Annotated in this window: 56 protein-coding genes, 2 tRNA genes and 4 pseudogenes (1 of these 62 cut by a window edge); 15 read left to right on the plus strand and 47 right to left on the minus strand. The window is 70.8% G+C overall.

The window, feature by feature from the left end; genetic code table 11:
• The 4 genes and pseudogenes from RKE29_RS00790 to RKE29_RS00805 form a co-directional block, all read right to left on the minus strand.
• A pseudogene (locus RKE29_RS00790) lies at positions 1 to 410 on the minus strand (hypothetical protein); the annotation flags it as partial.
• Positions 407 to 1,063, minus strand: coding sequence for an aminodeoxychorismate/anthranilate synthase component II (locus RKE29_RS00795; protein ID WP_312002971.1), 657 nt, complete (start codon positions 1,061 to 1,063; stop codon positions 407 to 409). The gene RKE29_RS00795 and the pseudogene RKE29_RS00790, both read right to left, overlap by 4 nt.
• Complete coding sequence (locus tag RKE29_RS00800; protein WP_312002972.1) at positions 1,060 to 1,248, minus strand: hypothetical protein; 189 nt, start codon at positions 1,246 to 1,248, stop codon at positions 1,060 to 1,062. The genes RKE29_RS00795 and RKE29_RS00800 overlap by 4 nt, the downstream gene beginning before the upstream one ends.
• Positions 1,249 to 1,411: 163 nt before the next feature.
• Positions 1,412 to 2,128: a DUF881 domain-containing protein gene (locus RKE29_RS00805; RefSeq protein WP_312003059.1), complete on the minus strand. Its 717-nt coding sequence runs from the start codon at positions 2,126 to 2,128 to the stop codon at positions 1,412 to 1,414.
• Between the two features lie 371 nt (positions 2,129 to 2,499).
• Between RKE29_RS00805 and crgA the strand changes: the two genes are divergently transcribed.
• Positions 2,500 to 2,754 (plus strand): cell division protein CrgA, encoded by a 255-nt coding sequence (crgA, locus tag RKE29_RS00810; protein ID WP_312002973.1) that lies wholly within the window; start codon positions 2,500 to 2,502, stop codon positions 2,752 to 2,754.
• Positions 2,755 to 3,200: 446 nt separating this feature from the next.
• Here the strand turns inward: crgA and RKE29_RS00815 are convergent, their stop codons facing one another.
• Together RKE29_RS00815 and RKE29_RS00820 are read right to left on the minus strand one after the other, a co-directional pair.
• A complete protein-coding gene (locus tag RKE29_RS00815) occupies positions 3,201 to 4,112 on the minus strand; it encodes a rhomboid family intramembrane serine protease (protein ID WP_312002974.1) in 912 nt (303 codons plus the stop codon).
• Between the two features lie 398 nt (positions 4,113 to 4,510).
• Entirely contained in the window at positions 4,511 to 5,044 is a 534-nt protein-coding gene (locus tag RKE29_RS00820) for a peptidylprolyl isomerase (RefSeq protein WP_312002975.1), read from the minus strand.
• Between the two features lie 353 nt (positions 5,045 to 5,397).
• On the opposite strand from RKE29_RS00820, the gene RKE29_RS00825 reads away from it, so the two are divergent.
• Positions 5,398 to 6,159, plus strand: a complete 762-nt coding sequence (locus RKE29_RS00825) for a DUF5324 family protein (protein WP_312002976.1) — start codon at positions 5,398 to 5,400, stop codon at positions 6,157 to 6,159.
• Positions 6,160 to 6,382: 223 nt separating this feature from the next.
• On the opposite strand, the gene RKE29_RS00830 is transcribed toward RKE29_RS00825, so the two are convergent.
• The 4 genes from RKE29_RS00830 to RKE29_RS00845 all read right to left on the minus strand — a co-directional run bounded on the left by RKE29_RS00830 (position 6,383) and on the right by RKE29_RS00845 (position 8,331).
• A complete protein-coding gene (locus RKE29_RS00830; RefSeq protein WP_312002977.1) occupies positions 6,383 to 6,799 on the minus strand; it encodes a hypothetical protein in 417 nt (138 codons plus the stop codon).
• Between the two features lie 106 nt (positions 6,800 to 6,905).
• Complete coding sequence (locus RKE29_RS00835) at positions 6,906 to 7,538, minus strand: GAP family protein (protein WP_312002978.1); 633 nt, start codon at positions 7,536 to 7,538, stop codon at positions 6,906 to 6,908.
• A gap of 33 nt (positions 7,539 to 7,571) precedes the next feature.
• Positions 7,572 to 7,973: an SHOCT domain-containing protein gene (locus RKE29_RS00840; protein WP_312002979.1), complete on the minus strand. Its 402-nt coding sequence runs from the start codon at positions 7,971 to 7,973 to the stop codon at positions 7,572 to 7,574.
• A 285-nt stretch (positions 7,974 to 8,258) separates the two neighbouring features.
• Positions 8,259 to 8,331 (minus strand) — tRNA-Ala (locus RKE29_RS00845).
• 117 nt (positions 8,332 to 8,448) lie between these two features.
• On the opposite strand from RKE29_RS00845, the gene RKE29_RS00850 reads away from it, so the two are divergent.
• Positions 8,449 to 8,994 carry a DNA-binding protein gene (locus RKE29_RS00850; RefSeq protein ID WP_312002980.1) on the plus strand — a complete coding sequence of 182 codons (546 nt, stop codon included), beginning with the start codon at positions 8,449 to 8,451 and terminating at the stop codon, positions 8,992 to 8,994.
• 284 nt (positions 8,995 to 9,278) lie between these two features.
• Positions 9,279 to 11,015, plus strand: coding sequence for a serine/threonine-protein kinase (locus RKE29_RS00855; RefSeq protein ID WP_312002981.1), 1,737 nt, complete (start codon positions 9,279 to 9,281; stop codon positions 11,013 to 11,015).
• A gap of 10 nt (positions 11,016 to 11,025) precedes the next feature.
• On the opposite strand, the gene RKE29_RS00860 is transcribed toward RKE29_RS00855, so the two are convergent.
• The 18 genes and pseudogenes from RKE29_RS00860 to RKE29_RS00945 form a co-directional block, all read right to left on the minus strand.
• Positions 11,026 to 12,372: a hypothetical protein gene (locus RKE29_RS00860; RefSeq protein ID WP_312002982.1), complete on the minus strand. Its 1,347-nt coding sequence runs from the start codon at positions 12,370 to 12,372 to the stop codon at positions 11,026 to 11,028.
• A gap of 213 nt (positions 12,373 to 12,585) precedes the next feature.
• Positions 12,586 to 12,720 carry a DLW-39 family protein gene (locus tag RKE29_RS00865; protein ID WP_312002983.1) on the minus strand — a complete coding sequence of 45 codons (135 nt, stop codon included), beginning with the start codon at positions 12,718 to 12,720 and terminating at the stop codon, positions 12,586 to 12,588.
• A 166-nt stretch (positions 12,721 to 12,886) separates the two neighbouring features.
• Positions 12,887 to 13,135 carry a hypothetical protein gene (locus RKE29_RS00870; protein ID WP_312002984.1) on the minus strand — a complete coding sequence of 83 codons (249 nt, stop codon included), beginning with the start codon at positions 13,133 to 13,135 and terminating at the stop codon, positions 12,887 to 12,889.
• An 83-nt stretch (positions 13,136 to 13,218) separates the two neighbouring features.
• Positions 13,219 to 13,584: pseudogene (locus tag RKE29_RS00875) on the minus strand (hypothetical protein).
• A gap of 148 nt (positions 13,585 to 13,732) precedes the next feature.
• On the minus strand, positions 13,733 to 13,948 hold the full coding sequence (locus RKE29_RS00880; protein ID WP_312002985.1) for a hypothetical protein: 216 nt from the start codon (positions 13,946 to 13,948) through the stop codon (positions 13,733 to 13,735).
• A gap of 205 nt (positions 13,949 to 14,153) precedes the next feature.
• Positions 14,154 to 15,704, minus strand: coding sequence for a LacI family DNA-binding transcriptional regulator (locus RKE29_RS00885; RefSeq protein WP_312002986.1), 1,551 nt, complete (start codon positions 15,702 to 15,704; stop codon positions 14,154 to 14,156).
• Between the two features lie 17 nt (positions 15,705 to 15,721).
• Entirely contained in the window at positions 15,722 to 16,066 is a 345-nt protein-coding gene (locus tag RKE29_RS00890; RefSeq protein WP_312002987.1) for a helix-turn-helix domain-containing protein, read from the minus strand.
• On the minus strand, positions 16,063 to 17,082 hold the full coding sequence (locus tag RKE29_RS00895; RefSeq protein WP_312002988.1) for an AAA family ATPase: 1,020 nt from the start codon (positions 17,080 to 17,082) through the stop codon (positions 16,063 to 16,065). Before RKE29_RS00895 ends, RKE29_RS00890 begins: the two co-directional genes overlap by 4 nt.
• The gene (locus tag RKE29_RS00900) at positions 17,079 to 17,375 is read right to left on the minus strand and encodes a hypothetical protein (protein ID WP_312002989.1); all 297 of its coding nucleotides are present in this window, start codon (positions 17,373 to 17,375) and stop codon (positions 17,079 to 17,081) included. The genes RKE29_RS00895 and RKE29_RS00900 overlap by 4 nt, the downstream gene beginning before the upstream one ends.
• Positions 17,376 to 17,389: 14 nt before the next feature.
• Positions 17,390 to 18,280 (minus strand): bifunctional DNA primase/polymerase, encoded by an 891-nt coding sequence (locus RKE29_RS00905; protein WP_312002990.1) that lies wholly within the window; start codon positions 18,278 to 18,280, stop codon positions 17,390 to 17,392.
• An 88-nt stretch (positions 18,281 to 18,368) separates the two neighbouring features.
• Entirely contained in the window at positions 18,369 to 18,752 is a 384-nt protein-coding gene (locus RKE29_RS00910; RefSeq protein ID WP_312002991.1) for a hypothetical protein, read from the minus strand.
• Positions 18,753 to 18,879: 127 nt separating this feature from the next.
• Positions 18,880 to 19,131, minus strand: a complete 252-nt coding sequence (locus tag RKE29_RS00915; RefSeq protein WP_312002992.1) for a hypothetical protein — start codon at positions 19,129 to 19,131, stop codon at positions 18,880 to 18,882.
• A gap of 49 nt (positions 19,132 to 19,180) precedes the next feature.
• On the minus strand, positions 19,181 to 19,369 hold the full coding sequence (locus RKE29_RS00920; RefSeq protein WP_312002993.1) for a hypothetical protein: 189 nt from the start codon (positions 19,367 to 19,369) through the stop codon (positions 19,181 to 19,183).
• A gap of 22 nt (positions 19,370 to 19,391) precedes the next feature.
• Entirely contained in the window at positions 19,392 to 19,646 is a 255-nt protein-coding gene (locus RKE29_RS00925; protein ID WP_312002994.1) for a hypothetical protein, read from the minus strand.
• 142 nt (positions 19,647 to 19,788) lie between these two features.
• A complete protein-coding gene (locus tag RKE29_RS00930; protein ID WP_312003060.1) occupies positions 19,789 to 21,876 on the minus strand; it encodes a cell division protein FtsK in 2,088 nt (695 codons plus the stop codon).
• 640 nt (positions 21,877 to 22,516) lie between these two features.
• A pseudogene (locus tag RKE29_RS00935) lies at positions 22,517 to 23,356 on the minus strand (hypothetical protein); the annotation flags it as partial.
• A complete protein-coding gene (locus RKE29_RS00940) occupies positions 23,356 to 23,649 on the minus strand; it encodes a hypothetical protein (protein ID WP_312002995.1) in 294 nt (97 codons plus the stop codon). The pseudogene RKE29_RS00935 and the gene RKE29_RS00940, both read right to left, overlap by 1 nt.
• A gap of 90 nt (positions 23,650 to 23,739) precedes the next feature.
• Positions 23,740 to 24,117, minus strand: coding sequence for a hypothetical protein (locus RKE29_RS00945; RefSeq protein WP_312002996.1), 378 nt, complete (start codon positions 24,115 to 24,117; stop codon positions 23,740 to 23,742).
• Between the two features lie 401 nt (positions 24,118 to 24,518).
• Between RKE29_RS00945 and RKE29_RS00950 the strand changes: the two genes are divergently transcribed.
• From RKE29_RS00950 to RKE29_RS00960, 3 genes are all read left to right on the plus strand, one after another.
• A complete protein-coding gene (locus RKE29_RS00950; protein ID WP_312002997.1) occupies positions 24,519 to 25,307 on the plus strand; it encodes a GntR family transcriptional regulator in 789 nt (262 codons plus the stop codon).
• 5 nt (positions 25,308 to 25,312) lie between these two features.
• Positions 25,313 to 26,095: a glycosyltransferase family 2 protein gene (locus tag RKE29_RS00955; protein WP_312003061.1), complete on the plus strand. Its 783-nt coding sequence runs from the start codon at positions 25,313 to 25,315 to the stop codon at positions 26,093 to 26,095.
• Between the two features lie 242 nt (positions 26,096 to 26,337).
• Positions 26,338 to 26,805, plus strand: a complete 468-nt coding sequence (locus RKE29_RS00960) for a hypothetical protein (protein ID WP_312002998.1) — start codon at positions 26,338 to 26,340, stop codon at positions 26,803 to 26,805.
• Between the two features lie 148 nt (positions 26,806 to 26,953).
• Here RKE29_RS00960 and RKE29_RS00965 read toward each other — a convergent pair whose 3' ends face one another.
• The 3 genes from RKE29_RS00965 to RKE29_RS00975 form a co-directional block, all read right to left on the minus strand.
• Positions 26,954 to 27,592 carry an MAE_28990/MAE_18760 family HEPN-like nuclease gene (locus tag RKE29_RS00965; protein ID WP_312002999.1) on the minus strand — a complete coding sequence of 213 codons (639 nt, stop codon included), beginning with the start codon at positions 27,590 to 27,592 and terminating at the stop codon, positions 26,954 to 26,956.
• Positions 27,593 to 27,609: 17 nt separating this feature from the next.
• On the minus strand, positions 27,610 to 28,713 hold the full coding sequence (locus RKE29_RS00970; RefSeq protein ID WP_312003000.1) for a DUF262 domain-containing protein: 1,104 nt from the start codon (positions 28,711 to 28,713) through the stop codon (positions 27,610 to 27,612).
• A 114-nt stretch (positions 28,714 to 28,827) separates the two neighbouring features.
• Positions 28,828 to 29,583: a GntR family transcriptional regulator gene (locus RKE29_RS00975; RefSeq protein WP_312003001.1), complete on the minus strand. Its 756-nt coding sequence runs from the start codon at positions 29,581 to 29,583 to the stop codon at positions 28,828 to 28,830.
• 488 nt (positions 29,584 to 30,071) lie between these two features.
• Here RKE29_RS00975 and RKE29_RS00980 point away from each other — a divergent pair, with 488 nt between their 5' ends.
• The gene (locus tag RKE29_RS00980) at positions 30,072 to 30,815 is read left to right on the plus strand and encodes a GntR family transcriptional regulator (protein ID WP_312003002.1); all 744 of its coding nucleotides are present in this window, start codon (positions 30,072 to 30,074) and stop codon (positions 30,813 to 30,815) included.
• Positions 30,812 to 31,009 carry a hypothetical protein gene (locus RKE29_RS00985; RefSeq protein WP_312003003.1) on the plus strand — a complete coding sequence of 66 codons (198 nt, stop codon included), beginning with the start codon at positions 30,812 to 30,814 and terminating at the stop codon, positions 31,007 to 31,009. The genes RKE29_RS00980 and RKE29_RS00985 overlap by 4 nt, the downstream gene beginning before the upstream one ends.
• Positions 31,010 to 31,804: 795 nt before the next feature.
• Here the strand turns inward: RKE29_RS00985 and RKE29_RS00990 are convergent.
• The 5 genes and pseudogenes from RKE29_RS00990 to RKE29_RS01010 all read right to left on the minus strand — a co-directional run bounded on the left by RKE29_RS00990 (position 31,805) and on the right by RKE29_RS01010 (position 36,254).
• Positions 31,805 to 33,208, minus strand: coding sequence for a S53 family peptidase (locus RKE29_RS00990; RefSeq protein WP_312003004.1), 1,404 nt, complete (start codon positions 33,206 to 33,208; stop codon positions 31,805 to 31,807).
• 810 nt (positions 33,209 to 34,018) lie between these two features.
• Positions 34,019 to 34,201 carry a DUF5999 family protein gene (locus RKE29_RS00995; protein ID WP_312003062.1) on the minus strand — a complete coding sequence of 61 codons (183 nt, stop codon included), beginning with the start codon at positions 34,199 to 34,201 and terminating at the stop codon, positions 34,019 to 34,021.
• Positions 34,202 to 34,288: 87 nt separating this feature from the next.
• Positions 34,289 to 35,017: pseudogene (locus RKE29_RS01000) on the minus strand (DUF6624 domain-containing protein); the annotation flags it as partial.
• Between the two features lie 8 nt (positions 35,018 to 35,025).
• On the minus strand, positions 35,026 to 35,583 hold the full coding sequence (locus RKE29_RS01005; RefSeq protein WP_312003005.1) for a hypothetical protein: 558 nt from the start codon (positions 35,581 to 35,583) through the stop codon (positions 35,026 to 35,028).
• A complete protein-coding gene (locus tag RKE29_RS01010; protein WP_312003006.1) occupies positions 35,571 to 36,254 on the minus strand; it encodes a hypothetical protein in 684 nt (227 codons plus the stop codon). The genes RKE29_RS01005 and RKE29_RS01010 overlap by 13 nt, the downstream gene beginning before the upstream one ends.
• A gap of 226 nt (positions 36,255 to 36,480) precedes the next feature.
• Between RKE29_RS01010 and RKE29_RS01015 the strand changes: the two genes are divergently transcribed.
• From RKE29_RS01015 to RKE29_RS01025, 3 genes are read left to right on the plus strand one after another with little or no spacing between them, the layout of a single operon-like run.
• A complete protein-coding gene (locus tag RKE29_RS01015) occupies positions 36,481 to 37,800 on the plus strand; it encodes a hypothetical protein (RefSeq protein ID WP_312003007.1) in 1,320 nt (439 codons plus the stop codon).
• A 24-nt stretch (positions 37,801 to 37,824) separates the two neighbouring features.
• Positions 37,825 to 38,376 (plus strand): GNAT family N-acetyltransferase, encoded by a 552-nt coding sequence (locus tag RKE29_RS01020; protein ID WP_312003008.1) that lies wholly within the window; start codon positions 37,825 to 37,827, stop codon positions 38,374 to 38,376.
• A 13-nt stretch (positions 38,377 to 38,389) separates the two neighbouring features.
• Positions 38,390 to 38,884, plus strand: coding sequence for a gamma-glutamylcyclotransferase family protein (locus RKE29_RS01025; RefSeq protein ID WP_312003009.1), 495 nt, complete (start codon positions 38,390 to 38,392; stop codon positions 38,882 to 38,884).
• 10 nt (positions 38,885 to 38,894) lie between these two features.
• Here RKE29_RS01025 and RKE29_RS01030 read toward each other — a convergent pair whose 3' ends face one another.
• Positions 38,895 to 39,983, minus strand: coding sequence for an IS630 family transposase (locus RKE29_RS01030; protein WP_312003010.1), 1,089 nt, complete (start codon positions 39,981 to 39,983; stop codon positions 38,895 to 38,897).
• 352 nt (positions 39,984 to 40,335) lie between these two features.
• Here RKE29_RS01030 and RKE29_RS01035 point away from each other — a divergent pair, with 352 nt between their 5' ends.
• Positions 40,336 to 40,968: a sigma-70 family RNA polymerase sigma factor gene (locus RKE29_RS01035; RefSeq protein ID WP_312003011.1), complete on the plus strand. Its 633-nt coding sequence runs from the start codon at positions 40,336 to 40,338 to the stop codon at positions 40,966 to 40,968.
• Positions 40,969 to 41,445: 477 nt separating this feature from the next.
• Positions 41,446 to 41,784 (plus strand): hypothetical protein, encoded by a 339-nt coding sequence (locus RKE29_RS01040; protein ID WP_312003012.1) that lies wholly within the window; start codon positions 41,446 to 41,448, stop codon positions 41,782 to 41,784.
• A 141-nt stretch (positions 41,785 to 41,925) separates the two neighbouring features.
• On the opposite strand, the gene RKE29_RS01045 is transcribed toward RKE29_RS01040, so the two are convergent.
• Complete coding sequence (locus RKE29_RS01045) at positions 41,926 to 42,861, minus strand: FkbM family methyltransferase (protein WP_312003013.1); 936 nt, start codon at positions 42,859 to 42,861, stop codon at positions 41,926 to 41,928.
• Between the two features lie 312 nt (positions 42,862 to 43,173).
• Positions 43,174 to 45,069 carry a pentapeptide repeat-containing protein gene (locus RKE29_RS01050; RefSeq protein ID WP_312003014.1) on the minus strand — a complete coding sequence of 632 codons (1,896 nt, stop codon included), beginning with the start codon at positions 45,067 to 45,069 and terminating at the stop codon, positions 43,174 to 43,176.
• A gap of 481 nt (positions 45,070 to 45,550) precedes the next feature.
• On the opposite strand from RKE29_RS01050, the gene RKE29_RS01055 reads away from it, so the two are divergent.
• Positions 45,551 to 46,120 (plus strand): hypothetical protein, encoded by a 570-nt coding sequence (locus RKE29_RS01055; protein ID WP_312003015.1) that lies wholly within the window; start codon positions 45,551 to 45,553, stop codon positions 46,118 to 46,120.
• 228 nt (positions 46,121 to 46,348) lie between these two features.
• Here the strand turns inward: RKE29_RS01055 and RKE29_RS01060 are convergent.
• The 8 genes from RKE29_RS01060 to dnaN form a co-directional block, all read right to left on the minus strand.
• Positions 46,349 to 46,422, minus strand: a tRNA-Ile gene (locus RKE29_RS01060).
• Between the two features lie 52 nt (positions 46,423 to 46,474).
• Positions 46,475 to 47,059, minus strand: a complete 585-nt coding sequence (locus RKE29_RS01065) for a DUF3566 domain-containing protein (protein WP_312003016.1) — start codon at positions 47,057 to 47,059, stop codon at positions 46,475 to 46,477.
• Positions 47,060 to 47,187: 128 nt separating this feature from the next.
• Complete coding sequence (gene gyrA, locus RKE29_RS01070; protein ID WP_312003017.1) at positions 47,188 to 49,878, minus strand: DNA gyrase subunit A; 2,691 nt, start codon at positions 49,876 to 49,878, stop codon at positions 47,188 to 47,190.
• A gap of 71 nt (positions 49,879 to 49,949) precedes the next feature.
• The gene (gene gyrB, locus RKE29_RS01075) at positions 49,950 to 52,022 is read right to left on the minus strand and encodes a DNA topoisomerase (ATP-hydrolyzing) subunit B (protein WP_312003064.1); all 2,073 of its coding nucleotides are present in this window, start codon (positions 52,020 to 52,022) and stop codon (positions 49,950 to 49,952) included.
• A 493-nt stretch (positions 52,023 to 52,515) separates the two neighbouring features.
• Positions 52,516 to 53,145: a DciA family protein gene (locus RKE29_RS01080; RefSeq protein ID WP_312003018.1), complete on the minus strand. Its 630-nt coding sequence runs from the start codon at positions 53,143 to 53,145 to the stop codon at positions 52,516 to 52,518.
• Positions 53,142 to 54,329, minus strand: coding sequence for a DNA replication/repair protein RecF (recF, locus tag RKE29_RS01085; RefSeq protein WP_312003022.1), 1,188 nt, complete (start codon positions 54,327 to 54,329; stop codon positions 53,142 to 53,144). Before recF ends, RKE29_RS01080 begins: the two co-directional genes overlap by 4 nt.
• Positions 54,330 to 54,351: 22 nt before the next feature.
• Positions 54,352 to 55,284 (minus strand): phosphogluconate dehydrogenase (NAD(+)-dependent, decarboxylating), encoded by a 933-nt coding sequence (gene gnd, locus RKE29_RS01090; protein ID WP_312003023.1) that lies wholly within the window; start codon positions 55,282 to 55,284, stop codon positions 54,352 to 54,354.
• A gap of 240 nt (positions 55,285 to 55,524) precedes the next feature.
• On the minus strand, positions 55,525 to 55,645 hold the 3' end of the coding sequence (dnaN, locus tag RKE29_RS01095) for a DNA polymerase III subunit beta (RefSeq protein ID WP_312003025.1). 1,010 nt of this gene lie beyond the right edge of the window; only the last 121 of its 1,131 coding nucleotides appear in the window; the start codon falls outside the window, past its right edge; the stop codon is at positions 55,525 to 55,527.

The raw sequence follows: 55,645 nt of genomic DNA on the forward strand, positions 1-55,645 counted from the left end.
GGGCGCCGGGCGGCGGTCGGGGGCAGCGGGTCGGTCAGGGGGTCGGCGAGCCCTTCCACGGCCGCGGCGAAGGCGGCCGCCTCCGCGCTCCGACGCGCGCGCGCCGCCCCGGCGGCACCGGACGGCGCCCCGGGCTGCCCGTAACGGGTCCCGTGGCCGGTCCCGTGGCCGCCGTACGCCCCGGAGGGCGGCTCCTCGCCGCCGACGGCCTGCCCGCCGCCTCCGGAGAGCCCGTGTGCGGCGCTCTGGGGGCCGTACGGCCGCCCGGGCGGGTCGTGGGGCCGCCCGGGGCCGTACGGGCCGTCCGGGCCCTGCTCCGAGGCGTACGGGCCGGACGGCTCGTAGGGATCGTACGCAGACCCCTGAGCGTCGTAGGCCGTGCCGTCCCGCTCGGGGCGGACCGCTGTCACGTGCCGCCGCCGGCTGTGGCCCCGCCGACGACGGGCGCCAGGCCCTCCGAGCGGGCCACCGCGCCCGGGTCGCCGCACTGGGCGAGCCAGTTGGCAAGCATCCGGTGGCCCCACTCGGTGAGCACCGACTCGGGGTGGAACTGCACGCCCTCCACCGGCAGGTCGCGGTGGCGCAGCCCCATCACGACGCGGCTTTCGGTCCAGGCCGTGACCTCCAGCTCGGCCGGGACGGTGGCCGGGTCCACGGCCAGCGAGTGGTAGCGGGTGGCGGTGAAGGGCGACGGCAGGCCCTGGAACACCCCGGCGCCCTCGTGCGTGACCCGCGAGGTCTTGCCGTGCAGCAGCTCCGGGGCGCGGCCGACCACGCCGCCGTACGCGACGGCCATGGACTGGAGGCCCAGGCACACTCCGAAGACCGGCACGCCGGTGCGGGCGCAGTGGCGCACCATGTCGACGCACACGCCCGCCTCCTCCGGAGTGCCGGGGCCGGGGGAGAGCAGGACGCCGTCGAAACCGTCCTGGGCGTGCTCGGGCACCACCTCGTCGTTGCGCCGCACCTCGCACTCGGCGCCGAGCTGGTAGAGGTACTGGACGAGGTTGAAGACGAAGCTGTCGTAGTTGTCGACGACGAGCACGCGGGCGGGGCGGGTCACCGGGCGCTCGTTCCGCCGGCGCCCATGCCGCTGTCGACGGTGACGTCGTTGAACGGCAGCAGCGGCTCCGCCCACGGGAAGACGTACTGGAAGAGCACGAACACGATCGCCAGCACCAGCACGAGTGAGATCAGTGCCTTCACCCACGCGTTGCCCGGCAGACGCCGCCAGATCCAGCCGTACATGCCGTCCCTACCCCACGATGACCGATGCTCACGAAACGTCCGCGAGACATTTGCAGCCCCCAGCCTAAGGGGCCGGGCGTGTGACCGGAGGGTCCACGGGCAAAGCTTGGGGCTCGCCTTACCAGCCCGTACCGGTGGCACGGCCCCGGCGGCTTCGGCGCGGCTACTCCCCCGCGTCCTCGGGGCGCGCGTGGTGCAGGTCGACGGTGCCGGTGTAGCCGGGCAGCGTCACCTCGTGGCGCCGCCGGACCGACCAGCCCAGGCCGTACGCGGCGACGTAGCTCTGATAGGTGTCGATGGCCGGGGACGCGGACAGCGCGCGGCGCAGCGCGCCCGGGTCGCCGACGGCGGTGATCGTGTACGGCGGGGAGTAGACGCGGCCCTGGAGGATCAGGGTGTTGCCCACGCAGCGCACCGCGCTGGTGGCGATCAGCCGCTGGTCCATGACCTGGATGCCGCGGGCGCCGCCCTGCCACAGCGCGTTCACCACGGCCTGGAGGTCCTGCTGGTGGATGACCAGGTCGTTGGGCTGCGGCTCGGGCACGCCGGGGATGCGCGCGGTGGCGTCCGGCGGGGCGTCGGTGAGGGTGACGGTCAGGCCGGGGCCGGTGAGCCGCCGGGTGCCCGCGGCGCGCTCCAGGCGGGCGAGCCGATCGCGCTCGGCGGGGGAGAGGCCGTTGTCCCGGCGGGCGAGGGAGTCGACGTCGCCGCGCAGCCGGGCGGTGTCGTCGTCGAGCTCGGCGTTGTGCTTGCTGCGCTGCTCGATGAGGTCGGACAGGCGCAGCATCGACTCGTCGCTGCGCAGGTTGGTGCCGCGGGCGGTGTGGAAGCTGGTCCAGAAGATGAGGCCCGCCAGGACGAAGACCGAGACGGTCAGCAGGCGGCCGGGGCGCGCGAGCGTACGGGCGCGGAGGCGGCGCGCGGGGGCGGCAGCGGCGGCCGGTCCGGGGTCCGGCTCCGGGTCCGCGGCCGGGTCCGGGCCGGGTGCCGGCTCCGGGTCCGGGCTCCGGCGGGCGTCCCGGGCGGGGCGCGGCGCCGGGTCGGGTTCGGAGCCGGGGCCAGGAGGACCGGCGGAAATGCTCAACGTACCCTTACTCCTTACGACGCCGCGGAAGGACTACGCTAACGGACGCCCGGAGGAGTGAGGCGGTCCGGCCGGGCGCCGCCGCCCGCCCCCTCCGACACCCCGCAGTCCGCACAGTCCCCGCACATCTCGCGCGGCCCCGCAGCGCATCGACAGGAGAGTTCCTCGTGCCGAAGTCACGCATCCGCAAGAAGGGCGACTTCACTCCGCCGCCGGCCAAGGCCACGACGATCAACCTCAGCTCCGGGCGGGGCTGGGTGGCGCCGCTGATGCTGGCGCTGTTCGTCGTCGGCCTGGCCTGGATCGTGGTCTTCTACGTGACCACCGGGGACATGCCGGTCGAGTCGCTGGGCAACTGGAACATCGTGGTCGGCTTCGGCTTCATCGCGGGCGGCTTCGTCGTCTCCACGCAGTGGAAGTGACCCCGCCGACGGCGCGTCGGCGGGTGTGACCGCGGCGCGCCGGCGGGGCGGGTCCGGGCGCGTCGGCGGACCGCAAATCTGTGCGCCGCAAATTTGTCCACAACGTTATCCACAGCCTGGGAAAACTCAGAAGATCTGTGGATAACCTCCGCCCCGTTGACGCCGGTACGACCGCCCGCCCACCCTGCCGCAACCGGCGGTAACAGGCCGTTTGCCAGCGGAAACGTAGATCTGTTCGAGTGTGGACAGACGTTCTCCACACTATGCACAACTTCTCCGGGCCGCTGTGGACAAGGCGGCCCGCCGACCCTTCTGACCAGCCCGGAAGCCGCCGCACAGGCCCGGCCGCCCACAGCCCTGGGGAAACCCGCGCGGCCGACCGGCCCGCGGGCCCGGCCGTGATCAGCCCGCCGGCCCGGCCCCCGTCGCCGTCGGTCCGGTCGCCGTCAGCCCGTCAGCTGGGCCGTCCGCGCGAGGACCGCCACGACGATCACCAGCAGGGCCAGCGCGCACGTCCCGCCCTGCACCAGCACCCGCCGCCCGCGCGGGGCGTGCACCATCCCGTACGCCACGGCCGTGCCCATCACCAGGCCGCCGACGTGCGCCTGCCAGGAGATGCCGGACCAGGTGAAGGTGAAGAGCAGGTTCAGCGCGAGCAGCGCGACGACCGGCCGCATGTCGTAGTTCAGCCGCCGCATGAGCACGGCGGTCGCGCCGAGCAGGCCGAAAATCGCCCCCGAGGCGCCGAGCGACGCCGTGTTCTCCCCAGCGACGAGGTACGACAGGGCGCTGCCGCCGAGCCCGGACAGCAGGTACAGCGCGAGGTAGCGGGCGCGGCCGAAGGCGGCCTCCAGCGGGCCGCCGAGCCACCACAGCGACAGCATGTTGAAGGCGATGTGCCACGGCTGCTCGTGCAGGAACGTCGCGGTCAGCAGCCGGTACCACTGCCCCTCGGCGACACCCTCGGTCGGCGTGAAGGGCGTCGGCGGCCACTGCGCGATCAGCGCGAGGTCGTCCACCAGGCGGTCGTTCATGAGCACCGCGACCCACACCGCCACGTTGATCCCGAGCAGGATCTTCGTGACCAGGCGCGGGTCCGCGTGCCGCAGGCCGCCCGCCACCGTGCGCGGCTGGGCCGTGCGCCGGTACGGGCCCGAGGGGCCGCCGGACGCGCGGCTCGCCGCCGCTCCGGCCGGGCCCCGCGCGGCCGCCGCGCCGCCGCCGACGCACTCCGGGCACTGGAAGCCGACCGAGGCGCTGATCATGCAGGCAGGGCAGATGGCCCGCTCGCAGCGGGTGCAGCTGATGCCGGTCTCCCGGTCGGGATGCCGGTAACAGCGGACCGCCTGGTCCTCCACCGTGGTCTCCTTGCCGCTGTCCCTGGCGCCTGCCGGGCGCCGCCGGACGAGAGGCGAGGCGAGTGCCTCGCTGCTTGTTCACACGGACGAGCGGGACACGAAGTTCCCGCGCGCCGGGCACGGCTCCGCGCCGTCCGGGCCCGCACCGCGCCCGTACGGCGCCGTACACGCCCGTACGCGCCGGACGCGGCCCCTGCGAGCGCGACGGAGTCCCAGAGGGCACGCACGCCACACCGCGCGCCGCCAGGCGCATCCATACGCCCCCGGGGCGCCGCCAAGGCGGGCCGGGGCGGGCCGGGGCCCGGACGGCGCGGCACCGGACGGTCGGGCCGGACCGCCGGGCCACCGGACAGCCGCCGCGCCGCCCGCCGAAGGGCCGAGGGGCCCCGACCTGGCGGTCAGCCCTCGCGCTTCTCCACGACGACCGACTCGATGACCACGTCGTTCACCGGCCGGTCGGTGCGCGGGTTGGTGGCGGTGCCCGCGATGGCGTCGACGACCCGCTGGCTCTTCTCGTCCACCACCTCGCCGAAGATGGTGTGCTTGCCGGTCAGCCAGGTGGTGGGCGCCACGGTGACGAAGAACTGCGAGCCGTTGGTGCCGGGGCCCGCGTTGGCCATGGCCAGCAGGTACGGCTTGGTGAACGCCAGGTCCGGGTGGAACTCGTCGGCGAACTCGTACCCCGGGCCGCCGGTGCCGTTGCCCAGCGGGTCGCCGCCCTGGATCATGAAGCCGCTGATGACCCGGTGGAAGACGGTCCCGTCGTACAGCCGCTGCTTGCCCCGCTGGCCGGTGGCCGGGTGCGTCCACTCGCGGGTGCCCTCCGCGAGCTCCACGAAGTTCTTGACCGTCTTGGGCGCATGGTTCGGCAGCAGCCGGACCTCGATGTCGCCGTTGTTGGTCTTCAAGGTGGCGTAGAGCTGCTCAGCCACGATCTACCTTCCATCGTCTGCACTGTCCCCCCGATCCTCGCACGGACCCCGGGACGCGGAGTACCCGGCAGGAAGGCCACCGGACATCCACCCGAATTGCCCCATATGCCCGATGATGCGTGCCACGCACCGCGCAACCGGGCATGATCTGCGAAGAAAGGCATGATCTTCAACCGGGCGGTAAGACGATACTGCATACCTTGGGGACAGCTCGGACAGCCCGGACAGCACGGAGGCTTCCGGACCGCGCCCGGCCGACCCCCGAGGCGCCGACAGACAGCACCGGACAGACAGCACCGGACAGCACCTGACGAGACCCTGACGAGGAGCCCGCCACCGATGAGGAGGATCCCGTGACCCGCATGGACAGCGTGCGAGCCGCGACCGGCAACGCCAGGACCGGCGTCCAGCACGCCGCGGAAGCGGTGGCGCCCTATGCCGGAACGGCCAAGGACACCGCTGTGCGCTACGCGCACGAGGCCCGCGAACGGCTCGCACCGAAGGTCACGCACGCGGCGCACCAGGCCAAGGCCGCCGCGGGCGACCAGTACCGCGTCCATCTCTCGCCGCGCATCGAACAGGCCCGTGGCGCCCTGCCGCCGAAGGTCGACGCGGCCGCGACCCGCGCCGCGACCCGCACCCGGCAGGCCGCCCGGCAGGCCGCCGACTACACCGCCGCCACCGCGCCGCGCGTGGGCCAGGCCGTGGCCGGCGCGCGCGCCGCCGCCGAGCCGGTCGCCGAGCAGGCCGTCGCCCGCGGCGGCGCGGCCCTCGCGGCGCTGCGCGGGCAGGTCACCGCCGCCGAGATCGAGAAGCTGGCCAGGAAGCGCCGCCGCCGCGCGCGCACCGGCCGCGTGGTGAAGCGGACCGCTTTCCTCGGCGTGGTGGGCGCGGGCGTCTACGCCGCGTGGAAGTGGTGGGACCGGCAGGCCAGCCCCGACTGGCTGGTCGAGCCGCCCGCCGCCACCGAGGCCGACGCCTCGGAGCAGTCCGCGCAGTCCGCGCGGTCGGCCGGGCCGGAGCAGGCGGACGAGGCCGCGACCCAGGACGACACGGCACACCTCGACCCGGAGGTGCGCAAGAAGGAGGCGGAGGCGGACGGCGGCGACACCTGACCGCCCGTCGCACGCCCGGCGCCCGCGCGGGGCCGGGCCGGCCCTGGTGGCCGGCCCGGCCCCGCGCGCGTACGGGCCTCACGCGCGTACGGGCCTCACGCGCGTACGGGCAGGGCCTCGCGCACGTACGGACGGACCCCGCGCGGGCACAGGCCCCGCGCGCGTACGGCCCACCCCGTACGCCCGCCCCCGTACGACCCCGCCCCCGGCCGGACCCGGAAGGTCAGTCGGCCTCTTCCGGTCTGACGACGCACAGGGCCCAGATGACGAACGCGTACAGGGCGATCAGCACGATCGACCACACCGGGTAGTACGGCAACGACAGGAAGTTCGCGACCATCAGCAGCGCCGCGGCGGCCACGCCGGCGACCCGCGCCCACAGCGACAGCCGGAACAGGCCCAGGCCCACCAGGACGGCGAGGATGCCCAGGGCGACGTGCACCCAGCCCCAGCCCGCCAGGTCGAACTCCACCGCGTAGTGCGGGGTGGTGACGTAGATGTCGTCCTTCAGGACGGCCATGACGCCCCGGAGGATGTCGAGAGCGCCCGCGACGATCAGCATGACCGCGGCGAAGGTGGCCAGGCCGAAGGCCAGGGCCTGGGAACCGCCGTAGTGCGGGTGTGTGGTCTGGGACATCATGTGTTCCTTTCCGAAGACGGTCCCCGGGGCCCTCGAAAGCTCGCCAGACCCTGAAGACGCTGGGCGATCAGAAGAATCATGAGAAGAATCAAAGGAGTCGGACGGCTCACAGCAGGATGAGCAGTACGAAGAAGGCGCAGGCGACGATGTTCACCAGCCAGCTGTGCGCGTTCAGCCAGTCCCGGGCGTGCGGCGCGGCGGTGGCGGCCCGGGCCCCCAGCAGCAGCCTGACGGCCAGCGGCAGCGCCGCCACCAGCACCGTCAGCCCGACGAACGGCAGCGCCTCGACGTAGCCCGCGCCGTACTGGGCGAGGTGGGTGCCGACCGTCAGCATGACCAGGATGTCCGAGGGCATCGCCAGGATGACCAGGACGCCCACCGTGAACGCCCGGCGCGCATCCGCCGACATGAGCGTCCGCAGCCACCCCGGCGGCTCCGCGGTCCGCCGGCCGAGCCAGCTGCGCACCGCGGCGAGGACCAGCAGGGCCACCAGCGCGTACTGCACGATCAGGCCCACCGAGCCCTGGTCCGACCCGTCGCCCAGATCGACCGCCCCGCCCAGCAGCGTGGCCAGCCCCAGCGCGGCGGCCACCCCGAGCGCGGTGGCGGCGGCCACGCCCGCCAGGAACGCGAGGGACAGCCGCACCGCCCGCTCGGCGGTGACCAGGATGACCGCGGACACGATCTGCGGTCCCACCATCATGGTGATGGCGAGGGGCAGGATCTTCAGGCCGTCCACAGGCGCTCACCCGGCGCGCAGCCGCCTCCCACGTCAGTGCAGGACCTTTTCCTTGGCCCGCTGGTACTCCTCCTCGGACAGGTCGCCGTGCGCCCTCAGCTCGGAGAGCTTGGTCAGCCGGTCCACGTCCAGCCCGTGGCCGCCCGCCGTCTCGCGGACGTAGTCGTCGAACGCCGCGCGCTGGCGCCGCGTTTCCTCCTCCTCGCGCCGCCCCATGTCGCGGCCCCGGGCGATCAGGTAGACCAGGGCCCCGACCAGCGGCAGGACCAGCACGAAGAGGATCCACGCCGCCTTCTGGCCACCGCCGGTCTCCCGGTCCCGGAGGATGTCGACGATGACGCGGAAGAGCACCATCAGCCACAGGACCCACAAGAAGACCCACATGACCGTCCAGAAGGCCCCGAGCACCGGATAGTCGTACGCAAGATGTTCCATCGCTCTGCCCCATTCCTCGGGCGCCGAACGGCCCGACCGGACGCGCGGCGCGTCGCGGGAGGACCGTCGGCGGTCACCCCACGGGTTACCGCCGCGCGGGCGATGACGCAGCCGGATCGGCGGCGGCGGGGCCGAGCCGGGCAGCAGGGCGGGAAGGCGGCGGAACCTGCTCCTCCGCCAGGCGCGGGGACGGCCGGGCGGAGGCGCGGGCCCTGTGGACCCGGCGGGGACAAAAATAGGGGGAAGGCTCCGCGCGGGAGCCCCTCCCCCCTGTCTCACCTGCGGTGGAGCGTAGGAGAGTCGAACTCCTGACATCCGCCATGCAAAGACGGCGCTCTACCAACTGAGCTAACGCCCCTCGGGCGATCAGAATACCCGGTACCGTGTGCCATCCCCGACCGGGTATCGCCCGTACGTACCACTCTCCGTAGGATGCCACGCAAGATTCGCGGCAGCGAAGCGAGGGGAGAGCGGGATGGACGCAGCACAGCAGGACGCCACTGCCCGGGCACGGGAACTGCAACGTAGCTGGTACGGAGAGCCGCTGGGGGCGCTCTTCCGCCGTCTCATCGACGATCTCGGCCTGAATCAGGCCCGTCTCGCCGCCGTGCTCGGTCTGTCCGCGCCCATGCTGTCACAGCTGATGAGCGGCCAGCGCGCCAAGATCGGCAACCCCGCGGTCGTACAGCGGGTCCAGGCGCTCCAGGAGCTGTCCAGCCAGGCGGCGGACGGCCGGGTCAGCGCCGCGGAGGCCGCCGAGCGCATGGAGGAGATCAAGAAGAGCGCGGGCGGGTCGGTGCTCAACACCACGCAGACGACGGCGAGCACCGGGGCTCCGACCGTGCGCCGGGTCGTGCGCGAGATCCAGTCCCTGCTGCGGTCGGTGGCCGCGGCCGGGGACATCATCGACGCGGCCGAGGTGCTGTCCGCCAGCCATCCCGAACTGGCCGAATTCCTGCGGGTGTACGGCGCGGGGCGCACCGCCGACGCGGTCGCGCACTACGAGGCGCACCAGGGTTAGCGGCGAGGGTTGGCCGGGGGCGGAAGCGCGCAGGAATCCGACCGAAGCAGGACCGCGGCCTTCACCGGGCCGAACGGGCCGCGGCGGCCGGAGCGGGCCAGAGCTTAAGGAACGCAGGGACTTGATGGGCTGGCACGTCGACCACGTCGATCACTTCGACCATACCCACGGCACCCCGCGCGCGGCGGGTACGGCACGTACGGGACGTACGGCGCACCCGCCGCACCGGGCCGGCGCGGCGGGCACGGCGCTCACCGGGGTGCCGAGCGGGCGGGCGCGGCGCGATGGGTGAGATCTTCTCCGGCCGGTACGAGCTGGTCGACCCGATCGGGCAGGGCGGCGTCGGCCAGGTGTGGCGGGTGTGGGACCACCGCCGGCGGCGGTACGTCGCGGCGAAGGTGCTCCAGCAGCGGGACGCGCACACGCTGCTGCGGTTCGTGCGCGAGCAGGCGCTGCGGATCGACCACCCGCACGTCCTGGCCCCGGCGACCTGGGCCGCGGACGACGACAAGGTGCTGTTCACCATGGAGCTGGTGGCGGGCGGCTCGCTCGCGCACCTCATCGCCGACTACGGCCCGCTGCCGCCGCGCTACGTGTGCACGCTCATCGACCAGCTCCTCAACGGGCTCGCGGCGGTGCACGGCGAGGGCGTGGTGCACCGCGACATCAAGCCCGCGAACATCCTGCTGGAGGCGACCGGTACGGCCCGGCCGCACCTGCGCCTGTCGGACTTCGGGGTCGCGCTGCGCAAGGGCGAGCCGCGGCTGACCGAGGCCAACTACGTGATGGGGACGCCCGGTTACTTCGCGCCCGAGCAGATGCTCGGCGAGGAGCCGGACTTCCCGGCCGACCTGTTCGCGGTCGGCCTGGTGGCGCTGTACCTGCTGGTCGGGCGCAAGCCGAACGCCGAGGCGATCATCCGGCGGTTCATCGACCAGGGCGTGCCGAACGCGCCGGAGGGCGTGCCCGAACCGCTGTGGCAGGTGATAGCCGGGCTGCTCCAGCCGGATCCGCGGGTGCGGTTCCGTACGGCGACCGGCGCGCGGAAGGCGTTCGCCGAGGCCGCCGAGCTGCTGCCGGAGCCGGCCCTGGACGACGAGGCCATCGAGGTCTTCGACCAGCTCGGGCCGCTGCCGGACGGGTTCGGGCCGCAGGGGCCGGTGCTGCCGGACGGCTCGCGGCCGGCCACGGGCGCGGCGGCGAACAGCGGCGGGACGAACAGCGGCGGGACGAACGGCAGCCGCACGGACGGCGGCGCGGCGCACGGCGGCCGGACGAACGGCACGGGCCCGGGCCAGGCCGGGGAGCCGTCAGCCGAGGGCTCCCCGACCCCGCCGTCACCGCCCGGCACTCCGCACCCCGGCGGCCCCGCGGTCCCGGGCCCGCCGCCAGGGCCCGCCGGGCCCGTACCCGGCCCGCCCGGCGCCGGACCCGTACCCGGCGCGCCGGAAGCGGGCGCGCCCCTGCCCGGGCCCGGCCCGCAGCCGTACCCTTCCCAGCCGCAGCCGACGGACCAGCACGAGCACCAGTCCCCGCACCAGTACCGGCACCCCTCGCCGCACCCCGGGACGCCGCTGCCTCCTCCGCCGCCCGCGCCGCCCCTCCCGTCGATGACCGAGACGGGCAGCTTCCAGCTCGCGCCGCCCCAGCCGCAGCCGCAGCCGTCCCGGGACGCGCCGTGGCCGCCCGGGCCGCCGAACCCCGGACAGCCCGTCCCCGGACAGCCCGACCCCGGACAGCCGGGGCACACGCCGACCCCGTCCACCAGCGCCGCACCGGGCGGCCCGGCGCTGCCGGACCACGGGCAGCCGCTGCCGCCCGCGCCGGCCACCCCGCCGACGCCGACGCCCGCCTCGCCCACCGGCTACCCGCGCACCCGCCGCTACACCGCGCCCCAGCCGCAGGGCGCGCACGCCGCTCCGCGCCGGCCGGGACCGCCCGCCAGGGTGGTGGTCCCGGTGCTGGTCCTGGCGGTGCTGTGCTACGCGGTCGGGGTGTGGGCGCTGCTGGCGGGCGGCTGACGCCGCCGGGCTACCAGGCCGACGGCGGCGGCGATCCGGTCCGCCGCCGCCGGCCGCCCGCCAGGGCCGGCGCGCGCCGGCGTGCGGCCAGGGTCCAGAGGCCGAGCCCGAGCAGCAGGAACGTCCCCGTGCCGAACCCGGCGTACGCGACGGCCCGCAGTCCGTCGTCGCCACCGCCGTCGCCCTCGCCCGCCGCGGCCGGAGGGCTCGCGTGCCCGCCGGTACGGCCGGGGCTTTTCGCCCCGCCCGTCGGGGACTGCTTCTCCCCCTCGGCGACGGTCACCCGGAGGGTGAGGGGAACGTCGGCGCCCCGCAGGGACCGGGCGGCGGCGTACGGCAGCGTGACCGCCAGGTAGTACGAGCCGTCGGAGATCATGTTGCCGACGCCCGCGCCGTCCTGCTCCGGCACGGTGTGGGTCTCGTACGCGGCGGCGGTCCGCTCGTACGCGGCGAACTTGGCGCCGACCAGGCCGCGCGCGGGGTTGTAGACCGACAACCCCAGCGGGTGGTCGAGGCCGTCGACCGACTGGCCGGAGGAGAGGGCGAGTTCGGCGGTGGCGGACAGGCGCCGGCCGCGGGCGAGCGGCACCGCGTAGAAGCGGGTCTCGCCGGGCCGGATCCGGTCCTCGCAGGTCCCCGAACCGGCCAGCGCCTGACGCGCCTCGGCGAAGTTCAGGGCGCCCCGGCAGGACGCTCCGGCGCCCTTCGACGGCGAGCCGCCCGGCGTGGGAGACACGGCCGCCGCGCCATCGGCCCAGCGCAGTTCCACGGGCCAGCGGTCCGGGGCGGACTCGTCCTCGCGAAGGCGCTCCACGGCGACGACGTAGGTCCCCGCCGCGCCGCAGGTCGGCATCCCGGCGCGGCGCGGGACGGCGGCGGCGAGCGGATAGGCGGCGTCCGCCTTGTACCTGGTGGTCACAGAGCCGCACCGCCCGCCGGCCGGGCCCTCCATGGTCAGCTCGATCCCGTCCCCGGCGGCGACCACCTCGGCGTCCGGCGGAGGCAGCAGGACCGCCGAGAAGTACGCGGTGGACGCGTCGCCGTCGAGCGTGAAGCGGTAGTAGCGGGTCTCTCCCGGTCCGATCCGGTCGAGGTGGTCGGTGCCGGAGTCGAGCACGGGGCCGCCCGACGCGCTGCCGCCGCCGCTCACGCGCGTGTCACCCGCCGTACGGTACGCCGCGGCACCGGTCGTGGTGGAGTCCGCGGACGGGTCGGCCGAGGAGGCCGAGGGCGAGGACGACGCCACCGGCGCCCCGGGCTCGGCGGGGGCCGCGAGGGCCACCGGTCCGGTCGCGGCCAGAGCGCACAGCGCGGCCCCGGCGGCGAGGGCGGCCCTGACCCTGCTGCGGTCGTTCATCACGCGTCCCCTCATCGTACCGGCGCCCGGTCCGCCGGTCCTCGCCCCTGCGGGCCGACGTGCACGCTGCACGCTGCAAGCTAGGGACAACCACCGGCGAACTCAAGGGCGCCCCGGCCACGGCCGTCCCACCGGCCGCGCGGTCGGGGACACGATACGCAGTCGGGCCCCGACCGCCTGAGCGGTCGGGGCCCGACGCGAGGACCTATCGGCTCACACGCCCGAACCAGCGGGCACGGAGTCGGTCGCCTCCGTCCACAGATCCTGCTCGGCGCGGTCCGCCTGGATCTGGCGGTACACCAGGAGCCCGCCGATGGCGGCCAGTGCGACCAGGAGAAACTTCTTCACCGCGCTACCTCGTCTCTGAAATTCCTGACGTAGGGACCTCTGGCGCTCGATCATACACACCGGTTGATAACTATCGGTGACCTCAAGGCCACAGCCCCCGGCAGGAACCGGACACCGATTCCCCGCCCGGGCACGGGAGTCCGGTCGCCGCGGCAGGCGGTGCGGGTCAGGAGGCGCCGACGAGCAGCGCGCCCTCGTCCTGCTCGTACTGGGACAGCGCCAGCCCCACGCCCAGGAAGGTCGGCGCCCACTCGCCGACGAAGATGCCCCACCGGTCGGCCCTGGCCAGGCCGGTGCCCGGTTCGGCCTTGAGGGAGCCGCCCCAGGTGGCGACGGACAGGCCGATGGACATGAGGGCGGCGAGATAGGCGTGTTCACTGCGCACGCCGGCGTCGTGCATCCTCTTGATGATCATGGGCATCTCCAATCACAGACGTCCGCGACCGAATGCCCCTGTTCGTCCTGTATTACGCAGGGACCTCGCCCCTTCTGCCGCCTTCACGGCCGGGCGGCGTCCCGGGCGACCTTCCTGGCCCACAGCACCAGGGGCACCTGGAGCGGCAGCCGCCCGTAGGCGACGGCCCGCAGCGCGGCCGGGCGGCGCCGCCAGTCGTAGGCCATCTGCACGTTGGCGGGGAAGACGGCGACGAACAGCCCCGCGGCGGCCCGCGCCCCGGCTCCGCGCAGCCGGGGCACCGCGACTCCGGCCGCGATCAGCAACTCGGCGACACCGCTCGCGTACGTTCAGGCGCGGGCCCGACCCGGCAGCGCGCGCGGCACGACGGCGTCGTACGGCCCGGGCACGAGGAAGTGGAGGGCGCCCGCGCCGGCGAGCAGGCGGGCGGAGCGGTCGGTGGCGGGCACGGGGCCTCCGAAGCGAGGGGGCGGACAGTCCGCGCCGATTATTACCCGCCAGTAGCTCCCTGGAACAGGCCCACGCCGCGCCCGCACCGCTCTTCGGGTCCCCGGGCCCGGCCGCGGGACCCCGTGGGTCAGGCCGGGGCCCCATGGGTCAGGCCGGGGGCTCCCACACGTCCTGGTCCCCGCCGCGCCACTCGATCAACTCCGGGTCGTCCAGCGCCACGTCCTCCGGCACCCCGGCCCGGCGCAGGAACTCGGCCACGTCCCCGGGCCCGTACGCCAGGCCCACGGCCTGCCCGTGGATCGTGACCCGGCGGCCGCCCGTCGCGGACGGCGGGTGAACGATCACGGGCGGATGCACGGCCATGACTCCAGCGTGCGGCGCGGCGGACCGGGGCGCATCCCGGGCCCGCATGCCGAAGACCCCCGACCAGGACTGGTCAGGGGCCTTTTCGCGCTGGTGGGGCTAACAGGACTTGAACCTGTGGCCTCTTCCTTATCAGGAATGTGCCGTCATTCTCTCTCTTTTCTATTTCCGCAGGTCAGATGTCGTTTTCTCCCCGCTCCACAGATCATCCGGGAGAAGTCTGGGAGAAACCGCCGGCCGCTCGCTCCTGGAGCAGGGCGTCCAGCACTGCGACGGATGACCGCGGGCTGATCGCCAGCCGCGCGTCGAGCGAAGCCTCCCAGCAACGGGTAAGCCCCTTCATCAGCCGGTGGCGCATGTCGTCGGTCACGTGCGCGTACCGCGCGGAGACCGACCCGTCGACATGGCCCATGCGCTCGTCCATGAGCACCTTCGGCGTCCCCAGTTCCTCCATGATCGTCCGATGCGAGTGCCGGAGCCCGTGGGGCGTGAGTCCCGGTGCGATCGGCACCCAGCAGGCGGTGGCCCGTGCGGCCGCCCCTCGTCCCTGAACCAGCGTTCCCGGCCACAGCCCGGGCCCGATGGGCACCGGCGCGGCCGGCCGGGTGCCCACCTGCTCGTACTTGCCCGTCGCTGCCGGATGAAAGAGACGGGACCCGAAACTCTTCCGACGCCAGTGCGCCGCCGTCTCCGCGGGAGTCCGGCCCCTCGTGTAGTCGAGCTCCGCCATCGCCTCCATGACACGCAGGCGGGTGTCCTCTCCTACTGCCTCGGGCCGGTTCAGGACGTTGGACACCGTGCCCGCGCTGACCCCCGCGAGCTTGGCGACGTCCTTCACCGTCGGACCTCCGCCCCTGCCCCAGCGGCGCACCGTGCCGAAGCTGCTGAAGGCGTAGGTCAGGCCGTGGCAGGGGCACTTTCGGGGGTTCGTGCGGCTGACGTGTCCGGCGAGCAGGTCGGACAACCAGACCGGTACGTCGATGGTCCGGTAGCTGTCCTCTTTGGGCGGGCAGCGTTCCAGTACGCCGGAATCCAGCTCGACGAGCTGCCACTCCACGCGAACGGTCCGTGACCGCGACCGCACGAACTCGGTCTCAAGGCCGACGATCTCCCCCCACCGCATCCCCGTATAGCCCTTGAGGACGCCGGCCACGAACTCGTCGTCCCGACCCGACAGCACGGCCAGGCGCTCGGCCACGAGCAGGATGCCCAGCGGGGAGGTGATCACCTTCTCCGGACCCCGGTGATGGCTTCCCCGCCCCGCCCTCTTCCCCCTGCCGCGACGACGAGCCGCGGGGTTGGCGTCGATCAGCCCCTCGTCCACCGCGTCGGCGAGAACGAGGTGCAGCCGGGCCCGCCAGGTCCTGATGCTGGACGCCTCGTAGCCGGACTCCTTCTCCTTCTTCTCCCACGCGGTGATGTCCCGGCGACTGATGGACTTGAGGGGCCGCTCACCGAACTCGGGAAGGAGGTGTTCCTCGATGGCGCGGCGGTAGTTCTGCATCGTGGTGGACGCGAGGTCCTGGTCCGCGAACCAGCGGCTCGCGTACTCGCCGAAGGTCTCAAGGCCGAGCGCCGGGTCCTTCCAGCCCTTCTCCCGGATCTTGGCCTCTTCCGCGTCCGCCGCCTGCTCCGCCTCGCGCTTCTTCTCGAACTTGATCGTCCGGCCCTGTGCGTCGCACACGGTGCCGTACTTGCCGGGCGCGATCTTGTACCGGCCGCGGTAGTAGTTGCCGCGCTTCTCCGCGTATCCCATGTGCTGCTCCCCCCTTCCTACGCGGCCAACGGATGTGCCTGACGCGACCGGCGGGGCGGCCGAGCCACCAGCCGGGCGGGGGGTGGGTCCCCCTCGCGCCGGCTCCGGGTCCGCCGGGCGGGTGCGACGCCACGGCCCTCCGGCCGCCGGCTCGGGCGCTCCTCGAAGAGCCGGACGATCTCCTCGAAGTGCTCGGCCGTGAAGCGGTACGCCCCGCCCGGCCGTGTGAAGGGGATCCGCCGCCGCTTGGCCTGCTCCTTCACCCACCACTCCGAGCAGCCGAGGGCCTGGGCGATCTCGACCGGGGTGAAGAGGTGCGGCAGCGTGACCGCGGTGACGCTGTGACTGCTGTGACTCGTCATCCCTGTCCCCCGTGCTCCCCGGGGACGACGTAGCCCCCGTTCTTCCTGATGAGCTGCACGTCGTTGGCCATGCGAGAGCAGGTCTGCCGTACCAGGTCCGGCGGCAGGCCGGTCCCCTCGGCGATTTGCTTCGGCTTGGCTTCCGGGTTCGTGCGGACGTACCGCAGGACCGTGGCCCGGGTGTCGCCGATCGTGTGGTCCGCGGCCGGGCCGTCGAGGAGTTGCCAGGCGCCGGCCTCCGCCTCGAAGCGCAGCGCGTATTCGGCCTCGTCGACGTCACGGCCGGTGACGTGCAGGACGCCGTCCGCCTGGCCGCGGGCCCGCTTCAGGACGAGCGTGGCGTCGGCCGCTCCGGCCAGGCCGTTGGTGCCGGAGACCTCCGCGAGGAAGTCGTCCGATCCGGCCTTGCGGACGTGGTGGACGAGGACGATCGCGATGCCGTAGTGGTCGGCGATGCGCTTCACGTGGCCCACGGCCGCGTAGTCCGCGTCGTAGGCCGATCCGCTGAACGCCGAGGTCCCGCGGATCTTCGCGAAGACGTCGATCACGACCATCCGCGCGTCCGGATGCCGCTCGATCCACTGGGCGATGGCCTCGTTCCCGCCCTGCGGCAGCGGCGGGCACGAGGTGGCCAGCGTCAGCGAGGCGGGGGCCTGGCTCCGGCCGAGGATCTTGCGCATGCGCGTCTGGAGCCGGCGCGGGGTGTCCTCAAGGGCGAGGTAGAGCACCGGTCCGCCGTCCACCGGCACACTGGCCATGGCCTGGCCGCCGGCCGCGACCGCGAGGGCCAGGCCGAGCGACAGCCAGGACTTGCCGACCTTCGGCGGACCGGCGAGCAGGTTCACGCCCTCGGCGATGATCCCGGGCACGGCCCAGCGCGGCTCCGGGAACTCCGTCGCCATCAGCTCGTCGGCCGTCCACGCGGTACGGATGCGCTGCTGCGCAGGCTGGAGCGGATGCGGCTCCGGCGGCGGCGCGGTGTGCGGGCCGGGCCGGTTGTACGGAGTGTCGCTCACGCGGCCCTCCGCACGTCGTCGGCCGCGAGGCGGAAGGTAGCCGTGAACTCGACCGTGGCGCCGTCGACGTCGACCGAGAAGCAGAGCGCCGCCTTGGAGCCGATGGACGTGTCCCACCGGACCTCTTCCGGGGCCACTCCCACGACTGCGCGCCACTCTTCCAGTGCGCGGAGATCAGTGACATAGGCGCGCGCCGGCCTGTACGAGCTGCACACGACATAGGGGGCCGGCAAGGCCGGGTGCAGTTCGAACAGAGCGAGGACTGCCCGAAGAACGGGGACCAGCTCGGCCACCGTGGGACGCTCGTTCATGCGGCGGCCCTCTGCCCGGCGACGGTGCGGGGCCGCCTGGCTCCGGCGCGCAGCCCGGAGGCGATGGTCTTGCGGGCCTCCGGCTCGGCGAGGCCGACGCCGAGAGCGGCGGCCGTGAGCCAGTCGGTCACGTCGACCGCGCCGAGCTCTCCCCCAGCGATGAGCTGGCCGAGGGCCACCGCCGCCAGGTAGAGCGCGTTGTTGCGGTTTCCGCGCTGAGCACGGCGGACCCGCTCCGCCTCAGCGGTGAGGGCCGCGCTCAGGTACGCACCGCGCCTGGTTCCGGCGGACAGGGGCACGGTCACCGGGCCGCGCGCGGGCAGCGGCGTGGGCTTCAGGAGCTCGGCCAGCCAGCCCGGAAGCGGAGCAGGGACGGAGTCGACGACGACGGAGTACGGCTTGCCGCCGATCACGCTGCCCTCGCCGACCACGTAGCCGCCGCCCGCTCGGGTGTCGATCTTCCAGCCGAGGGCGCCCGCCGTGTTGCGCAGCTCGACGCCGCCCGGCGCCGAGAAGTAGAGGTGCGTGCCGCCGCTGGGCGTGCGGACCGTGTACGTACCGGAGGGGAAGCCCTGGCCGTGCTGCTCGGCGAGCAGGGCCAGGGCACCGGCGCCGTCCGTGACGGCCGCGGGCGCCCCGGCGGGCGGGGTGTCCTGGTCGTGCTTGGGCACGTCCAGATCGATGACCACGAGCTGCGAGGGGCCGGCCGCAACGCCGTAGTTGAAGTCGCCGAACGCCCAGCAGCGCGCGAGGCGGTCGATATCCGTCGTGGCGCGCGGCTCCCACGAGCAGACGGCCGGTCGCTTGCCGCCGGGGACGAGCGGGAAAACGCGCCAACCTCGTTCGACCGCACGAACGGCCGAACGGAGGAGGTCGGTTTGGTGCATGCTAAGGGCACCTCCTGATTCCTTGGATGGGATGGGGAGGAACCGGGGCAGCGGGCTTCCTGATCCGTCGACCGCTGCCCCGGGCAGTTCAGGGGCGCTGCTGGAGACGCCACTCGCGGTAGGCGTCGCGGACGTGGGCGCGGTAGTCCTCGTCGGTGACCAGGTCCGCGCCCCGGAGGCTCAAGCCGTGGTGCTCGGCGTCGTACCGAACGAACTGCCAGGCCGCTTGAGCAGCCGCCTGAACGGCCTCCGCGGCCACCTCGGGGGCGTACGTCGCTCCCTCTTCGAGTGCGATGCGGTCCAGCAGCGCGGCCTTGCGAAGCCAGAACTCCCGGTCCGGCTCCTGGCCGAAGGGGCGCGCGACGGCAGCGCGAGCCACCCACGAGATCTCCGCGGCGATCTTGGGGGCATCGGCGTATGCCTCGGCCGGGGCGTGCGTCGGGGATCCGGCGTCGGCATTCGGGTTGATCATGGGTAGCAAGTCCTTCCGAAGCGGCGGTTGGGTCGAAGATGAGCAGGAGCGGCATCTGGGCCGGGGCTCTCCGGCCCTCCGCACGGCCTCGGCTCCAAGGAAGGAGTCGGGGCCGCACAGGGGTCCGTCAGCCGACGGCCGACAACACGACCTGGTCGCTCCCGGCGGCCGCCCTGAGCAGGAGGTCGCGGAGGTCGCTGCCGACGATGGCGACGAGGCGGTGTTCGATCGCCTGCCAGGAGACGGGGTCGATCGCCAGCAGAGCGGCGATGGCGGTCGCGGGCTTGCCCTCCTCGATGGCGGCCAGGGCCTCGCGGATCTCACCGGCCGCCATCAACGAGATGCGGGGCGGAGGGCTGTTCAAGACGGGGATGGGCATGGGCGGGGCTTCCTCTCGGTGTCGTGTCGGGCCGACGTGCGGGCGGGGCTCAGTCCTTGGGAATGGCGTTGGCGAGATCGGCCATGATCTGGTCGATCGATTCCGCGGCCCCGGTGCGCGCGAGGTAGAAGCCGAAGAGCGTGGTGATGACGGCCGTACCGACGCCGACGGCCTTGGACCGGACGAGCATCGCCAGGAGGATGCCGAAGAGCAGAAGCGCGGAGATCGTGAAGGTCATGACGGCTCCCCTTGGGTGAGGATCAGTGGTTGCCTTCGCGGTGGAGCCGGGAGACGGCGTTGTAGAGGGCGCGGCCGACACGCAGGCGCCGCCCGGTGCCCTCGCAGCGGCGGCACAGCCGACCGCGCCTGAGCTGCCCGGTGAATCGGGTGGTGTAGATCTTGGAGCCCCAGCCGTGGCACTTGCGGCAGCTGCCGTACGGGCTGAAGGCGCACAGAGCGGCGTAGCAGAGCGTGACGAATATCAGGCCGGGGATAGCGGAGAGCATGGAGGGCATGCCAGACCCCTTTCAGGGCGGGAACGGTGGTGGGGCGGGACGCGCCCGCTAGGGACTAGTTCGCAGCTCAGAGGCAGTGTCGGCTGCTAGCGGAGGTGCTAGACCTAGCGGCTGTGCCCGCTAGGTCCAGCGGCGGGACCGACTATGCGGCGTCGGCCTTGCCGTCACGTTCCGCAATCACGTTGAGGATGTCGGCGCGCTTGATGCCGCGCCGGTTGGCCCCCTTGCCGTCGTCGGTGATCCCCCAGACCTGGCCGGTCCGGATGCCGAAGGGCTTCAGGGCCACGGTGAGCTGTTCCGGCGTCCAGTCGCCGTAGACCTCCGGCCGGAGTTCGGCGAGGCAGCCGACGGCCACCTCGTTCCAGAGCTTCGGCTTGTCGGTCGGCAGGACGGCGGCGAGGTCGGCCAGCAGGTCGTACCCGGGGCCGCTCACCGCCTCCGGCTCCTGGCCGAGCGCGTGTCCGGCGAGGGTCCCGGCGCGTTCGCGGAGGGCGCGGGCGCGGAGAGCGATGCGGTCGGCTTCCAGCGCGTCGACGAAGGCCGCGCGGACGATCCGGGCGTCCGCTCCCTCGCCGAGGAAGTAGCAGATGCCCTTGTCGGCCCAGGCGAACATGGTCGCCCGTACGCCTCGCTTGTGGGCGCCGGTGCCGAGGACCATGTCGTTCTCGATCTGGCCCATGACCTTCAGGCACCAGCGGGCGGAGGCGTTGGCACTGATCGGGGTCGGGATGCTGTCCTTGTCCGGGCGCTGCGTCGACAGGAGCAGCACGATGCCGAGGGCCGGGCCCCGCTTGACCAGGTCGGTGCAGATCTCCTTGAACTCCGCCCCGTACTTGGCGTGTTCGAACCACACCTGGCACTCGTCCACGCCGATCACGATCGGGTGCAGCCCGAGCGACTGCTTGGACGCCAGCTCGGTGGTCACCTTCGACTCCGGACAGACGTCCCGGGGCAGGGACCGGAGGACCTTCGCGCGCCGCCGCAGCTCTCCGCGCAGTTCCCGGAGATCGGCGATGGCGTACTCGATGTCCTCGTCTTCTTCTCCGACGCGGTGCCGGTAGGCGACGCGTTCCCCGACGGGGTCGAGGTCGCCCGTGCCCTTCAGGTCGTACGTGTGGAGTTCCGCCCGTACGTCGAGGGCGGCGATGAGGAGCAGCAGCCGCAAGAGGAAGGTTTTGCCCATCCGCGGGATGGCGCCGATAACGCCGGCGATGAACATCAGCGTCACGCCGACCCACCGTCCGCGCTGGTCGGTGCCCCAGGCGACGGGCTTGAAGAGGTCGGCGACGCCGCTCTTCGCCAGCGGCCACGGCTCCTGCCGGGCCTGTGACATGTCCTGGTCGCCGACCCACAGCCGGAGGTGTCCCGTGTGCTCGTCGGGCACCGCTTCGGGCCAGACGCAGCCCAACGGGCGGCGCAGGCCGGAGGCGAGCCGTTCGCGGCGCTCGATGATGTCCGTGACCGTCACGCCGAACGGGAGGTCCCCCTCGGCGAGCCAGCCGGGGCCGTCCCGGGTGATGGGGGCGGTGAAGCCGAAGCCGTCCCCGCCCTTGGCCTGTGCCTGGTTGATCGCCGGAATGCCGAGGGAGCCCAGGGCGCGCAGCACGATGTCGCTGGTGAGCTTGGTCGCCTTGGGGATTTCCACAGACCTGTGGACGATCGGATCGTCGGCCGCCTGGCCCAGCCAGCCGAGTGCCATCGTCACCGCGAAACCGCTCACCGCGAGCAGCCAGGCCGGGGCCAGGACGTACAGGGCCAGCGCCGTGGTCATCCCGGCGATGGCGGCGGCGACGGTGACCACCGTCCGCCAGCGCACCCGGCGGTCGCGCTGCCGGGAAAGCTTCAGGTACCGGTCGATGTCGTTGCGGCTGGCCGCGTCCTGGCGCAGCGGCTCGCCCCCGGCGTCCGAGGTCCACCGCAGCGCGCCGCCGATGAACCGCGCCGCGCCGAGCGGCGCCTGCACGGAGAGCCGGAGGACGTACCAGGGGGTGCGGATCGCGTGGTACGCGGCGATGTGCCCGGCGTACGCGGCGACGCCCCGGCCGGCGGCCTTGAGCTCACCCCACGACCTGGCCCACGCCGGGACGACCGGACGCCGCTTCGCACCACGTACCCGGTCCATCAGGCCGGGGTCGGTGGGGCCGCCGGGCCGGTCGACCAGGACGGGCTGGTCCGGGTCGCCGTCCTCGGACGGCGGGGTTTCCGAGGCAGGCTTTCTGTCCCCGGCCATCTCCTTCTCAAGGCGCTCGAAGAGCTCTCGCTCCCCCTCGCGCTCGTGATCATCGTCGTTGCCGTGCTTCACTGACCTTCCTTCCGGAACGGGAGGGATGGCCGGGGCCCGGCCCTACCGGCCAAAGCAGCGGCCGGGCCCCGGTTCGAGACGTAGAGGAAGCTGGTGGAGGCGGCGGGCCTCAGGGCTCCACCGCGTCGGGGGATGCGGGCTCCGGGCCGCCTCGCCCGTTCGCCGCGGCGAGCCGGCCGCGCGGCGGCCGCGGACCCCGCTCCTCTTCGAGCTGCACGAACACGCCGTGCACGTAGCTCGGCGCTCGCGTCGCGCGCTTCGCGGTCTCCCGGATGCTGAGCCCCTTGACCCAGCCGTCCTCGATGGCCGCCTGCGCCGCGGCGGTGCTCAGCCGCTGTGCGTGCCGGCCGCCGTCGGCGGGGGCGCCGTCCGGCCGGTCACCCGACGTACCGGGCTGTTCAGGCGAACGGCCTTCACCGTCCACCGCGTTCACCCCGCGGTCTGAGAGAACGTCCGGGAAGAGCAATCGGCCGTACTCCCGCCGGCGGATCGCCTCGGTGGCGTTGCGCATCTGATCGCGCGCCTGAGCGGCGAGAGCCGCCGCGGCGGGATCGACAGCCGGCTCGTCCCACGGAGACGGCAGGTCGATGGTGGCCAGCGCCCCGGCGTGCCGACGCGCGGCGAGCTGGGCGAGGAGACTGCGGCGCTGCTGGTGGTCCGTGCCGACGGACGCCTGAGCGACGGCCACCGACAACTGCCGGGCCGTCCGCCGCCCCCGCCGCCGTCCGCGCTGCTCAGGGGACATCTCAGCGAGGCGGGCGGCCAGCGCGACCGCGCGGACCGTGGCACGGTCGCGGGTGATCTGCGCCGCGTCGCGGTCGCGCTCGGCGAGCCCCAGACGGGAGAGAAGCCGCTCACGCGCCTCCCGCCCCAGCACCGCGGCGAGACCGAGGGATTCGGCGTCCGGCTTGTGGTGCCGGAGTTCGATCCCCATCGCCAAGTGCCAGAGCATCGCGGCCATGACCGGGCCGACGAAGGCCCGGACGGTGCCGCCGACCGGGCCCGACTCGGCGTACGCCGGGATGATCTGCACCCCGGTGATGACCCACACCAGGACCCCGGGCACTCCCGGCGCCCCGTGCGGACCGTTCAGGTTCTGCCTGGCCATGAGGGCGGTGGCGAACAGCGCGAGCTCCGCGGCGGCGAACATCGCCGCGCGCTCGACCGCGCTGCCCATGTCCAGGTAGTCGGCGGCGAACCGCCACGACGTGTCCGCGCTGTACGCGGTGCAGCCGACGGCGGCCACGGCCGCGACCCAGACCGCGGGCGTCCCGCGCCGCTCTCCGATGCGGCGCTTGCGCAGCCCGCGCACGACCCACCAGGCGACCGGCAGGGCGGCGGACGCGACGGCCACCCATTCGAGGCCCCGCAGAGGATGCGCCGGAGAGAAAGGGAGGGCGCGCAGCATCAGGCGGCCCACCGGGGCCGGTCCGCCCGCAGCCCGCGGACCTGGCCGAGAAGCGGCGTCAGGCTCGCGAGCTGCGCCGCGTACACGGCGTTCAGAAAGGCGATCTCGTCGGCCTGGCCCTCGGCCAGGAGCTCGGCCAGCACGTCCTTCGCCACCTCGGTGCGGACGGCGCGCTGCTCGGCGGTCTCGCCGGGACGGCCCAGGAACAGCTCGTGGAAGTCGTCGACTCCGTAGGCGGTTCCGTCAGGCTCGGAGGCGTCCAGGGACTCCTGGTCGCCAACGTGCGTACGCAATGATCTCTCCTAGGTCCTGGATGGGAGGGGAGAGTCAGGGGCAGCGGGCTTCCCTGATCCGTCGGCCACCACCCCCGACCGAGGACGTGCTCAGACGCGGAAGCGCCGAAGGGAAGCCACCGCGAGGCCGCCCGCGTGGTGGGCGAGCAGCACCGCCATGAACCCGCCGAAGCCCGCCAGCAAGGTCAGCGACCAGGCCGCACCCGACTGACGGACGTCCTGACCGGCGCTGTAGGCCGCCAGAACCGCGAGCACGAACACGACGCGGGCCAGGAACCGACGGGGCCGCGTCATGGGCCCCGCGTGCCGAGCGATGATCTCCAGGCCGCTCGGCTCGACCAGCCGCATCGCACCGCCGGCGATCTGCAAAACGATCAGGTTGCCACCTGGCTGACCGGCGAATCCGACCACGGTGCCGAGTGCCATGTCGCTGCGCTCTCGGACCACGTCACCGACCGCGAGCTTCATAGGTTCCCCCTTCGGGAGCACGCGAGTAGAGGCAGAAGGCCGACAGCGGACGTGCGCTCCGCGACGGCTTGAAGCCGACCCCTCATCCGAGGACGAGTGGTCGTCACCTCCGGCACCGCCGACCGCGCGTGGCGGACGGCGGTGCCGAAGATCAAAAGCACTCGTTCATTCAGCTCACTCTGTGCAGTTCTCAAGGCGCCGGTGCTCCGCCGTACTCACCTCGCCGGCTTTCCCTCGGGCACGCGAACTCTTCAGGAGATCCTGACCTCAGGTCCTCCTTAAGAGTTGCTACGACTATGGCGTCTGCCACCCCGCTCGTCAAGAGCTCTTTAGGAGTCGTAAGCTGAACCCGGTCAGCCAGCCAGGTCGGCCGGGAACGAACAGCGAGACGGTGAGATCCAGTGGCCAAGGTGTACGAGCGGATCGCGGACGACATCCGCCGCGCCATCCGCGCAGGTGAGCTGAAGCCCGGGGACCGCCTGCCCTCCGAGGAGCGGCTAGCGGAGAAGTACGGCCGGAGCATGCCGACCCTCCGCGAGGCGTTGCGCACGCTGCGAGACGAGGGGCTGATCGAGAAGCAGCACGGCCGCGGCAACTTCGTCCGCCGCCCCCGTACGCGCGTGCTGCGCGACAACGGCCGACACCAGTGGGAGAAGGACCGGGCCCGCGCCCCGGAGCAGGAGCGGGCCCAGACCGGGAACACCGAGCGCGACACCGGCCTTGAGGTGCAGGACCTCGTCTTCTACGCCGCGTACCGCGAGGTCGAGGCGAACGAGGACATCGCGGCGGCCTTCGACGTTCCGGCAGGCACGGCTCTGGTCGAGCGCACGTACCGGACGCGCTACGCCGCCGAGACCGCGCCGTTCAACCTGATCACGTCCTACCTCGTCCGCGACATGGTCGCGGGCAACCCGGACCTCCTGGACGAGACCAAGGAGCCCTGGCCGGGCGGAACGCCGAACCAGCTCTACACGGTGGGCATCGAGCTGGACCGCGTGGAGGAACGCTTCACCGCCCGCCCCCCGACCCCGGAAGAGGCCGAGGAGCTGGAGCTGCCACCCGGGACGTCGGTGATCCTGCTGCGGAAGACGGCGTACGACACCCGCGACCGCGTCGTGGAGCTCTCCGACGTGACGCTGCCCGGCGACCGCACGGAACTCCGCTTCACCACTCGTCTGGACAGGTGGTGAGCGCCATGCGCCAGCAGATCACCGTCATCACCGCGGTCCACGCGCCCTCAGCTCACCTGCTTCCGGACGCGTACCAGTCTCTCTGCGTCCAGGAGCTGCCGGACGGCTGGGAGTGGCGCTGGGTGATCCAGGAAGACGGCGAAACTGACGGCGTCGCTCCGTACGTTCCCGACGACAAGCGGGTGATCTTCCGTCAGGGCCGGCCCGGCGGCGCGTGTGTGGCCCGGACCATGGCGCTCGCGCAGACGGACGGGAAGTACGTCAAGGTTCTGGACGCGGACGACCAACTGGCTCCGGGCGTGCTCGCCCGCGACCTGGCGATAGCAGAAGCTGACCCCAGCATCGGCTGGACGACGTCACGCGTGCTCGACCTCATGCCCGACGGTTCCACGGTCGGCTTCGACGGAGACCCCGACGACGGTCCGATCGAGCGCGGAGCCGTACTCGACTACTGGACGGCCCACGGCTTCCGCGCTCAAGTCCACCCGGCGACGTTGTTCGTCCGGCGGGACCTGGTGCTCTCCCTCGGCGGGTGGATGGCGCTCCCGGCCTCGGAGGACACGGGTCTGCTGCTCGCGCTGAACGCCACCAGTCGCGGATGGTTCTCGCATGAGGTGGGGCTGCTCTACCGCAAGTGGGAAGGCCAGGTGACGGGCCAGGCCGCGCACGTCGAGCCGGCCGAGCGGGAGGCCCGCATGACGGTGGTGGAAGCCAGGGCACAGGCGCTGACCGCCTTCGGGTGGCGGTACCCGGCGGAGGTGGCGACCCCCAATCGGGCGTCGCAGTAGAGCATGTTGCAGAAGGTCGTGACCGGCAGGTTGAATTCCATGGTTCGGTCATGCGGCAGGGCGGTCATGTATGCGCAGCGTATTGCCTGGCCGCCGCTGCACTACCGGAAATCACGGGGATCGCATGAAAAGCAGGTTCCCGTCAGGAGGCCACGAGCGGGAGAGCCGGGAGGCCGTAGAACATTGCATGAATCCGGACTAGTTGCGTGGCCATCCGGAGCGCGATGAGGCAAAATGGTGTCATGAGCGAACTACCGGTGGAAGATCAGCCAAGCGGTCAGGGCCTTGTGCCCGCCGAAGACGACATCGCAGCCGCTGACGCTGACGATCTGAACGACCCGCGCAACCCGATGGCGGTCGCCTTCGCATTTTACAATGCTGTGATGAACGAGGCCGGTCCTGACGTTAAGGCGCTACGCCTTATATGCACCCCCGAATCTTGGAGCCAGTGGGGGGATTTCTCACAGGTGAGGGAAATGATCGGTGAGCGAGGTCTGGCAACCCGTGCCGATCCTCCATCCACAGGAGAAACGACTGTTCGTTACGCGAAAGTCGTCACGCTCCCCAACTCGAACCAGTCGGTAATCTCAGATGGATACGTGCTCGTCAGCGCGCACGTCATCACCATGCAGTGGCGGCCGTCTGACGGCTACTGGCGAGTGCATGGCTTCGGCGACTACATTCGCCCGGAAGATCTTCCGCCAGTTTAGTAAACAGTGTGTCGCCAAGCTCCCGGCACAGGTCCCACACCGTGGGGCATAGCCCGGCGCCCTCGAACGCGTGACGGAGCCTGCCCAAGGCTCGGACCACGTCAAGGCTGTGGTTCACCGACTGGTTTCTGGAATTGACGATTCCCCACTATTTCATGAAGTATCTTTTTACTGCCGCATCCTTGAGTTGATCGGCGTAGGCGTCAATTAGTTTAAGGGTGCCCTTAATTCGATCTTCAACATCGAGGGCATCGAAGCTCAAGAGTTGCCCATGAGCTACCCCGTTGCGGGCAAGAACTAGCCGCTGATCAATAAACGCTCTACGCATCTCATACAAAGGAAGTACATCAAGGCCAATCCCTTTTACTATCTCAAAAAATACCCTAGACGAGAGATTGCTCTCCGTATCTACGCATTTCTCCGGAGATATCGAGAAGACTTCCCCGCGCCTTCGGTCAATTTCTTCCAAAAGGCTGCCAAGGTACTGGGCCTTCTCACTTTCTTTGGCGCGTTTAAAGGCAGATGAGACATGGGCCGCTTGGAAAGGGAGTTTTAGTTCAGAGACTTTTATTTTTGCGTCGTTGACATGCTTAACATACTCGCTGCTTCCCTGCTTCACGAAACCCTCCCAGTGGGCATAAGTGAGCACCACAGCAGACCGCGCTAAACAATTCAGCCTGCTTGGGTCAGGATTCTCATCTTTTACCATAAGAAGCAAGGTCGAGAGTTCCACCTTTCTTCGGGCCAACTGTCGATCAATCGCTTCGATGAACCTTGACGGGTCCAAATTACGACCGCCCCCACCTAGACAGAAAAGAGCCGACGCCCGTAAGGGATTGTCTCCTTCATCCGTTGATCAGCGCTCCGACCTGTGGCAAAACCAGGGGAGAATTGAGGATCGCTCCACAGTCTTTCACGCGCCTCCCGTACCTGATTAACTGTGAAAGTTTTTCGCGGCATATAATGCCCCAGCCCCAGAGCTAGGACCTCAAATGCTGTTGAAGAGAAAGCCCCTTCGGTGCGGCTACGGGAGGGGTTCCACTTGCGCATGGCATCACTACCAAGCGCATCATTCAACAGGGCAAAACACGACTCGAAGACATCCTGCTCGCTTCGCAACTCCGAAGAATCTTTCTCGCTGAAAGGCAAGATTTCTGCGGAAAGGAAGTCGCCGATATTGCCGACCGCAGAGATCCTTTGTTCTGGAAGCGCCCGAAGAGTGACGAACCTAAGTGCTAGTTCAAGATGATACTGTTCGTTGATTAGCCTGCCAGGCAGGTTAAGAACGTTTTGGAAATTTTCCGAGTTTGCGATGTCTCGAAGCCAATCAAAGTGGGCGCGACTAAGACTCACGAGCAAGCAACTGCGCAACTCTTGCGGCGTAGCGGCGCTGCCCAAGGAATTCAACCGCTGGAATAGGTCATACTTCGCCCGCTTATCACTCTCTCGCTTGATAATTTTGATGTCAATCCGTGATCGCTTGAAGTCGAGTTGCTGTGGACGCGTCAATGCTCCTTTAGCCCCTTCAGCTGAGTCATAGGTCATTCCCTCCAAACTTGACAAGAATGGGGCGGCATCGCACACCAATGGCGGGACCAAGTTCCCTTGCTCGTCTCGGAGGATCCCCATGAACTGAAAGATTGTAGAGAGCCGTTGAACGCCATCTACCACATCCCAAATACCAGCCTCGCTTTGAGCCACAAAGATACTAGGCAATGGGATACCGAGCAGGATGCTCTCGATGAGTTGCGTTCGCTGCTTATTGGACCAACGGAAAATTCGCTGAAACTCTGGATGGATATCCATTTCGCCATCTCTGTAGAGATTGGCAATTTCGCTGATCGACATTGGATAGGAGTCGGTCGTAATCTTCTGCCGGTGAAGAGTGAGCTCGGATTCCAGTGTCATTTTTCGATGCTAGCACCACCTCGGGCCTCCGGAACCGCATCAGTCAAATTGGATTAATGTCGTGACACATACAGACAGCCAACGAGCAAAGGTGACCGCCCGCGTAGGGGGCGGTCAAGGGGTGATCCGCACCTCATAGACGAGCTCGCAGAGGGCGGCGGGCACGACGATGTCCGCCGTCTCGACCGCCCGCCCCTTGTCGCTGTAGTACGTCCGCTCAATGCGCGTGACGAGCGCACCCCGCTGTACCCCGAGGAAGGTGGCCTCCTGGGCCGTGGCCTCCCCGGGCTCCGGGCGCTCGATGGCGTGCGTGACCGTGACGCCGATCTCCGCCATGCGCCCGACCACGCCCTTCCCGGCGTACGGTCCGCCCTCGGGCAGCATGACGAGCGTGCCGGCCGTGAGGTCGTACGGCTCCCAGCTCGTCGACAACTGGACGGGCTTGTCGTCGACCAGGAACTCGTACCAGGTACGCACACACGGATCGCCCTCCGCGATGCCCAGCCGGGCGGCGATCCCCGCGGGAGCCGGGACCGTGGCGTCGGAGCGGCTTTCCCAGGTGCCCCGCTTGCCGAGGGCCGACATGTCCGCGCGGAACGGCGAGCCGCCGCTCAGCTCGCGCTCCCGCGAGCGGACCATGCGCACGCGCTCGCGCGGCTCGGCCACGTACGTCCCTGATCCCTTGCGTCCCTCAAGGACGCCGTGCGAGATCAGGAGCTCCTGCGCTCGCCGGACGACGTTCTCGCCGACCCCCCACTCCTGCGCGAGCTGCGCGCGAGGGGGCAACCGGTCTCCGGCAGACCAGACCCGCTCTTCGATGCGCTGTCGGAGCAGGTCAGCGACGCGGAGGTAAGGCGGCTGCTCACGCATGTGGACAACGTAGTCCACCATCTCTAGTCTAGTTAACTATCTCAACTCCTACTGAGGAGCTGAAAACAGGAACTCCTTAGGAGTTGGTGGTCTCGTGGTGTCGGAGAACCCCTCGTGCCCTCGCCCCAGTCACACGGCGCGTGCCGACGATCTGGCCGAACGCCTCACGGCCGCCGGGTTCACCCCCAACGTGACGGATCACAGCGACCACGTGCGCGTCCAGACGGCGATACCGGAATCGGTCTCCCCGACTTCCTGGAAGGAACTGCTGACCGTGCTTCAAGAGGGCGACTGGCTCGGTTTCGCCGACAGCAGGAGATGCGGCCGAACCGCCTGGACCTGTGTCAGCAAGAAGCCCCCTGCGGAAGGCGACTTCGTCCGGGGGCCAGGCGCCCACCCGTAGAGGACGATCAGCCAGGCCCGCCTCATCCGCCACTACGCCACCAACCCGCCACCGCCGAAGGGCCCGACCGTAAGGAGGACGTTTGATGGCAGGCAACCGCTACGAGGAGATCGCGGACGACATCCGGCAGGAAATCAGGTCCGGCATGCTGAAGGCCGACGACCGGCTGCCTTCAGAGCCGCGGCTCGCCAAGCGGTACGCGGTGAGCGTGCCCACCGTCCGCGAAGCCCTGGAACTCCTCCAGAACGAGGGCCTGATCGAGAAGCGCCACGGCCACGGAAACATCGTCCGGCGCCCGCTGGAGCGCATCGTCTACACCAACGGCCGGTCCGCGGCGGCGTACAGCGGGAGCGCGTTCGACACGGCGTTGAGCGTCACCGTCACCAGCAGCGAGATAACGGCCGAGGACAGGCTGTCGGCCCTGCTCAGAGTGACCAGGGGCAGCCGACTGACCGAATACGTCTACCTCAGCCGCCAGGGCGAGTCTCCGCACAGCCTGGCGCGCGTCTACGTGCCGTGCAGCGTGGCCGTACTCGACCCGCCGCCCGTCAGCGTGTCACCGCTCGGCGACGACATCCGCGACCTGCTCGCGGCATCCGGCGTCGAGACGACGGCCACCACCGAACGGCTCACCGCTCGCCTCGCGGTGCCGGCGGAGGCCAAGCGGCTGCGTATCGGGACCAGCACTCCCGTGCTCGCCGTCGAGCGCGTGTCCATGGACGCCACCGGCCGAGTGGTCGAGGCCGCGCTCCTGGTCCTTCCCGGCCACCGGGCGGAGGCCGTCTTCACCACACGCTCCCCTGCCAAGGAACTGGAAACGACCGGATGACCCCTGACAAGGCGTCGGAGCCGGAACGGCCGACCCGCCGCATGTGCGTCCACTGCAAGCAGACCACCGACACGCCGGTCCTCGTGCACGAGGGCGAGACCGTCTCGGGAACCACCTGGAACGTCTACAGCTGCCCGGACTGCGCCGCCACCCGGCCGCTGCCGGTCTCGGAGGACGGAAACGCACGGCCGTAGCCGGAAGTCTGCGGTTGGCCTGCCGCATCGGTCGACCTCTGCGCTCTCGGCGCAGCCGACATCGACAACGGGGAACTGTTCCGGCCGCCCGGCACCGTCACCTCTCCAAGCCTGCGGCCGGTCGGCTGTGGGGTGGCCCGGGCCGCCGGCCATGGCGGACTGCTGTCGCCACGTCGGCGACCCGGGCCGGGGAACGAACGCGCCGGCGCGCTGTGACCGGGTCGGCGGGTCCGCTCCCGGCCTTCACGGGCGCGGCGCGACCGGGCCGTGCTTGCACCGCCGCCCGGAACGGATCTCGGCCAGCTTGAATCGCCGCGTAGCGCCGCACTCCTGACATACGGACGACCACCCGGCCGAAGTCCGGCCTGGGTACGGCTCAATCGGACTAAGCCCGGCGGCGCGCATCTCCCGGCGCGCCTCGCGGCCGCTGACCGGTGGTCGGCGTACCTTGTCGGCCGGCCGTTCGGCCTCGCCCGCTGCGGCGGGGGCAGGCGCCTCGACACCCGGCTGGTTCTCGGACGGGAGGTCGTCTGTCGGGGCCTCGGGGCCGCCCAGCAGCGCGCCCAGACTGACCGCCTGCTTGCGATGGCAGCGGCACATGCACCGGTCTCGGGCGGCACACAGTGCGTGCCCCTCGACGATCCTGCGGGTCACCGCTGTCTCACACTGTTTCGAGACCCATCCCCCGCCAGGGAGACCTGCTGAGGGCGGGACCGTACTGATCACCTGCATCACTCCTGGGAATCGAAGCGGGCCCGGCGGCCTCGGGGGCCAGGGGCCGGGCCCGCGGGGCGATCAGCGGCTCAGACGGGCGAGCGCCGCGGTGAACGCGTCAGCGTCCCGGACGGTGCCGATCCCGCTGGCGGCATCCGGTCCCGGGTGGGCGCAGAAACCGACCACGCCGTTCGCGGTGTTGCAGCCGTCGACGAGGTCCTGGGTCCCGTCCTCGCCGGGGTGGATGCGGGCGAGCGTCCGGGTGAGCGGGCCGAGGTGGGCGCCATTCCGCTGCGCGGCCAGCGCCACCGTCCCGGCGAACCACGGCGCGCCCAGGCTCGTGCCCGCCGCGCGCTGCCATCCGGGAGTCTGGCCGGGCAGGGTGCTGACGCTGGAGTAGAACCACATGCGGTTGGCGGGGCTGGCGGCCATGGCGACGTCGGCGCTGCGGGAGCCGGGGAAGATCCGCGAGTAGCCGGCGCCGCCCGCGTACGGCGAGCCCTGCGCCGTCCACAGCTCGTCGTCGTGTACGCGGTTGCCCGCGTCGTCCAGGTGCAGCGTCGTGCCGGTCACGCCGGTGACCAGCGGGTCTGCCGCGGGCCACGGCACGGTGCGGGCCGGGTGCAGCCTGCCGGTGAGGTCGGGCCCGGTCGGGCCGGTGTCTCCCGCGGCGGCAACCACGGTGGTGCCCGCGAGCGCCGCCCTTTCCAGGGACCGCCGCCATCCGCGCAGGAGGCCCGGGTCGTTGGGCTGGCCGGGGCGGTGGAGATTGCGCTCGTAGATGCCGTAGGAAAAGCTGATCACGGTGGGGGTGCGATGCCCGGTCAGCCAGTCGACCGCTTCGGCGGCCTCCTGCCACCCCGCCGGGCCCTGAAGGATGTTGACGGGGGTACTCACCACGGTGATGCGCGCGCCGGGCGCGGCCGCGTGCGCGGACTCGACGTCCAACGCCAGCTCCGAGAGGTTGACGGCCTGGTCCACGTCGGTGGGGTCGGCGTCCGGCACGTCGCCGAGCCGATGCACCTCGACCGTCGTCCGGGGCAACCCGTTGGCGTCGCTGAAGGCGTCCAGGTCGCGCTGGAGATCGCGGTTGCCCAGCGGCATGACGAACGCGATCTCCTCGCCCTCGCCGGTGATGCCGCGCTGGTGGAGGCGGTCCAGCCCGTACGCGCGTTGGACGTGCCGGGCGGTGTAGCAGCGGTGGCCGGTGTGCTCGGCGCACTCCGTCGGGGTCCACGGGACCGCCGAACCGCGGTCGCTCTTTCCCCGCTCGGCGAGGCCGACGAGCTGCTGGCCGAGGCCGAGTCCGTCGCGCGGCGGCAGGCAGAAGCGGCCGGGGTGCGGCTGGCAGACCGCGGAAGAGACCCGCGGGGTGGATGGCGAGGCTGAGGCGCCGCCCGGGACCGCCGCGGCGGCGGCCAGAGCGGCCGTGGCCAGGACAGCGGCAGCGCCGGCAGCGACGCAGGAGCCGGAGTGGATCAACACGGTCCTTCCGTTGTGGAGGAGAGTGGAAAGGAGCGGGCCGAAACCCGTTCCCAGGCCCGTGCCGGGCGGCACGGGAGCATGAGCGGTGGCGTGGTCGGGGAGGAGGCCCGCACGGGTCGCCACGCAACAGCGCTCTTGCGGAGCGGTGCGGTACGCCCTGGTGCGGGTGCGGTGACCACCCGGCGCCGGTGCCTGCCGGGCACGCAGAGGTCGAGCAGTGCCCCGTCCCGGCCGTGGCGGCCAGTCCCCGAGACCCCAGGCCGGGACGGGAGTGGAAGCGCGATTCGTCCTAGTTGGCGAGCCGCAGGCGTGGGTCAGGGCTGCGGGCCGGGCGCGAACGCGAGAAGCAGTCCGTGCAGGCCCACAGCGGGGCCCGTCGTGCCCGCGGCCCGCCGTGCGCACGGAGTTCGGTCAGCCGGTGGCCGGCCCCGGGGACCAGCGCGGTTGTGCACACGGCGCAGGCCCAGCCGATGACCTGGTCGAAGGAGGCTTCCGCGAGGTACCGCGGCGTGCCCGCGGGCCGTCCGCCAGTGACCGGGGCATGACGCCGTCCAGGGCGGCACGCGGAGGCCGTGGGTGTGCGGGTCAACGCTGGAGCCGTGGGTGTGGACCGCCGCGAGACCGTCGGAGCCGCGAACCAGGGCGGCAGGAGTGTCGGTGACATGGGACCGTCTGTCGTGGTAGCAGGGGTGGTGAGCGGCTTGCGGGCCGGGAGCCGGTCGGAAGCGTCTGACGCTGCCTTCACCGGTCGGGGGACTGGGGGAACGGGTGCCGCCGCGGCCGTGCCCCGGCCGGGGTGCGTGATCGGACTCAGCAGGTCAGCCGGGGCGGGACGACCACCCGGCCGTCCGGCAGCAGCAACCCGCCGTCGGCGAAGCGCACCGCTCCGCCGCACAGCAGCGACCAGCCCTGCTCGGAGCACGAGGTCAGGACGCGGGCGGCCTCCCGGCCCGGTGTCTCGGGAGGCGGACACGGTGGCTGGTGGGGGCACACGGCGGACGGTCCTCTCCGGTGCGATGGAGCGGGGGATACGAACGGGCGACCGCGCGGCAGACCGGCGGTAACCGACGAGGGAGGCAGGCCGACGCGCGCCCGAAGCTCGGACAACCGCGACGGATCCCGCACGGGGTAGAGCACCGCCACCCCGCCCTGAACGTAGAACTGGGTTCCGTAGACCTGAGGTTCGCCGATGGCCAGCTCGTACCGGTCGGCAAGGTGGGCGTACTGCGTCGGTAACGCGTCGCCGTGCTCCGCTGCCTGGCGGACCAGGTTTCGGACGAGCTGGATGAACGCGACGTCGGTGGCGCGCAGGGCCAGCTCGGCCGCGGCCGCGGTGCCGGCCGTGCCGACCAGGCCCCGGCCGGGCCACCCGTACCTGCTGACGACCTCGCGCAGGAACGCGGTGTGCCGGGCGTCGAGATCGATCAGCAGACCGACGTCGTGCGGCCAGTCCAGCGGCGGTGCTTGCCCCGGGCGCGGGTACCGTACGGCCTCGCTCCACCGCGCCCGGGCCACCAGGTGTGCGGCCAGGTCGCGCCGCGTCCTGATCGGCGTCTGCGGAGTCATGGGGCCGTTGTCGTGGACCGGCAGCCAGTCGGACGGCGCCGGCACGTCTTGCCCGCTGTCGCCCACGGGATCGGCGAGCGGCCGGCGGCCGGCCGGACGCTCCGGCTGTACGGCAGCGCCGCCCCGTCCGTACTGGAGCGCCCCCACCGTCGCCGTCGGGAACGCCTCGTAGCCTTTCGGCTCTCGGCCGGAGAGTGCCGCAGGGAACCCGTGGCCGTGGGCAACCGGGCTCGCGGGTGGCATGGCGCCGGTCACCGGGCCACCGCCGAAACAGCGGCCAGGTCCCGTACGCCGCTCAGCAGGGCGGAATGCAACTCCTGCTGAGCGGTCAGGACACGACCTCGGACCGGCCGGACCCGCCAGCCCAAGAGCCTGTCCGCCCCCCAACGCCAGGGCGGCACCGCGACCCAGAAGCCGCGACCGCGAATCGCGACGCCAGGCAGGTCGTTGGTGTTCCACGCCTTGGCCGTCCCCGGGCTGATCAGCCAGTACAGCGACCGGCTCGCCCCGTCCAGCAGGACCGCGCCGCTGGCCTTCCCAAGAAGGGAGAGCGCGCGCTCGCCGACGTCGAGGGGCACGCGTACCGCGTCCCACTGCTCGCCCGCGGCCCGAGCCTCCACGTCGTAGGCGGTCCGAGTCGGCAGGCACGACGCCAGCAGAGTGTGCTCGCGCCCTCCGTCCTCGTCCTCCGCCGGACGGAGCTCCGCGGCGTCCTCGGCCGGAAAGTCCTCCTTGACCTCCTCGCCGTCGTGGCCCTCGGTGTGAAGCTCAAGCCTCCACCACGGCATGCCGCCGGTCACCGCGCGCACCGCCCAACCACGTGGGAGCCGGGCGCGGCCCCGAGGCGCCCCTGCGAGTCGTGCACCGTCGGCTTCGCCGAGCCACCCCGCTTCACGGCGGAGCGGCCGACGAGCGTGGGAAGGGCGGCTCCGCGCACGGTCCTTCCCGAGGTGGTCCGCTCCGTGGTGAGCGGAAGGAGGGAGCGGGCCTCGGCGAGGCAACGTGCCAGCGGGGCCGGGCTGGTCAGCAAGGGGCCGCTTCCCATCGGCAGGTCGTCGTCCGGCGCCTCCAGCCACCGGACGACGGTGTCGGCTCGGCCCAGGGACAGCGGAGGCACCTGGACAGCCTGGCCGCGTCCGAGGCATGTGGGGCGCGACAGCCGCTCGGCCCAGCGGACGGTCGCCATCAGGTCGTTCCAGCGGGGCTCGGTGCCGTACGGAACCAGCACGGCGGCGAAGCCGCGGTGTGCGCCGAGGACGGCGGGGCCGAGGGGCTGCCCGTAGCGGCGCAGGATGTCGTAGGCCAGCTCCACGAGCCGCCGGTCGGCCAGTACGGCGTCGAAGGCGATGCCGCTGAGGAGGCAGCGCGGGCGGTTCGGGTTCCGGCGCCACAGGTCGACGGCGGCGGCGGGCTCGGTGGTCGCTGTGGCGAGCCAGGCGGACAGACGCTCGCTCTCGCCGATCTCGGTACGGGTCTCCATGAACCCTCCAGGTGTCCACGCCATCGGCACACACGGTGTGTGCCGCGTCACCTAGTGCAGCGAAGGAGAACAGCGGTGACCAGGCCCTTTGCCCCGAACTCTCACCGCCCGCCACCTGCCCTTTGCCTGCCCTTTCGCTCTCACCTGCTGGTTTCCGCCGGAGACGCCGCACGCGACGGCGAAGGGACCGTTACGGTGAGCTGAGAACAGATGGCGAGGGGTATCCATGGCCGAGATGAAGCGGTTACGTGAAAGCCTTCACCGCACGCAGGAGCAGGTGGTCCAGGAGCTCACAGAGCTTGCCGCGCGCCTCTTCGCAGAGCGCCGGATCGGCAAGCGCCCCACCTTCAGCGTCCGCCAGTACGCGAAATGGGAGGGGGAAAGGCCGCCCTGGCCCCACCCCGACGCCCGGCGGGTGCTTTCCGCGTACTGGCAGCGCCCCATCGAGGAGTTGGGCTTCAGCCCGCGTACCGTCGGCGCATCCGGCCCGCCGCCTGCCCTCATGCCGGTGCCCCTGGTCACCCAGAGCCCTGACGCGGCGCCCTTCCTCGGCAGGGACGTGTCCTCCCCGGTAGACGACCAGGCGCCGCCCCCGTGGCTGGCGCAGACCACCACGGTGGCGGCCGGCTCCGCCGACTGGCGCATCGGCCAGGCGGAGGTCGACCTGCTGCGCGAGGCCGCCGACGATGTGGACGCGATGGACCAGCAGTTCGGCGGGAACCGCCTGTGGCGGCCGACGCGGGCGCACCTGTACTGGGTGCATCACATGATCGACCGCGGCGTCTACGACGACGCCCTGAGCCGCCAGCTCCACGCCGTCGCGGGGAAGTTCACCACCTCCTTGGGCTGGTTCTGCTACGACGCCGGCTTGCAAGAACAGGCCCGCCAGTACTTCTCGGAGGCACTGAACGCCGCCGTGCTCACCGGCGACGACGTTCTCGCGAGCCGGACCCTCAGCAACATGGCCAGGCAGGCGGTCGACCTGAACAAGGGCCGGGAAGCCGTACGCTTCGCCCGCCTGGCCCAGGTGCACGCCGACGAGTGGCAGTCCCCCGCCCGCGTCACCGCGCTTTTGGCGATCCGCGAGGCGCAGGGCTACGCACGGATCGGCGACGCCTTCAACTGCGAGACGGCCATTCGGCGCGCCTGGTCGCAGTGGGAGCTCGGCGGCAACGAGCGGGACCCGGACTGGACGGGCTTCCTCAACCTGGCAGAGCTGCTGTGCCTCGAAGGGATGTGCCGACTCGACCTGGGCCAGACCGCCCACGCGCAGAAGCTCCTCGCGAAATCCGAAGCCCTCCAGGATGTCGCCCATTCACGCAACCGCGGGATGTGCCTGGGACGGCTGTCCATCGCAGCCCTGAGCAACGGGGACGTCGACCAGAGCATCGCCGCCACCACCGACGCCCTGCGCCTCATCGAGGGCGGCATGTCTTCCACCAGGACCATCGGCCAGTTGAAAACCGTTCACGACAACCTGATCCCACATCAGCGCAGCAGCGGGGTAGGAGACCTACTCGAACAGATCCGCGCGCACGTCGCGTGACCAGCTCAGGAGAGAGGGCGCACAGTGGACACGGAGTTCCAGCGACACGACGGGCGATCGGCCGCGAACATCGCGGACGAACTGATCGAGGTCTACGCCCGGGTGTACGCCATGCCTCCGTACGCCGGTGACCCGTTCTTCTCCGTCGCCTCGTTCCGCGGCCGTCTGGAGGCCGCCTTCGACACCTACGGGTTCGAGACGGTGACCGCCAGGCGGAAGGGCAGGATCGTCGGCTACGTGCACGGCGCGACGCTGCCGGCCGACAAGCCGTGGTGGACCTCCCTCGGCGACCGGAGGCCCGAGAAGCTGCGGGAGATGGCCGAGGCCGACCAGGTCTTCTGGCTGCGCGAGCTGATGGTGCTCCCCGAGCACGCGAACCAGGGGCTCGGGCGCCGGCTCCACGACACGGTCATCGCCGGCCGGACGGAAAGCGTCACGACTCTGACGTGCATTGTCGACAATCAGCCCGCCCACGACGCCTACTTGCGGTGGGGGTACGCCATCATGGGGCAGATCAAGCACGCGCCGGAGTCGCCCGTCTACGACGCCATGGTCCTGCCCTCGACCCGCCGATGATACGGACCCCCACATGCCTGAGTTGACCCCCCGGGAAGCCTCTTCCCCCCTAGCCTCCGGCCGCCGCAACCGTCTCGCCGCCGGTCCCGACGTGCTCTTCGTCTACGGCACGCTCCAGTTCGACGCCGTGCTGGAGGCGCTGCTCGGGCGAATACCGTCACGAACGCCCGCCTCCGCGCCCGGATGGCGGGCCGCAGCGCTCGAAGGCCGCCTCTACCCCGGGCTCGTCCCCGCGCCCACCGCCTCCGCGCCCGGCTTGCTCCTCACCGACCTCAGCAAGGCCGAGTGGGCCATCCTCGACGCCTTCGAGGACGCCCGGTACAACCTCGGGCAGGTGACGCTGTCCTCCGGCGACCGCGGGTGGGCGTACCTCTGGCCGGACGGCGAAGTCCGACCAGAGGACTGGGACGCCGAGCACTTCGCGGCTCTGCACCTTGAGGCGTACGCCGCCCGGTGCGCTCGGATCGCCGAACGGCTCGTCGCGGAAGGGCTCGACGCCGTCGGATAGCAGAACGGCGTTAGTGTCCTGAGTCGTTAATTCGTGTGCAGTATGCGGCGAGGGTGTCGAGGATGTCGTCGGCGGGTTTGGTCCAGACGAACGGCTTGGGGTTCTTGTTCCACTCGTTGATCCAGCCGCGGATGTCCCGTTCGAGTTCGACGACGCTGCGATGGGCCGAGCGGCGGAGTTTTCGGCAGGTCAGCTCCGCGAACCAGCGTTCGACGAGGTTGAGCCAGGACGCTGAGGTGGGGGTGAAGTGCAGGTGGAAGCGAGGGTGACGCAGCAGCCACTTCTTGACCGGCTCGGTCTTGTGGGTGGCGTAGTTGTCCAGGACCAGGTGGAGTTCGAGGTTCTTGGGGACGGCGGCGTCGACGACCTTCAGGAAGCGGAGGAACTCCTGGTGACGGTGGCGGCGGTAGTGCTGGGCGATGACCGAGCCGGAGGCGATGTCCAGGGCGGCGAACAGACTGGTGGTGCCGTGCCGGACGTAGTCATGGGTCATCTTCGCCGGCGTCGCCGGTGCCATCGGCAGGACGGGCTGGGTTCGGTCCAGGGCCTGTATCTGCGACTTCTCATCCACCGCCAGGACCAGGGCGTTCTCGGGCGGAGCGAGGTAGATGCCCACCACGTCACGCACCTTGGTCACGAACTGCGGGTCGGTCGACAGCTTCCAGGTCTGAACGATGTGCGGTTTGAGGCCGAACGCCCGCCAGATCCGCGACACAGCCGACTGCGACATCCCCGCCGCCTGGGCCATCGAACGCGTCGACCAGTGCGTATCACCCGTCGGTGGCGCCTGGTCCAGCGTCCTGGCCACCAGGGCCTCGATCTGCTCGTCCGTGATCTTCCGCGGCGCCCCCGAACGCGGCCGGTCCACCAGACCCTCCAGCCGGTCCGCGGAGAACCGGGCCCGCCACTTGCGCACGGTTTCCCGCGAGACACCCAGGTCCTGCGCGACCTGCGCGTTCGGTCGGCCCTCCGCGCACGCCAGTACGATCCTCGACCGCAGCACCAGCGCCTGAGACGCCGTCTGCTTGCGCAACCAGCCCCGCAGCACCCTGCGCTCGTGATCGGACAACTTCAACAGCAACGGCTCCGGACCCGGCATTACCCCACTCTACAACCGCCAGCGCACTTTCGACTCAGGACATTAGGTCCCGCGAGTTCATGGCCGACTCGACCCGTGAGGTACCGGCCGACCTGTCGCCACACAGTTGCGATCCGCAATTGAGAGTGATTCACGGCTGCCTCACGGATACAGATGAACAGTCTCACCGATTTCACCGAAGACTATCCTTCACCCCGACGCCCGACAGCTCCGCCCGTAGACGCACGTGACGCACGTCACACTGACGAAATGGAAGGTGGAAACCTGTACGGGGTGTCGGGCACCGGGATGCGAGGAGGCAAACCGCGGCGGGCTGTCCGACGCGACCCTCGATCGTGAAGGAACAACCGTAGTGAAGAAAACCGTTCGGGGAAGCCGGTTTCCTCGACAGCGCCAGCGCGTACTCGGAGTCCTCGGCTCGGAAGACACCCTGCCCCCCAGTTCACACGAGCAGTGGGCTTACCTCATGGTCAACGAAAAAAGCTTCCGCAGGTACACCAGGGCGAAAGCAGGAGTCGAGCACGAGGACGAGGTGTTCAGCCGGGGCATGCATAGTCTGCATACCCGGCTGAAGTCTGGCCCGGTCGACAATATCGAGTCGTACGCGAGGACGGTCCTTAGGAACGAGGCGAAGTCGTTTTTGAAGGCCCTGGCGGTTCAGCGAGAGAAGGAGATCCTTGTCGGCGAGGACACCTTCTTGCTGGGGGACGCCGCGCCGTTTGTCGAGCCGGTCGTCCACACAGACGCCACGCAGCGAGCGGAGATGCAGCGCTTATTCGAGCTCCTGTCCCCGGAACTGACCGAACAGGAGCTGACGGCTTTCGCTCTCGTGGGGCTCGACGGCCTCAAGCCGTGGCAGGTCGCCGAAGCCTTGGACGGCAACATCACCGCAGGGACTGTGCGTCAGGCAGTGTTCCGAGCGCGCAGGAAGCTGGCGCACCCTTCCGTGCTCGCCCGTCTGGGAATCTCCCCGCTGCCTGAGTAGCCGTTCCCCCGGGTGCACGGACCGCCTTCCGCCCAGCGAACCCCGTGCACACCGAGGGTGGGCTGCGAGGCCACCGTTTCAATAGGTTCAAAGGAGCGCAACTGTGGCACCTAGCGCCAAACTTTGGATCGCGTCGATGGTCGCGATCTTCATGTCCAGCTTACGAGGGCTATTGGACGAGATTTTGATCCGTCTCGTCCCTGTCCGACGAACGCTGACCCGTCACCAGGACCATCCAGTGGGAGCGGCAGGAATGCCGCTTGCCGCCCTGACCCTGATTCCCACAACAATTACCAGCAAGAATGGAGCGAATGGGTTAGTCGACCGATAGGCCGCCCGTGGGCCGGGGTCCTGATGCTAACGCGCGGGGGCCCGGCCCACTGATATCTGTACCGGCGCACAGGTGCCGACACTGCTCGCTCGACCAGCCACCGCAACCACGAGCGGCGGAAACTGCAATAACCCGGGAACAGCCCTATGACAAGCATCCCCCTCCCCGACGACCAAAACGGCAATTCCCACTGGATCAACGCCACCTTCGACGGCCTGATCACCGATGCCGAGCAGGAGTTGGCCCGTCAGCGCCGCCGGGTACGACAGATGCGCCGTCAGCGCCGCCGCGAGACCTGCCAGCAGATGCCGCTCCTAGTACGAGCCCACAGCCGCGCCGTCCTCTTTGGGAGCGGTACGACGGCCTTCTTTACCGGGCTAGCGTTCCTCTGCTTCGGCAACCACGGCGTCGCCATCGAGCTCTTCAAGGTCGCCGTCGCTGCCTGGACCGCGGGCGTGGCGCTACCTGCTCGTCCCCAACGCTGAGTCTGCCGCTCGCCCCGCTGGCCAGAGTCGCCAAGGTTCGATGCCAAGGGTGGTCTCGTCGGAGGTGCCGGTGAGCGCTGCTCAGAACAACGTCTTCTGTTTGCGGCTCTTGACAATTTCGTCAACGGCCTCGGCATTGCTTCAGTCCGACGTGCCCGACAGGCGCTCGGCATCGAGCCGTGAGAAGACGAAATCTCCCTGGGACACGATCGGCTGCCGCCACCGAATGGGCTCAGTCAGAGGCTGACGCAGAGCTGGCGGATAGGACTCCGGCCCGTAGTCGTTGGGGATCTGGTAAGCGTGGAATCCGTGCTCGTGCAGGGTCGCCGACAACTCCTCGGCGGAGTCGCCTGCTTGTGCCATCCGCTCAGGAGCTATCTCGATCGCGATCTCGACGTCCGGTCGGAGCTGGTCAAACATGGGCGCCATCCCCCGGATGACCCTGCCCTCGGCGCCCTCTACATCGATCTTGATCACCCGGGCGTTAGCGATCTCCCCAGGATCGAGCAGGTTCGGCAGCGGGTACGCCTTGATCTCAAAGGTGGACTCCGCCGGCCCGTCGTAGGGCAGGAAGCTGGTCGCCCCCGTGTTGTGCGAGTCCGCGAGGACGAACCGCAACGTCTCCTGATCGTCCGAGACGGCAGCGTTGACGGCCCGGACGTTGCGGCAGTCGTTGAGGCTGACCTGCTGCAACAGCTGTCGGTGAAACACGGGTGAGGCTTCGACCGCCACGACGCGGCCGGTGTCTCCGACGATGTGCGATGCGAGCACGCTGAAGTACCCGACGTTGGCCCCGACGTCGACGAAGGTGTCGCCAGGCGCGAGCCGGCTGCGTAGGAAGGCGGTGAGGTTCGGCTCCCACACCCCGAAGAGGTACACGTAACGCTGGATGAGGTCCTGAGTGTCGACGGCGAACCGGGCACCGAATCGGGTTTCCGTGACACGCCGCCGCGGGTGATCGCGGAGATGGGGGTTGAGGTACCGCGCGGCCAGCGCCGCCTTACCGAACGTCACGGGGGCATCACGGACGTACCGGCGGCCGAGGGTGACCACGGCCTCTCGGAGGTGGGCCCTCATTGGATACGCCTTCCCCTGCAGTTAACGACACTCGGCACTTTAACGCCGGGTTTCGAGGCTGCCCCGGCGGGCCCCCAGAACACTCCGTCTCCAGTGGGTGCGCCGGTGGCCGTGCGACCCCGGATAGCCCATCGGACGGGAGCTGGAACAGTAGAGGGTGTCACGGCTGTCACCGAGTCACACCGGAATCGAGCTGCTACCCGGCTTCCCCCTGTTTCAGCGTCCTCTGCGGCTACCTGGGTCCGCACGGCAACGTCTCATGCGCCAGTCCGACGGCCTCGCTTGCCGCTCCTTGCAGTGCGCGGGCGACCATCAGCGTTTGACACGGGCGCGGATGGCCAAGACACCGAGACCCAAGAGGACGGGTTCGGTGACACGGGAGGCCATCTCCGTGTAGGTGCCGGCCGTGGTGAGGTCCTGGCCAGAGGATCGGAACACCGTGCTGTTGATGACTACTCTGAGGGCTTTTTCGGACCGTTCGGCGGTCAGCCGCTGCGACGCGGTCCCGGTGGGGTTGGCCGGGTCCGGTGTATCGGTGGTCAAAGTGAGGTTCTGGCCGACTTGGACCTGGTGGCCAGTGGTGGTCTGCTTAGGAGTATCAGCCGGGATGCCCCACATCATGAGCGCGAGCACGGTGGCGGTCATGGTGACGCCAAGCCATGCCAGCGCGCGGGAGGCGCGCAATCCGTAGCCAGAGATCGCCCAGTACGCGGTGAGCAACAGCCGCTCGGATCGCGTGGTGCTGCTGTCGGGGCCACGGTCGTGGCGGCGCATCTCGCATTCGCCATAGTAAAAATCTGCTGCGCCGGGTTCATTCTTGCCGTCCTCCAGAGCCTTACGCAGTTGTCGGTACAGCGCGGCGACCATCGCCGGGCTCGGAGTACGCTCCGGGTCCGGGTGGTATTTTCCCGGCCACCACTGACGCTCAGTGGCCTGCTCGTCGGCTCTGGGGCGGCCTGCGGCGGCGGCCCGCCAATGGTGTTCCTCTGCCAGGGTACGGCGACGTGACCAGCGCAAGGGTACAAGCCCGTGGAGGTGCCATCCTGCAGGCGGGCGGTCGAAGGTGATACGGCCCTCCAGTCGGAGCTGGTCAATATGTACCGCGCCGGCAAAGGTGCAGTCGGACAGATCCACATCGGTCAGGGATAGGTGGGCCGCGTCTACCCCACTGATGGTATTGATTCGCACGCCATTGCTGCGGCCTGCTAGGACAACCTTCGCCGCCAGCCCCATGACGCCCTCGCTGAAGGCGGCGGGTTCTACGGCCAGAGTCACGGGGGCCTCCAGCACCGCCTCGGTCAGGTCCACCCACGCGTAGCGCAGCCGGAGTGCTGCAGTCGACTGCCACCGTACCCGCTCCAGCAACACCCCACGTGCGGCAATCTCGACCGTCACCGGCCCCACAAAAAGCGCTTCCTGCAAATGGACAATACCACCGCACACGAACGGGCCTAGGTCCCCCGCCGCCTCAAACTGCGCCAAGAGGAAATCGGCATCACGAGAAAAGATTGCCCGATTGAACCAGATATTACCGAGACCAGAAAAAATGGCTTTGCTGAACTCGGCATCCCCCAGGAAGCGTACCTCGTTGAACCGGGTGACTTTGTAGAAGGTTGCCTCCCTGAACTGGGCAACGCCCGAAAAGGTCACCTGGTCGAACCATGCTAAGTCGGAGAAGGTTGCCATCTCGAACCAGGCGTCACCCGAAAAGGTCACCGATTCGAACTGGGCGCCCTTAGAGAAGGATACTTCCTCGAAACGAGCATCGCTGGAAAATGTTGCCCTCTCGAACCAGGCGTCCTCGGAGAAGGTCGCCGAGTCGAACACGGTGGCCCCGGCGAAGGCTGCTTCCTCGAACCAGACGCCCCTGGAAAAAGTCGCCCCCTCGAACCAGGATTTTTCGGAGAATAATACCCTGTGAAATGAGATGGTATTGGCGAAGACTGCTCGCTTGAACTGGGCGTCACCGGAAAAAGCCGCCGCCTTGAAATCGGTAGCGCCGGAGAAGGTCACCGAGTCGAATACGGTAGCCCCGGCGAAGGTCGCAAGACTGAACAGCGCGAGGTCGGAGAAATTCGCTTCCTCGAAACATGTCTCGCCGGAAAAAATAGCTTTCTCAAACCAGGCGTCCCCGTAGAAGATTGCTCGCTTGAACTGGGCATCACCGGAAAAGGTTGTCTCCTCAAATCCAGCGTCTCCAGAAAACACTGCCTCCTCGAACCGAGCGTCACCGAAGCGGGCGTGTCCGGTGGCTGGGTCATGCAGCGCGTCAAGCAGTCGGTCAAGGAGTCCAGGAGTGAAGGAAGTGCCGCGGTGGTCGACATGAGCGCCAGGTTGGAGGGCGTCGAGGTAGGCACTCAGCCCAGCCTCGTCCAGATGTGCGAGGCAGGCCGCGTGCCCTGTGACAGGGACACCACGGCAGCCGACCGGATCCTCTGGGGTGCTGTTCTGGCCGCAGTAAGGCCACTCGGGCGCGGCAGCGGACAGTGGATGCGGGGCTCCAGACGTCATACCCCAACGACGACGGATCACCGGCCAGAGGTTGCTTCTTCGCCCGCTGCCGGGCCGGAGTCTTCCAAGCACTACCGCAGAGACCGGGAGCTACCGATGCCCACGACGTCCCCGTGGCCGTCCTGAACTCATAAAATCAACCAGTCATCTTCAGGAGTGACGGCCTCAGGGGGACAGGTTGGGTACGGGCGAACAGCTCGTGACGGTCGCCGCGGTGCTGCTCGGCGCGGTGACGACGCACGTGACCAACCACCTCATGGAGCGGAACCGCACCCGGTACCAGTTGCTGACGCGCTGGGACGACAGGAAGCTCGACGCGTACGCGAACTACATAGACCAGGTGCGATCGGGCGTCTACGCCGCGGTGCACCTCTACGAGCAGCGGGAAGGCATCCGCGACAGCGGGCGGTCTGACCAGGAGCTCGTCGCCGAGTTAGCCGAGACGGCGCGCGTACGGGGGCGGGCCTTCGAGCGTGTCCTCCTCCTCGGCGGGGACGATGCCGTGGAAGCGGCTCACGAGCTGAACGTCCGGATCATGGAAGTCGACTGGCAGGCCAAGGGCGAGACCACCGGCACGTTGGACGAGTGGCGCGAGCGCCACCGAGCCGTGTTCGGGGCGATCAACGCCTTCTACGACGAGGTCCGAGCCGATCTCGGCGTCAGCGGCAGCGTCACGGGGGAGCGGCACCCGGAGCGCGACCTCCTCCTTCCGCCCCAAGGGCCCGGGAACGGCGACACAGGGGCCTGACGCGGCACCTCGGCCCCCACGGGTGGGCGCGGGTCCCGGAGGCGCCCAGAGCTCCCCAGGGGCCGCGCCGACCCGCCCCCGCCTGGGAGAAAACTGGGAGAAGATCTTGCCCGCCCCGGCCCCGGCCCACCACGCCAGACCAACGCAGACCGACCCCCACCCCGGGCCGCACACGCCGAGAGGGCGCCTCCCACCTGGGGAGACGCCCTCTCGCTCGATCTTCAACTGTGGGGCTAACAGGACTTGAACCTGTGGCCTCTTCCTTATCAGGGAAGCGCTCTAACCGTCTGAGCTATAGCCCCGAGCCGCATCGAAAGACTAGCGCACCCCCGAGCCACGTCCCAAATCCGTTGTTTAGTCGTCCTCCGCGAGCGTCAGCTCGACGCCGCCGGCGAAGCCCGCCGACAGGTTGTAGATGAAGGCGCCCAGCGTGGCCAGGGCCGTTGCCAGGACCACGTTGATCAGCGCAATGACCGACGTGAAGCCCAGGACGCGCGGCAGGGACAGGAAGGACTCCAGGTCGAAGCCGCCGTCCTTCTCGGACTGGGTGGCCTCGGTGATCGTCCCGCCGACGCTGCTGAAGACGCCCATCGCGTTCATGACCATCCACAGCACCGCCACCGCGATGATCGTGCAGATCCCCAGGGCGATGGCCAGCAGGAAGCTGACCTTCATCACCGACCAGGGGTCGACCCGGGCCACCCGCAGCCGGGCCTTGCGGGTGCGCGGCGGCGCCGGGGCGGTCGGGCGGGGCGGGGCGGCGGGGGGCGGGGTGGGGCGGCGGGCGGCGGGCTGCTGGCCGGGGAATCTGGAGTCGCGGCCGCGGTCGGCCGGCGGCGCGTAGGCCTGCGGCGGGTGGTAGGGCTGGGCGGGGGGCGCGGGGCGCTCGCCCGGCAGCGGGCTCGTACGGTACGGCTCGTACTGGGGGCCCCCGGTCACCGCTCCCCCCGGAGGCCGGCCGGGCGCGGGGCGGCGGGCCGGTGCCGGGCGGAGTCCGCCCCTGGCCCGGGCGCCGCGCCCTGCGCGCCGGCGCTCGCCACGGCGGCGCCCGTGGCTGCTGTCACGGTCTACTCCTCGGTCTCGTCGGCCGGGGGCGCGATGCCCTCGGCGGTCCCGGCTCCGGCGCCGGGTTCGGTCCCGGCCGTCGCGCCGGGTTCGGTGCCGGGCGCGGGCTCGGTGGCGGTGCCGGGCTCGGCGGCCGCGGGCTCCGCGGCGTCCGACGCCTCTCCCGCGATGTCGACCTCCTCGGCCTCGCGGCCCGCCTCGGCGTTGCGGGCGATGCCCACGACGGCGTCGCGCTTGCCCAGGTTGATCAGCTGGACGCCCATGGTGTCACGGCCGGTCTCCCTGACCTCGTTGACCCGCGTCCGGATCACCCCTCCGCTCAGCGTGATGGCGAGGATCTCGTCGTTCCCCTCGACCACCAGCGCACCCACGAGCGAGCCCCGGTCCTCCACGATCTTGGCGGCCTTGATGCCCAGGCCGCCGCGGCCCTGGATGCGGTACTCGTCGACTCGCGTGCGCTTCGCGTACCCGCCGTCGGTGGCGGTGAACACGAACGTACCCGGCCGGACGACGTTCATTGACAAAAGCTCGTCTCCTGGCCGGAAACTCATCCCCTTCACGCCGGAGGTGGCGCGTCCCATGGGCCGCAGCGCCTCGTCCGTGGCGGTGAAGCGGATGGACTGGGCCTTGCGGCTGATCAGCAGCAGGTCGTCCTCGGCCGAGGCCAGCTCGGCGCCGATCAGCTCGTCCTCCGCGCCCTCCTCGGTCTCGCGGAGGTTGATGGCGATCACGCCGCCGGAGCGCGGGGAGTCGTAGTCCTTCAGCGGCGTCTTCTTCACCAGGCCCGACTTGGTGGCCAGGACCAGGTACGGCGCGGCCTCGTAGTCGCGGATGGCGAGGATCTGGGCGATACGCTCGTCGGGCTGGAAGGCGAGCAGGTTGGCCACGTGCTGGCCGCGCGCCTCGCGGCCGGCGTCCGGCAGCTCGTACGCCTTGGCCCGGTAGACCCGGCCCTTGTTGGTGAAGAACAGCAGCCAGTGGTGCGTGGTGGACACGAAGAAGTGGTCCACGATGTCGTCCTGCTTGAGCTTCGTGCCGCGCACGCCCTTGCCGCCGCGCTTCTGCGAGCGGTAGTCCTCGGTCTTGGTGCGCTTGACGTAGCCGCCGCGGGTGATCGTGACGACGATGTCCTCCTCGGCGATCAGGTCCTCGATGGACATGTCGCCGTCGAAGGGGATGAGCTTGGTGCGCCGGTCGTCGCCGAACTTCTCGACGATGGCGGTCAGCTCCTCGCTGATGATCTGCCGCTGCCGCTCCGGCGAGCCCAGGATCACCTGGTACTCGCCGATCTTCGCCTGGAGCTCGTCGTGCTCCTGGATGATCTTCTGCCGCTCCAGCGCGGCCAGCCGCCGCAGCTGCATTTCCAGGATCGCGTTCGCCTGGGTCTCGTCGATGCGCAGCAGGCCCATCAGGCCCTCGCGCGCGACCTCGACCGTGTCGCTGCGCCGGATCAGCGCAATGACCTCGTCGATCGCGTCCAGCGCCTTGAGCAGGCCGCGCAGGATGTGCGCCCGCTCCTCCGCCTTGCGCAGCCTGAAGCGCGTACGGCGGACGACGACCTCGACCTGGTGCGCGATCCAGTTGCGGATGAACGCGTCGAGGGACAGGGTGCGCGGCACGCCGTCGACCAGCGCCAGCATGTTGGCGCCGAAGTTGGTCTGGAGGTCGGTGTGCTTGTAGAGGTTGTTCAGGACGACCTTGGCGACCGCGTCCCGCTTCAGCACGATGACCAGGCGCTGGCCGGTGCGCGAGGAGGTCTCGTCGCGCACGTCGGCGATGCCGCCGATCCTGCCCTCCTTCACCAGGTCGGCGATCTTCTGTGCGAGGTTGTCCGGGTTGACCTGGTACGGCAGCTCGGTGACCACCAGGCACTGGCGGCCCTGGATCTCCTCGACCTCCACCACCGCGCGCATGGTGATCGAGCCGCGGCCGGTGCGGTACGCCTCCTCGATGCCCTTGCGGCCGACGACGAGCGCGCCGGTGGGGAAGTCGGGGCCCTTGATCCGGTCGACCAGGGCGTCCTGCACCTCCTCCTGGGTGGCGTCCGGGTTGGCCAGGCACCACTGGGCGCCCTCGGCGACCTCGCGCAGGTTGTGCGGCGGGATGTTGGTGGCCATGCCGACCGCGATCCCCGCCGAGCCGTTGACCAGCAGGTTGGGGAAGCGGGACGGCAGGACGGTCGGCTCCTGGTTGCGGCCGTCGTAGTTGTCCTGGAAGTCGACGGTGTCCTCGTCGATGTCCCGCAGCATCTCCATGGCCAGCGGGGCCATCTTGCACTCGGTGTAGCGCATGGCCGCGGCCGGGTCGTTGCCGGGCGAGCCGAAGTTGCCGTTGGAGTCGACCAGCGGCATGCGCATGGACCACGGCTGGGCCAGGCGGACGAGCGCGTCGTAGATCGAGGTGTCGCCGTGCGGGTGGTACGTGCCCATGACGTCGCCGACGACGCGGGCGCACTTGTAGAAGCCCTTCTCCGGGCGGTACCCGCCGTCGTACATCGCGTACAGCACGCGCCGGTGCACCGGCTTCAGGCCGTCCCGTACGTCCGGCAGCGCGCGCGAGACGATCACGCTCATCGCGTAGTCGAGGTACGAGCGCTGCATCTCGGTTTCGAGGCCGACCGGCTCGATGCGGAGCACGGCGCCCTCGGCTGCGGAGTCCTCGCCGGGCGGGGTCGGGGTGATGTCGTCGGCCATCGCTGGTGAACAGTCCTTCGGTCGTGGTGCGGCGAGCGGACGCGGCGGGCCCCGGGCGCGGGGCCGGCGCCCTAGATGTCGAGGAAGCGGACGTCCTTGGCGTTGCGCTGGATGAAGGAGCGCCGGGCCTCGACGTCCTCGCCCATCAGGACCGAGAACAGCGCCTCGGCCTGCGCCGCGTCGTCCAGGGTGACCTGGCCCAGGACGCGGTGGTCGACGTCCATGGTGGTCACCCGCAGCTCCTCGGCGTTCATCTCGCCGAGGCCCTTGAAGCGCTGGACGGAGTCGTCCCGGATGCGCTTGCCCTGCTCGCGGCCGGCCGCGATGAGCGCGTCCCGCTCGCGGTCGGAGTAGGCGTACTCGAAGTCGTCCCGACCCCACTTGATCTTGTACAGCGGGGGGCGGGAGAGGTAGACGTGGCCCTTCTCGACCAGCTCGCGCATGAAGCGGAAGAGGAAGGTCAGCAGCAGGGTGTTGATGTGCTGGCCGTCGACGTCGGCGTCGGCCATCAAGATGATCTTGTGGTAGCGCAGCTTGGCGATGTCGAAGTCCTCGTGCACGCCGGTGCCGAAGGCCGAGATCAGCGCCTGGATCTCGTTGTTGTGCAGGATCTTGTCGACCCTGGCCTTCTCCACGTTGAGGATCTTGCCGCGGATCGGGAGGATCGCCTGGTACTGCGGGTCGCGGCCGGACTTGGCCGAGCCGCCCGCGGAGTCGCCCTCGACGATGAAGATCTCGCACTTCACCGGGTCGTTGGACTGGCAGTCCGACAGCTTGCCGGGCAGCGACGCCGTCTCCAGCAGGCCCTTGCGACGGGTGAGGTCGCGGGCCTTGCGGGCCGCCACCCGGGCCGTGGCGGCCTGGATGCTCTTGCGGATGATGTCCGCGGCCTCGGTGGGGTTGCGGTCCAGCCAGTCGGCCAGGTGCTCGTGGACGATCTTCTGGACGAAGGTCTTGGCCTCGGTGTTGCCCAGCTTGGTCTTCGTCTGGCCCTCGAACTGCGGCTCGCCCAGCTTGATCGAGATGATCGCCGTCAGGCCCTCGCGGATGTCCTCGCCCGCGAGGTTGTCGTCCTTCTCGCGCAGCAGCTTCTTCTCGCGCGCGTACTTGTTGACCATGGTGGTCAGCGCGGCGCGGAAGCCCTCCTCGTGGGTGCCGCCCTCGTGGGTGTGGATGGTGTTGGCGAAGCTGTAGACACCCTCGCTGTACTGGGTGTTCCACTGCATCGCGACCTCGACCGACAGCATCCGCTCCCGGTCCTCGGCCTCGAAGCCGATGACGCTGGGGTGGACCACGTCGCCCTTGGTGGAGTTCAGGTAGGTGACGAAGTCGACGATGCCGCCGTCGTAGCGGTAGCGGACCGCGAGCGGGCTGCCGTCCTCGTCCACGTGGCCGGGGCGCTCGTCGCGCAGCGAGATGGACAGGCCCTTGTTGAGGAACGCCATCTCCTGGAAGCGCCGCGACAGCGTCTCGAAGGAGTACTCCGTGGTCTCGAAAATGTCCGGGTTCGCCCAGAACGACACGGTCGTACCGGTGTCGGAAATCGCCTCGTTGCGCGCGAGCGGCGCCGTCGGCACGCCCATCTTGTAGTCCTGCGTCCAGCGGTAGCCGTCCCGCTTGACCTCCACCGCCACCCTGGTGGACAGCGCGTTGACCACCGAGACGCCCACGCCGTGCAGGCCGCCGGACACCGCGTACCCGCCGCCGCCGAACTTGCCGCCCGCGTGCAGCACCGTCAGCACGACCTCCACGGCGGGCTTCTTCTCCACCGGGTGCAGGTCGACGGGGATGCCGCGGCCGTTGTCGAAGACGCGCACGCCGCCGTCGGCCAGGATCGTGACCTCGATGGTGTCCGCGTGGCCGGCCAGCGCCTCGTCCACCGCGTTGTCCACGACCTCGTAGACCAGGTGGTGCAGGCCGCGCTCGCCGGTCGAGCCGATGTACATACCGGGGCGCTTGCGGACCGCGTCCAGACCTTCGAGGACGGTGATCGCGCTGGCGTCGTACGACGACGACGATGCGGACTCCGACCCACCCTCGGCCAGGGCCGGGTCCGCCTGCTCGCCGCTGTCGGCCGACGGGATGTTCTCGATTTCGTTGGGGTTGCCGGAATCGGCCACGAAGCGCCCTTTCTGGCACAGCAGGGCCGACCCCTGGGTCGGGACCGGCCGCGTCGTTCGACGTGTCCCGCGCGCACACTGGAGCACCCTGTGCGCAAGCGGCGACGGTGTCTTCCAGTCTACCGGTAGCGCCGACAAAGATGGGGGCACGACGGCTCTTGGCGCCGCATCTGCGCCCCTCAACCGGCCCGTGCCGACTCCCCATATTCGGGTACGGGGTCCAAGAGGCTCACACCGGCACTCAGCGCTTCGGGCTGTCAACCTCCGGCTACCGTGACCGGGGTCTCACCCCGTCCCGCACGTCCCGTCTGTCCCCCGGTCGGCGGTGGCCGGGTCGCGGCGCCCGGCAGCGGGGGCGGCGCCGCGATTCGCGACTTATGCCAGGTATGGCCGGTTCTGCGGCTTGTGCGGGTGTTTTCCGGGTGCGGAGCCCGGCTGTTGGTGCCCGGTGGGCGCTCGGCGGGCCTCCGGACCGGCGTCCGGACCGGAGTCGACGCCGGTCCCGGAGGCCGGGGGGTCAGGGCTCCCGGCCGCTGCCGGGCGCGCGCAGCGGGCCGTGGCTGCGCGGCGGGCCGCCCGGGCCCAGCACCTTGATCAGCGTGACCGTGCCCTGGCCCAGGTCGGCGTTGAGCCGGGCCAGCAACTGGGGAGCCAGCAGCCGCAGTTGCGTGGCCCACGCGGTCGAGTCGCACCGCACGGTCAGCACGCGCGCGTCCTCGTCGTACCCCTCCGGCCGGCAGTGCTGGGCCACCTCCGGGCCCACCAGCTGCGGCCAGCGGCCCGTCACCCCGCCCACCGCGGCCGGCGCCTCCCACCCGCGCTCCGTGATCAGCCGGTTGATCGCCGCGCCCAGCGGCAGCGGGTCCCGGCCGTCGGCGCGGGCGCCCGAGCGCAGGCCGCCGCGGCGCGCCTGCTTCCGCTCCTGCGCCGCCGCGCCGCGGGCGCGCGCCTGCTCACGGGCCGCGCGCAACGCGACCCGCGCCAGGTCGACACCGGAAGGCGCGGCGGGCCCGGCGGGCGGCGCGCCCGCTGCCCCCGTCGCAGGCGGCGCCGGGGGTTCGGGTGCGGGCGGCACGGGCGGCGTCGGCGGTACGGGCCGGAAGAGCCCGTCCGACGGCTCGTACGGCGACGGACCTGGCCCGGTCATACCCGCTCCACCGCCCCGTCCGACACCGTGAACCGCGCGCCCGCCAGCGCTCCCGGCACGTCCTCGTCCACCGCCGCCGTCACCAGCACCTGCTCTCCCGGTCCCACCAGCTCCGCCAGCCGCTCCCGCCGCCGCGCGTCCAGCTCCGCGAACACGTCGTCCAGCACCAGCACCGGCTCCGGGCCCTCCCCGCGCAGCAGTTCGTAGGCGCCCAGGCGCAGCGCCAGCGCGTACGACCACGACTCGCCGTGACTCGCGTACCCCTTGGCGGGCAGCTCGCCCAGGCGCAGCACCAGGTCGTCGCGGTGCGGGCCGACCAGCGTCACGCCGCGCTCGATCTCCTGCCGGCGCGCCGCGCCCAGCGCCTCCGCCAGCGCCTCGAACAGCTCGTCTCTGGAGGGCACGAACGGCGTGAACGGTACGGACGGCGCGGACGCGGCGCCGGCTATCCGCTCGCCCACCGCCTCGGCCGAGGACCGGTAGGACATCAGCACCGGCCCGCCGCCCGGCGCCAGCTGCTCGTACGCCTTGCTGGCCAGCGGCTGGAGCGCGGCGACCAGCGCGAGCCGGTGGGCCAGCAGCTCCGCGCCCGCGCGCGCCAGGTGCTGGTCCCACACGTCCAGCGTGGACAGGTCGGCGCCGCCGCCGGCCCGGCCACCGTGCCGGCGGGCCAGCGCGGCGGACTTCAGCAGGGTGTTGCGCTGCTTGAGCACCCGCTCGTAGTCGGAGCGCACGCCCGCCAGGCGCGGCGCGCGGGCGGTGACCAGCTCGTCCAGGAGCCGGCGCCGCTCGCCCGGGTCGCCCTTGACCAGCGCCAGGTCCTCCGGCGCGAAGGTCACCGCGCGCACGATGCCCAGCACCTCGCGCGGCCGGACCGGCGAGGACGAGCGGTTGACGCGCGCGCGGTTGGCCCGGCCGGGGTTCAGCTCCAGCTCCACCAACTGCCGCCGCTCGCCCTCCTGGACGGCCGCCCGGATGACGGCGCGGTCGGCGCCCTCGCGCACCAGCGGCGCGTCGGAGGACACCCGGTGGCTGCTCAGCGTGGCGAGGTAGCCGACCGCCTCCACCAGGTTGGTCTTGCCCTGGCCGTTGGGGCCCACGAAGGCGGTGACCCCCCGGTCCAGCGGCACCTCGGCGCGGGCGTACGACCGGAAGTCGGCGAGCGACAGATGGCTGACGTGCATGGCCGGGCCGCCGCGCGCCCGGTCAGCCGACGGCGGGCGGGGCGACGTCCGCGCCCGGCGCGTCGGCGCCCTTGTGCGTGCCGGCGGCGGTGACCGCGTGCCCGCCGAACTGGTTGCGCAGGGCGGCGACCATCTTCATCGAGGGGGAGTCGTCCTGGCGGGAGGCGAACCGGGCGAACAGCGACGCGGTGATGGCGGGCAGCGGCACGGCGTGGTCGATGGCCGCCTCCACCGTCCACCGGCCCTCGCCGGAGTCCTCCGCGTACCCGCGCAGGGCGCCGAGGTGCTCGTCCTGGTCCAGGGCGCGCACGGCCAGGTCCAGCAGCCAGGAGCGGATGACCGTGCCCTCCTGCCAGGAGCGGAAGACCTCGCGGACGTCGGTGACCGAGTCCACCGCCTCCAGCAGCTCCCAGCCCTCGGCGAAGGCCTGCATCATCGCGTACTCGATGCCGTTGTGGACCATCTTCGCGAAGTGGCCGGCGCCGACCTTGCCCGCGTGGACGGAGCCGGAGTCCCCGGCGGGCTTCAGCGCGTCGAAGACCGGCTGGACCTTCTCGACGTGCTCGGGCAGGCCGCCGTACATCAGCGCGTACCCGTTCTCCAGGCCCCAGACGCCGCCGGAGACGCCGCAGTCGACGAAGCCGATGCCCTTGGCGGCCAGCTCCTCGGCGTGCTTCTCGTCGTCGGTCCAGCGGGAGTTGCCGCCGTCGACCACCACGTCACCCGGGGACAGCAGCTCGCCGAGGGCGTCGACGGTGGACTGGGTCGGGTCGCCGGCCGGGACCATGACCCACACCACGCGGGGGCCCTTCAGCTTGTCCACAAGCTCCTGGAGGCTGTGGACATCGGCGACGTCGGGGTTGCGGTCGTATCCGACGACGGTGTGACCCGCGCGGCGGATGCGTTCCCGCATGTTGCCGCCCATCTTGCCGAGGCCGATGAGACCGAGCTCCATCAGTGATCCTTTACGCCGTAGTCGTTGCGGTGGTTGCGCTCTCCCCAGGTCGCGTACCCGCGCTGACGAGCCTACGCCCGCCGCCTGGCGCACCGGCGCGAGGCCACGCCCGGCTCGGACGGCCCCCGGGCCCCGCCCCGGCCGCCAGGTCCGGGTCGCCAGGTCCGGGTCGCGTGGACGGGCCACCGGGCGGCTGCGGCTCGCGGCGGCGGGCGGCCGGGCCGACCGGGCCCGGGGCGCTCAACCGCTCAACCGCACCGGCATGATCAGGTACTTGTACGCCTCGTCCACCTCCGCGTCCACGGCCGGCCTGCCGCCCAGCAGCGCGGGCTTGGTGGACGTGGTGAAGGACAGCTGGGCC

It is taken from the genome of Streptomyces sp. B1866 (assembly GCF_031932565.1).
GTDB lineage: Bacteria > Actinomycetota > Actinomycetes > Streptomycetales > Streptomycetaceae > Streptomyces.

Coding starts and splice junctions, on each gene's coding strand:
- RKE29_RS00800 (WP_312002972.1), bottom strand. CDS start 1,248: ATGTACGGCTGGATCTGGCGGCGTCTGCCGGGCAACGCGTGGGTGAAG.
- RKE29_RS00830 (WP_312002977.1), bottom strand. CDS start 6,799: ATGATGTCCCAGACCACACACCCGCACTACGGCGGTTCCCAGGCCCTG.
- RKE29_RS00840 (WP_312002979.1), bottom strand. CDS start 7,973: ATGGAACATCTTGCGTACGACTATCCGGTGCTCGGGGCCTTCTGGACG.
- RKE29_RS00850 (WP_312002980.1), top strand. CDS start 8,449: ATGGACGCAGCACAGCAGGACGCCACTGCCCGGGCACGGGAACTGCAA.
- RKE29_RS00855 (WP_312002981.1), top strand. CDS start 9,279: ATGGGTGAGATCTTCTCCGGCCGGTACGAGCTGGTCGACCCGATCGGG.
- RKE29_RS00860 (WP_312002982.1), bottom strand. CDS start 12,372: ATGAACGACCGCAGCAGGGTCAGGGCCGCCCTCGCCGCCGGGGCCGCG.
- RKE29_RS00870 (WP_312002984.1), bottom strand. CDS start 13,135: ATGATCATCAAGAGGATGCACGACGCCGGCGTGCGCAGTGAACACGCC.
- RKE29_RS00880 (WP_312002985.1), bottom strand. CDS start 13,948: ATGGCCGTGCATCCGCCCGTGATCGTTCACCCGCCGTCCGCGACGGGC.
- RKE29_RS00885 (WP_312002986.1), bottom strand. CDS start 15,704: ATGGGATACGCGGAGAAGCGCGGCAACTACTACCGCGGCCGGTACAAG.
- RKE29_RS00890 (WP_312002987.1), bottom strand. CDS start 16,066: ATGACGAGTCACAGCAGTCACAGCGTCACCGCGGTCACGCTGCCGCAC.
- RKE29_RS00905 (WP_312002990.1), bottom strand. CDS start 18,280: ATGCACCAAACCGACCTCCTCCGTTCGGCCGTTCGTGCGGTCGAACGA.
- RKE29_RS00910 (WP_312002991.1), bottom strand. CDS start 18,752: ATGATCAACCCGAATGCCGACGCCGGATCCCCGACGCACGCCCCGGCC.
- RKE29_RS00915 (WP_312002992.1), bottom strand. CDS start 19,131: ATGCCCATCCCCGTCTTGAACAGCCCTCCGCCCCGCATCTCGTTGATG.
- RKE29_RS00920 (WP_312002993.1), bottom strand. CDS start 19,369: ATGACCTTCACGATCTCCGCGCTTCTGCTCTTCGGCATCCTCCTGGCG.
- RKE29_RS00925 (WP_312002994.1), bottom strand. CDS start 19,646: ATGCCCTCCATGCTCTCCGCTATCCCCGGCCTGATATTCGTCACGCTC.
- RKE29_RS00930 (WP_312003060.1), bottom strand. CDS start 21,876: ATGGCCGGGGACAGAAAGCCTGCCTCGGAAACCCCGCCGTCCGAGGAC.
- RKE29_RS00945 (WP_312002996.1), bottom strand. CDS start 24,117: ATGAAGCTCGCGGTCGGTGACGTGGTCCGAGAGCGCAGCGACATGGCA.
- RKE29_RS00955 (WP_312003061.1), top strand. CDS start 25,313: ATGCGCCAGCAGATCACCGTCATCACCGCGGTCCACGCGCCCTCAGCT.
- RKE29_RS00960 (WP_312002998.1), top strand. CDS start 26,338: ATGAGCGAACTACCGGTGGAAGATCAGCCAAGCGGTCAGGGCCTTGTG.
- RKE29_RS00970 (WP_312003000.1), bottom strand. CDS start 28,713: ATGACACTGGAATCCGAGCTCACTCTTCACCGGCAGAAGATTACGACC.
- RKE29_RS00975 (WP_312003001.1), bottom strand. CDS start 29,583: ATGCGTGAGCAGCCGCCTTACCTCCGCGTCGCTGACCTGCTCCGACAG.
- RKE29_RS00980 (WP_312003002.1), top strand. CDS start 30,072: ATGGCAGGCAACCGCTACGAGGAGATCGCGGACGACATCCGGCAGGAA.
- RKE29_RS00985 (WP_312003003.1), top strand. CDS start 30,812: ATGACCCCTGACAAGGCGTCGGAGCCGGAACGGCCGACCCGCCGCATG.
- RKE29_RS01010 (WP_312003006.1), bottom strand. CDS start 36,254: ATGGAGACCCGTACCGAGATCGGCGAGAGCGAGCGTCTGTCCGCCTGG.
- RKE29_RS01015 (WP_312003007.1), top strand. CDS start 36,481: ATGGCCGAGATGAAGCGGTTACGTGAAAGCCTTCACCGCACGCAGGAG.
- RKE29_RS01025 (WP_312003009.1), top strand. CDS start 38,390: ATGCCTGAGTTGACCCCCCGGGAAGCCTCTTCCCCCCTAGCCTCCGGC.
- RKE29_RS01030 (WP_312003010.1), bottom strand. CDS start 39,983: ATGCCGGGTCCGGAGCCGTTGCTGTTGAAGTTGTCCGATCACGAGCGC.
- RKE29_RS01040 (WP_312003012.1), top strand. CDS start 41,446: ATGACAAGCATCCCCCTCCCCGACGACCAAAACGGCAATTCCCACTGG.
- RKE29_RS01045 (WP_312003013.1), bottom strand. CDS start 42,861: ATGAGGGCCCACCTCCGAGAGGCCGTGGTCACCCTCGGCCGCCGGTAC.
- gyrA (WP_312003017.1), bottom strand. CDS start 49,878: ATGGCCGACGACATCACCCCGACCCCGCCCGGCGAGGACTCCGCAGCC.
- RKE29_RS01080 (WP_312003018.1), bottom strand. CDS start 53,145: ATGACCGGGCCAGGTCCGTCGCCGTACGAGCCGTCGGACGGGCTCTTC.
- recF (WP_312003022.1), bottom strand. CDS start 54,329: ATGCACGTCAGCCATCTGTCGCTCGCCGACTTCCGGTCGTACGCCCGC.
- gnd (WP_312003023.1), bottom strand. CDS start 55,284: ATGGAGCTCGGTCTCATCGGCCTCGGCAAGATGGGCGGCAACATGCGG.